A 45,012-nucleotide genomic window follows, 5' to 3' on the forward strand; every position below is an offset into this window, starting at 1 on the left:
ACCAACGAAGCTGCGATTGATAATCAACGTTTCGCTAGAGGGCGGAGTAATTTCGAAAAGCAATGCATTCTTTTCGTTGGCGATATTGATTTCCCACGAAGAGGCGAGAATCAAAGGCTTTCCAGAAGAGAAATTCACTTCCTTAATAGACTTTTCAATCAGGTAGCCATCTTCTTCAAATTCCACGTCGACATCGACACCTTCGCTAATGTTGTGGAAGGCATTTTCGATTTGTTCGCGGAACTTCTGCGGAGGATCGTCACTGATGATTGCCTTGCGCGGAATAAGGCCGATTTGATCCACGAGGAACTTGGTGTAGGCAAGCGTGTAGGCGGAATCTGCGGTAATGGCAAATTCGCTGGGCATACCGAACCAGTATTCGGCGAAAAATTCGGAGAAGTGTTCCAGATAGTAATAGTAAATCTGATTTTCTTCCTTGATGAACTTTTCGCTCTGCTTTTTGTCAATTCCGGCAAATTCGACGACTTTACGGATAAATTCGCTAGTCGCTTCGGCACCGAGCGGAATTTCAGAAATGTGCAGGAACGGCTGGCCATATTTTTCCTGGAGGTGTTCTGCGTTTCGAACACCCACCCACGGAGAAATAACCAAGTTGAACTGAGCCTTCGGAATGCGCAGCCAGTCCGCGACGCCGTTATTTTCGGGTCCGAAGGGAACATTGACTTCAAAACCGGCACCACGGAGAATACGGGCAATTTCCTGATAGTCTCCACGCCAGTTCTGGTTGTAGTAAGGAGTTTCAAACCAAAGATTGACAAGCCCTTTTTTGCGTTTACCCTTGTAATCACCCACGAACTGGTCGATAATGGCATTCACGACTTCTTCGTGACCGAAAAGGTTGTTGCCCTTAAACCCAGCGGTATCAACGGAGACGATCGGGTAACCCAAATCGCGGTAGCCACGAACCAGGCTCGAAACATCGTCGCCGATAAGACCTCCCACGCAACCGGTAAGCACAACGTAGAGGTCGCCATTGAACACCTTGAGCGTCGACTTGATCAACTGATCCAAAGTCTTGATGCCGCCAAAGACGATGTCGTTTTCAGTGGAGTTTGCACTCGGCATGTTACCAGCGCCGGCATAAATACTGCCCTGAAAGCCATTTTCGAAGGTGAGAAAAGCCGTTTGCTTAAGCTGGCAACCTGGAGAACAGTTGGCAATGGGAACTGCACCCTTAATCGCTACAACCGTATGAGATGCACCAACCGCACAAGCGTATCGGGGGTCCGAAATGGAATTACTCTTTTTTCTTTTAATTGTAGAATCAGACATTTTGAAACTCCCTAGTTATACATTTTCCGAATTATTTTCTTCGCCGTTATCGTTGTCTTTCTTTTTGCTTTTGCTGAACTTGAGATTTCTCGGTTCCGGCAAATCTTCAAGAGCTTCCGGATGGTGGGTCAAGTAGAACGGATCGTCCTGAGAAAGCCACCAATCGGAATAGGGGAGTTTCACATTGCGTTTAAGCACCTGGTTGAACTTGGTGCGCGAAATAACGCCCTTGAGCATTTCGCCGATACGGAGAATGCCCTGATAGCCCACCGGAATATGCTCGTCGCCCATGGTAAGGGTCGGAAATCCAAGGTGCCCCGCAACAGAAGCAAGACCCGGGTGGCGAATAAGCAAAAAGTCGGTCTTGGCGCGCTTCAGAAGCTGCGGAAGCTGGAAGGCGCGAGTCTTACTGACGGTATAGTGCGGAATGTCGCCATAGGTTTCAACCAGTTCCTTGAGGGTGTCCTGATGTTCGCCACCGCCGTCGTAAACGGGGTCGTGATGGAACACGAGTGCAGCGTCGTGGCCGATTCCCAGTTCCGAAAGCACGCTGATAAGGCCGTGTGCGTATGCAGATCCCGTCATCACGATACCATTCTTGCCCTTGAAAAATTCACGAAGTTCGGCAAGTTTCGGGGCGATGCGCTTGTGCTCGCTTTCAATGTATTCTTCGGCTTCTTTTTCTTTGCCGACAACTTTTGCGATAGCGCGAAGCCAAGCATCAGTTCCCTTGATGCCGTAAGGTTGCGGAGCGTCAATCTGCGGAACGCCGAAAGATTCTTCAAGAGCCGTGGCCATGTAGCCGCCCAACGTATCGCAGAAGGTTGCGGTAGCGACTGCTTCGGAGGCTTGGCGAATTTCTTCGAAAGAGGCGGTATCCAAAAGGTAGTTCACGCGCAGCCCAAGCGGAGCAAGCATTTCGGAGAAATAGTCCGAACCCCAGAGGGCAACGATATTGAGCAAATCATTCTGCTTCTTGGTCGGATGGCGTTCCACAATCTGGCGAAGAACGCCATGGAAAGCGACGTCAAAACCCGTAGACCAGTGCTTAGAACGGAAACCTTCGCAGTGTAGCGGAATGATAGGCACGCCAACCTCAGGCTCCATTTCTTCGGCAATGGAATCGATGTCTTCGCCGATAATAGCGGTAGCACACGCCATGCCAATAAAGATTGCCTTGGGGTTAAAGCGTTCCTTTGCGTCGAGAATCGTTTGGCGGAGCTTATCGGAAGCACCGAAAACCATGTCCTTTTCTTTCAGGTTCGTACTGATGTTCAGCGTATTCTGCAGGGGCTTTCCGCGACGGCGAAGGCCGTTATGCATAGAGAGGTTAAACTTGGAGTTTTCGCCGCTGCAACCGATAGGAGAATGGTCAATCAGGGCACAGTCCGTCAGGTTACCCACCTGGCACTGCACAATCGCATTAGAGCACATGGTCTCTTGGTTCAGCGGAGAACTCAATTCACAAAGTTTGCAGCCCGGGCCATTGCCCGCGCAGCCGCCATGCTTTTTCGCACTGCGTTCGTCGTAGGCCGATTCCTTAATCAAATCGCTCGCCTTGCCGTCCCAGCCGATAATCGTACCCAGTCGATACTCGCGGTTTTCGACTGAGGTCATGTTCAAATTAATATTAGTCTTGGCCATGAGCCCTCACATTAAATTTGGTAGTCTTTTTCCATCATGCCATAATCGATGAGAATCTGTTCCAAACGGTCCTGCGTCATCGGGGTCGGAATGGTGAAGAGTTCGTTTTCATCAATATTCTTGGCGAGTTCACGGTAGACATTTGCCTGGCTAGACTTCGGTTCGAATTCAATCACGGTCTTCTTGCGGATTTCGGCCTGCTGCACAATGTTGTTGCGCGGCACGAACTGAATAAGCTGAGTATTGAGTTCCTTGGTGAATGCACGGAGCAGGTCAAGCTCGTTATCCACATTACGGCTATTACAGATGATACCGCCCAAGCGCACTTCGCCGTGCTGGGCATACTTGGCAATACCCTTACAAATGTTGTTTGCCGCATAAAGGGCCATCATTTCGCCGGAGGCCACGATGTAAATTTCCTTGGCCTTGCCTTCACGAATCGGCATGGCGAAACCGCCGCACACCACGTCGCCCAACACATCGTAGAAAACGTAATCAAGATCTTCGGTATAGGCGCCGAGCTGTTCGAGCATGCTAATCGAGGTAATAATGCCGCGGCCTGCGCAACCCACGCCTGGTTCCGGGCCACCGGATTCCACGCAACGCACACCCTTAAAGCCGACCTTTTCAAGGTCAGAAAGCTGAATTTCAGTTTTATTGTCACGAATGGTGTCAAGCACTGTCTTTTGATGAAGACCGCCGAGCAAAAGGCGGGTAGAGTCTGCTTTGGGGTCGCAACCGACAACAAGAACGTGTTTACCCTGTTCAACAAGGCCTGCAGTCAAGTTCTGGGTCGTAGTAGATTTGCCGATGCCACCCTTTCCGTAAATAGCGATTTGACGTAATTTCTTAGACATGTTATCGTGTCTCCTTGATGTTTTCCTACAAAATTACTAGGCAAAGGCAAGTTAGAATTTAAGTCAACTCTTTCCAATACTTTTTGAATCCGTTTGGTCAAAAAAAATCACTTTTTTTAAGTTGTTATAAATTCCGCTTATAACCCTTATTAGCGCGAATCTATTGCGCATGCGAAAAAGTATTTTGCGATAGCGAACGCCTATAACACACATTAGTGTAAAGCTATTGCACTCTCGAAAAAATGAAATTTTTTTATTTTCGCTCTTGCCTTCGTATTGAAATCCATTGCTGTGATTTTTAACTTTACACCCATACTTCTTTGGCTAAGAAGTTAAAGCATTAATCACGCTACAGAACGCTAGGCAAAACGTTCACCATTTTTAATACAAACTAAATCGGTTATTTACCGATCATTTTTGTGCAAGGTTTACATACCTTGCGAGGTTTTATGGCAACCAGTCAAGAAACAGTTTTTAGAGAACACCCGTGTTTTGGTGCTTGCAAAAACCGGAAAGGGCGCATTCATTTGCCAGTCGCCCCAGGTTGCAACATCGAGTGCCGTTTTTGTGATAGACGCATTAACGAAGATGCTCAGGTACCGGGAAATACGAGTAAGGTGATTAAACCCGAAGAGGCTTGCGGATACATTCGCAAGGCTCTGGAATTTGTGCCGGAACTTACGACAGTGGGAATCGCTGGCCCAGGCGACACCTTGGCAACTCCTTTTGCACTAGATACATTCCGCTTGGTAAAAAAGGAATTCCCGCAGCTGATTCGCTGCATGAGCACCAATGGGCTTTTGCTGAATGACAAGGCAGACGAAGTCATCGATGTGGGCATTGATTCTCTCACGGTTACGGTGAATGCCGTGGACCCTGAAATCGAGGCGATGATCAACGCGAGAATTTTCTACCACGGTAAAACCTATAAGGGTGTAGAAGCAGCCGAAATCCTGATTCACAACCAGCTCGAAGGCATTCGCAAAGTCGCAAAGAGTGGAACGCTTATCAAAGTGAATACGGTTCTTTGCCCGGGCATTAACGACAAGCACATCGAAGATGTGGCGGCCACCGTGCGCGAAGCGGGCGCCATCATGTACAATATCATTCCGTTGATTCCGCAAAATGGCTTTAAGGATATTCCCGCTCCGACACCGAAAACTCTTGCGATTGCGCAGGAACAGGCGGGCGTATTCATCAACGTATTCAAGCATTGCGCCCATTGCCGTGCCGATGCCGTTGGCGTCCCGGGCGTTTATGATGTCGGTGCGCAAATCTACATGGACCGTATCCGTGTAAAGGAGACTTTCTCTCATGGCTAAATATAGAGTTGCAGTCGCCACAAACGATGGCGAAAATGTCAATGTTCACTTTGGACATGCCGCGGCGTTCGACGTCTACGAAGTCGATGAAGAAAGCGGAAAATTTGAAAAAGTCGAGGTCCGCGTAAAACCGGAGCATTGCGACGGCACATGTGGCGATGGTGCTTGCGGTCAGCGAGATGTGGAACGTTCGTCCATGTTCTCGGCAGCAAAAAATCTAGCCGATTTAGATTACGTTCTCTGCTCGCAGCTGGGCCCGCAGGCAGTGCAGGCGTTAACGCGCTTTAATGTGCGCGCTTTCGACATCGCGCTTCCCATCGCCGAAGCGATTGCCAAAATCAACGTATACCGCAAAAAGATTGCGGAACGCACCCAGAGACTCAAGGGATTACAGGATAAATAAAATGCTGCCTCTGATTGTAGAATTTTGTTGTAAGAACGGCCGATGTTGACGGGCGTTTATTGCGGTATTCATTTTGTCGCCCGTGTAAGGTTAACCTACGCGGGCGTTTCTTATGGGCTAAGGCCCTCAACTAAAATTTTAAAAGGATAATACAATGGAAAGTTTAACAGCAAAATTATGCGCATTTGCACGAGCCTGGCATTCTCTACAATCGGACCATACCGTTTTCAATGACTTTTTGGCGTTCGACCTGATGGGCCGCGAGGAGTATGAAAATGTTTCGCGCTTGATTCTAAAGCGGTTTCCGCAGGAATCAGAAAATTCGGTCGAATATTTCAACCGGAAATACTTCCTCCCGATTGTACTTTCGAGGAGTCGCTTCGCCGAAGATCGCGTTAAGCTCCTTGCCCGTTCGGGAAAGATTCAATATGTAATTTGCGGTGCGGGTGTAGACACGTTCTCGTTCCGCAACAAAGACCCGAATGTCGAAGTTTTTGAATTGGATTTGCTTCCGACGCAAAGCTACAAGAAAAATCGCATTCGCGAACTCAAGTGGAGCGTTTCGGAGAATGTCCATTTTGTGGCGATCGACTTCAGCAAGGACAGCATTGTCGAAAGACTTGTCGCAAATGGCTTTGACTGCAAAAAGCCGACAGTTATTAGCATTCTGGGTGTCTCATATTATCTTCCGCTTCCTGTTTTTGCAGAAACCGTGCGGCAGTTTTCAGAGATTGCATCAACCGGCATTTCGATTGTATTTGATTACTTGCAAAAAGATGCGTATTCGAATTCCGTTCAAGAATTGCGAAAAATCGTTGCTGATTGCGGCGAAACCATGGCCGAAGGTTACTTAGACCGCGAGGTTTTCGAGGTACTTGAACGTCACGGATTCAAGGTCGACGAATTTCTCGGCGAAAATGCGCTACAGCAGCGGTATTTTCTGATGGGAAACCTGAAGGCGTTCGATTCCGTGCGCCTGATAGCGGCGGTAAAGTAGTCAAAATGGAATTAGTTCACAGCAGCCTTCTTACTTTTATACTATTTTTGTAGGGAATAAAAAGGACTTCACGAATGCACTACTTGATTGTTCCCGGTTTAAATAATTCTGGCCCGAACCATTGGCAAACTTTTTGGACCAAAAGCCTGCCTAGCGCAAGCCGAGTCTATCAGCATTGCTGGGATAAGCCCCAAAAAGAGGATTGGATTGCGACACTCGATGAAGCTGTCCGCCAGCTGAAGGACGACACGATTCTGGTTTCACATAGTCTGGGCGTCGTAACGACGGCTCTCTGGCTTTTGCGTGCGAAACAGCAAGGGGATCTTCCGGCGAATATCAAGGGGGCCTTCCTTGTGGCCCCTGCCGATGCCGACACTGTTGATGTCATCAAGAACTTTGCTCCGATGCCTGCCGAAAAACTTCCGGTACCCGTTTGCATTGTGGGGAGCGAAAACGATCCGTACATGACTCCCGAGCGTACGAAATTCTTTGCCGAGGCGTGGGGCGCGAAGTTGTTTAATGCAGGCGCGCTAGGGCACATCAATTCCGACTCAAATCTAGGTGAATGGGAACAGGGCCGTACATTCTTGGCAGAATTTGAGAAAGGTTTGTCGCAATAATCGTAAGGTAAATAATGAAGCGTGTGGCAGTAGGACTTTCAGGCGGTGTAGATTCAGCACTTTCAGCGTACCTTTTGAAAAAAGAGGGTTATGAAGTAGTCGGACTCACCATGGCTACGTGGGACGGTTCGGTGAATATGCCCGCGGTAGAAGGCCGCGAAGGCTGTTACGGTCCGAGTGAGGACAAGAATATCGAAGAAGCGAAACTGGTGGCAGATCGTCTGGGAATCCCGCATTATGTAGTTCCCGTCGCAGGTGAATACAAAACAAAGGTGTTGGATTATTTCCGCGCCGAATACCGTGCTGGCCGAACTCCGAATCCATGCGTGCGTTGCAATCAGTCCATCAAGTTTGGCGCATTGCACTTGGCTGCCCGCAAAATGGGAATCGAGTTTGATTATTTTGCTACCGGACACTATGCGCGTCTTGATTTCAAAAACGAGAATGAACCGTTCTTGTATCGCGCCTTAGATACGGGCAAAGACCAGACTTATTTTTTGTCGCGACTTTCGGCGGAGCAACTTTCGACAGTGCTATTCCCGTTGGGGAACATGCACAAGCAAGATGTCAAGGCGCTTGCCGCTGAAATCGGCTGGGAAGATTTTGCTACCAAGCGCGAAAGCCAGGATTTTATCGAATGCGGCGATTACTCGGTGCTGTTCGAAGAATCGGATCAGGTGCCGGGTGACTTTGTCGATGTGAGCGGCAAGGTGCTGGGTAAGCACAAGGGAATCGTGAATTATACGGTGGGCCAGCGCAAGGGTCTGAACATTGGCGGCCAAAAGGAACCGCTTTTTGTGGTGGCTATTGATGCTGCCAAGAATCAGGTGGTTCTCGGCCCCCGCAGCGCTCTTTCCTGCATTCAAGTTTCTGCCATTGACTTAAACTTGATGGTCAACGAAAACTCGCCGCTGCTCAAGGGCCCGCTAGATGCCCACATTCGCTTGGGCCACAAGGGCTCTCCCGCAAAGATTCTTGACCTAGAACCGGGCCGCATTCGTGTAGAGTTCGAAACGCCGCAGTTCGCTGCCGCCCCTGGCCAAGTGCTGGTGCTTTACGCTGGCGATGGTGTGGTCGCCTCGGCGATTATTGACAAGTAATTTATTTGCAGTGTCGCAAAAGTGCGGCAATGTATGCTTTGGCGTAGCGCGATGGCGTTACGCCTTTTCGCATCACGTAACCGATGGTCATTTTGTCGTGAACGTCAAGATGCCTTGCGATAATGTTTCGACCGTTGAGCTTGTGGCTGATGACGCCTGAGCAAATGGTGTAGCCATTCAGGCCGATGAGCAAGTTGAAAAGTGTCGCGCGATCGCGAACCTTGATATTGCGCGGACAGTCGAAATCGATGGCGGTCAGGGGTTCTTCGGCGAAGTAGAACGAGTTGAAATCGCCTTGTTCGTAGGTCAGGTACGGATACGGCTTTAAATCTTCAAGCGTGATTTTTTCTTTCTTCGCAAGCGGATTTTTAGACGACATAAACACATGCAGAGGGGTCGCAAAGAGCGGTTCAAAGACCAAATTGTTCTTTTGAATAAGTTTTTTAATGACTTTTTCGTTCTTGTCGCTCAAATAAAGTACGCCAATTTCGCTTTTTAGCTTGGCAATATCGTCAATAATTTCGTTAGTTTGTGTTTCCCGGAGCGTAAAATCGTAGCTTGGACCGCCGAATTTTCGGATGACATCGACGAATGCGTTAACCGCAAAAGAGTAGTGCTGGCAGCTCACGGAAAAGATGGTACTGCCACCTTTGCCGCCCTTGTAGCGGTCTTCCATCAGGGTTGCCTGTTCCAAAACTTGCCTTGCGTAAGAAAGGAATTCGTCGCCCTCGTTAGTGATCGTGACGCCTTTATTGGAGCGGTTGAAGATGGTAACGCCCATTTCTTCTTCGAGCTCGTGGATAGCTGCCGTAAGGCTCGGTTGCGATATGAATACGCGCTTCGATGCTTCGGTAATGTTGCGTGTGTCGGCTACGGCGATAGCGTATTTAAGTTGTTGTAAAGTCATAAGGGTAAGGGGTTGTGAGGTCGCACCTTCGGTGCTTTGGGGTGTGGGCGATGAGGTTTGTCGGTTTGGAGTTTGGTCTTCACCATAGTTTTAATCTATGGTGAATGCGTAAAAAATAGTATTTTACCGATGGTGAAAAAGGAGATATATTTGGCGGCGTAATCGAAAAACAAACAAAAAAGGTAGGTTAAACACTATGAGCAATAAAAAAACATCTGTAATCGGTTTCCCGCGCATTGGTAAGGCCCGCGAACTCAAGTTTGCAAGCGAAAAGTTCTTCAAGGGCGAAATCTCCGAAGCGGAGCTCCAGAACGTCGCCGCCGAAATCCGCCAGTACGGTTGGGCAAAACAGAAGGCTGCAGGTATCGACTTTATTCCTTCGAACGATTTCTCGTTCTACGATAACGTTCTCGATACCGCATTCTTGTTCGGCATTGTTCCGGAACGTTATAAGAACCTCGACTTGAGCGTACTCGAAAAGTATTTCGCAGCCGCTCACGGTTACCAGGGCGAAAAGGGCGACGTGAAGGCCCTCCCCATGAAGAAGTGGTTCAACACGAACTACCACTACATTGTTCCGGAAATCGATGACGCTTCTGAATTCAAGGTGAATGATTCCAAGCCGGTGCAGGAATACAACGAAGCGAAGGCTGCTGGAATCCAGACCGTGCCGACTTTGATTGGCGCCTACACGTTCCTCCGCTTGGCCCGCTACAATGGTCAAAAGAAGGCCAAGGATTTTGTAGCCTCTGCAGTCGCTGCTTACGCGAAGGTCGCCGAATTGCTCGCCGCTGCCGGTGCCGAATGGATCAGTTTCGCCGAACCCGCTTTGGTGTTCGACGTGACCGCCGAAGAAAAGGAACTTTTTAAATCTATTTATGTGGAACTCGTCAAGAAGGTGCGTGCCGCAGGCCTCAAGATTGCCTTGCAGACTTACTTTGGCGATATCCGCGATGTGTACCAAGATGTGGTCGCCCTCGGTTTCGATGCCATCGGTCTTGATTTCGTGGAAGGCCTCAAGTCGCTGGAACTTGTCAAGTCCGGTTTCCCGAAAAATACGCTCCTGCTCGCCGGTATCGTGAACGGCAAGAACATCTGGCGTGCCGATTACGCACAGAAGAACGCCTTGCTCGCTGAAATCGAAGAGGCTGTCGGTGCCGAAAATGTTGTGGTCGGAACATCTTGTTCGCTGCTGCATGTGCCGTACACCGTTGCTGCCGAACAGAAGCTCCCCGCCGAAACGCTCCGTCACTTTGCCTTCGCCGAAGAAAAGCTCGTGGAACTCGCTGAACTCGCTAGCGCTGATGCTGCAGCACTCGCAGCGAACAAGGCGCTATTCGCAACGCCTCGCGTGCAGGCGAATGCCAAGGTTCAGGCAGAACTTGCCGCCCTTACGCCCGCTGATTTCGAACGCAAGCCGAGCCGCCTCAAACGCCGCGAAGTGCAAAAGGCTGAATTCAAGTTGCCAGCATTCCCCACGACTACCATCGGCTCTTTCCCGCAGACGGCTGAAGTCCGCGCGAACCGCGCCGCATTCCGCAAGGGAGAAATTTCCAAGGAACAGTACGTAGAATTCAACCGCAAAAAAATTGCCGAATGCATCAAGCTGCAAGAAGAAATCGGCCTCGACGTGATTGTGCACGGTGAATTTGAACGCAACGACATGGTGGAATATTTCGGCTCCAAGATTGACGGTTTCGTGTTCACGCAGAACGCCTGGGTACAGAGTTACGGTACCCGTTGCGTGAAGCCGCCTGTCGTATGGGGCGACGTGAGCCGCAGCGCCCCGATTACGGTTGAATGGTCTGTATACGCTCAGAGCTGCACCAAGAAACCGGTGAAGGGTATGCTCACGGGCCCGGTGACGATTCTCAACTGGTCGTTCCCGCGTGAAGATGTTTCACTGAAGGTGCAAGCACAGGAAATTGGTTTTGCCATCCGCGACGAAGTCCTGGATCTCGAAAAGAACGGTATTCGCGTTATCCAGATTGACGAAGCTGCCCTCCGCGAAAAGTTGCCGCTGCGCAAGAGCGACTGGCACAAGGAATACCTCGACTGGGCTATTCCGGCATTCCGCCTGGTGCATGCCAAGGTCAAGCCCGAAACGCAGATTCACACGCACATGTGCTATAGCGAATTCAACGACATCGTGCGAGACATTGACAACATGGATGCCGATGTGATCACGTTCGAAGCGAGCCGTTCTGACCTCAAGCTGCTTGACGCCCTGAACGAAGCCAAGTTCGAAACGCAGGTGGGCCCGGGCGTGTACGACATTCACTCTCCGCGCGTTCCCTCGGAACAGGAAATCGTCGACGCTCTCCACAAGATCATCGCGAAGGTCCCGCAGCAGAACGTGTGGGTGAACCCCGATTGCGGTCTCAAGACCCGTGGCGAAACCGAAACCACGGCAAGCCTCAAGAATCTTGTTGCTGCCGCAAAAAAATTGCGTAGCGAAAAGTAAATCGCTTTTGCTTCTCGACAAGCAAAACATCCCCTCGACGTCTTTGGACGCCGAGGGGATGTTTTGGTGTCTGTAAGTTATAAGAAAAAGTGATAACAAATGCTAAAAATTAAGTATTGGACGCATTGAAGAACCTCTTCTATATTTGCGCAACAAAAAAAGTATAGGATGTTTTTAAAGATCTGGAGTACACCATGAAACAGTACAAAGTATTTGTAATTGCTAACCTTATTTTTGGTATTTTGCTGATTGCCCTTACCAAGGTGATTCTGCCTGTTTGTCGCCCGATGGGCGGCGGTGTGATGCGTTGTGGCACTTCGACAACGATTGATGCCGTTTTGGGTTTCGTGTTGCTTGTTGTTGCGGTGACTGCGGCCGGGCTCCTTAAGAAAAAGGCGCATGTGATTCTTTCTGCCTTGTCGCTCGTGGTGGGTATTTTTGTTTCGCTGGTGCCGACAGTGATTGTGGGGACTTGCCCGCACGCTCACATGGCATGCCATGCGGTAACGGCTCCGGTGCTTGCCGTTACGGGTGTCGTGGTCGCTCTGTTTGCGGCCGTGAACTTGGTCTATCTGAGATTGAGGAGGCGAAATGAACAAGACAAATATTGATTTGATTATTGAAAATTACTTGCAAAACCCGTTCCGGAGCTTTGGCCTTTCCTTGTTGATTGCCCTGTTCGCTTCTGTTCTTTTGGTGGGTGGGCTTTTGTCGCTTTCCCTTTCGAAGGGGTTGAACCGCTTGTCGTCGCGTCTGGGAGCCGATGTCATTGTCATTCCGCTGGGGAGCGAAATCAATGATCAGTCGGTGCTTTTGCAGGGCGATTCCAAATATGCAGGGTTCGCTTGAATTTATTCGCAGTCTTTCCGGTGTAGAAGTGGCTACTCCGCAGTATTATTTGACTACCCTGAGTGCGAGCTGCTGCGATCAGAATGTTTCGATTATCGGGTTTGATACGGAATCGGATTTTGTGATTCAGCCGTGGATTCGCGAGGTGCTTACGGACAAGCTCCCGAAGGGCTCGAAACCGCCCGACGCAAGGCTCAATCGTCTTTATCGGAGCCGATTTTGCAAACTTGACGGATGCGGAATTGCCCGTGCTTCGTAACGAAAAAATCGGCTACATCCCGCAGGAAGCCGTTTTCTTGCCGCATTTTACGGTGCTCGAAAACATTCTCTTGCCACGCGCGATTCAAAGGGGGCAAAAAATCGAGGTGAGGGACCTTTCGCATTCGGGAACATCGGTGATTGTGGCGACCCACGATGCGCGCGGAATCAAGTACGGTGACCGCCTTTATACCATGCACAAGGGAAAACTCCTCCCCAATAGCGATTCCGATTACGGTGGATTATAGGTTGCGTTTTCGGTAGAAATAATATACATTAAGGGTATGGATATCGCATCGAGTACATATCGGCGGATTTTTGTATTGGGTTCCGGGTTCAGCAAGTCGTTTTGCCCGCAAATGCCCACGCTCCGTGACCTGAACGAGCTGATTCCCTTTGGGATATCGGACGAGTTTCCGCATCTGCGCGACTATTGCAGGCATTTTTTGGAACTTTGCAACAATCAGGCGGAATACTTGAATATCGAAACCCTTTCGACTTCGATTCTCTCGGCGCAGATTTTTCCGGGGGTACGCGAGAGCCTTTATCACTTGTCGCTTCGGTTCGAGTTGCTGCGTTTTATTGCGGGTGCCATTCGTCACGACCATGCGGTGGATGCTAGGTCTGCTGCGGTTTTGCGAAAGTTCCTTGCCTCTTGCGTCAATTGCCCTGGCGAGGGTTTCCGCGATACCCTGTTCCTTTCCTTCAATTACGATACGCTTATCGAAAACGTGATTGCCGACGACCCCGAAATGAGTTCGCGAGTGGCGGTGGATTACGGAGTCCGCATTGATCCTGCTGACCGTAGCGCTGTCCGTGCTCCCAGGGGACAGACGGTGGACTTGATAAAGCTGCATGGTTCCTTGAACTGGTTTCCGGTAAAGGGGGCCTCTGATCCTCTGGATTTGAAGAACGTGTGTCAGGTGGAACCCTGTGATCGCAGTTTTCCGATTTACCGCGAAGATACCCCCATCTACATTCCGATGGCACATGCGAAGGAATCTTTCCTCCGCGGAAGTCTTTTCAACTTGTTGTGGAGCAAGGCGGATTACTACCTCAAGAATGCTCAGGAAATATACTTCTTGGGTTACGGGTTCCCGAAAACCGACATGAACAATCTGGAGTTCCTGCTTAGGCATCGGGAACGTTTCAAGAAGGTGGTTGTGTTTGAGCGCGAAGGTCACCCCGACTTGGACCGCCTGCGGGCGCTGCTGGGCGATTCGCTTTTGCTGTCGATGGACGCGAAGGATTTCTTGACGACTTTCTAGAGGCTGCGGCGTCTAATCCGCAAGCGAAAACTAATCCGCAAAAATTATAGAGCGCGCCTGTTCAATTGGAGCTGGGAGTAGTAAGAGTTTTTCTCTTCGATCATGGCCCGGGTGATGTCGTCGATAAAGTCGTTCATCGTCTTGGAGGCATCGTAGGCCTGGCTGCAGATGCAGACGGAAAGCTTGTAGGAACTGTTGAAGCTGTTCGTTTCGGAAAGTCCAGAGCGGATACGCTTGATGCACATGCTTACCGCCATCTCGTTTTGCGTATTGACGAATGCGATGAATTCGTCGCTGGAGTAGCGGATAATGATTCCGAGTTCGCCGATGGAGCGGTTCAGGATTTTTGCCATCTTTACGAGCGCCTTGTTGCCCGTTGCGCGTCCATAGTCCTGGTTGAGCGACTTGAAACCGTTGATGTTGATCAGAAGTCCCGTTATCTGGAGTTTTTTCTTCTTGGCGTATTCCCGGTTCAGGTAGTCTAGGTAGGTGTAGTTGAACACGCCGGTCAGCTTGTCCCTGTAGACGCGTTCGCTTTGCAGGGTGGCGAATACGCCCGCGATCGAAATGGCGATACATGACGAAATGACGGAAATGCCGTAGAAAAGGGACTGGATGATGGTGCCCATCGTAAGCGGGATAAAGTAGATCCAGATGGGGAACGACTTGAACAGTCCGCCCTTGCGCTTGCACATGAAATAGAGGAATAGGCTGTCTATCAGGAAACCGTAGTCGATAGCCATGTAGATCCAGTAGCCGCTCATGCGCTTGTAGGTGTTGCTTGCCGAAACGTCAAAGATGATCGGAACGAAGTTGTTCAGGATAATAAGGCTTGTTCCTGTAATGAGTGCCGCTCCCAAAATGTAGCGGTGGGCTATCGAGAAACGTGCGTTGAGGTGTTCCGAAAGGAAAAGCAGCCAGAAGAACGTGCCGAACATGTCGGTGAGGTACAGAAGCGCATTGCCGCCATAAACGACGACGCGCGCCAGTGTTCCGGGACGGCTGTCCGCCGTATAGGCGATGGGGTCCAAAATGCATCCGCAGAATGCAAAGAACAGGATAAGCTGAAGAAAGGCGTTTTCTGCCCCTCTTTCACGGAATCGCCAGATATTACCGACCAACAGGACACCGATGAGCACGATGCCAAAAATGTTGGTTGCGTAAACCGCTGTCAGTTCAAACGGTGACTCCATAATAACTCCATTATACAACTCCTAACTACTCCGTTACTAATATAAATTCTTTTTTTATAAATGCAAGTTTTTTGTATGGAATCGTTTGTTTGAATACTGAAAAAGGGAAAATTTTGGCCCGGAATCGACCGGATGGAGTTTTTTTTGCCTTCTTTTAACGCAAAAAAGGCGACTTTTCCTGGGGAAATGTCGCCTTTAATGCCGATTTTTGGAAAAATTATTCTTCTGAAGTGAGCGATGACTGGCAAATCGCGAGGATTTCCTGGTAGTATTCCTCGCGGTTCACGCCGCTATGAACCTTGTCCTGGTCTTCGTTGTGGTAGGACCCCATGTAAGAGGCTTCCTTGACGGTCGTATCGTCAATCCAGGTGTAGACGTTGACGATTTTCCACCCTTCGTCGAGGGTGAATTTCCATTCGTTGTCGCTCGCCTTGAAACTGCAGGGCTGTTCGCTCTGGGTCTCGTTTTCCTTGTTGTTTTCGGTGTTGCCCGGTTCCGTGGCGGGATCGGTGGGGTTGTTGCTGCTGGAGCTGTTGTCGGAACAGGCGGTGAAGCTTACGACCGCGGCAATGGCCGCAATCCAAAGTTTGTTTTTCATAGGAACTCTCTGTAATTGTTGATTGTTATGTAAGACGGTAATGTCCTCTTACCCGTTCTGCATAATTTATTAAAAATCCGTTCTGTTGTAAACGCCTTGCGCTTTTTTGGGGAGGGGTGTGGGGCGTATTTAGAATGGGAATAGGGGGATTTTTTAGGGCATGGTTGAATACCCACTGCTTGAAATATTATATTTCTGCAAAAAGGCAGGTGTTGTATGTCCATTGGAATTCCTGAAATCATCCTGATTGTTGTGGTGGTGCTTTTGCTTTTCGGGGCAAAGCGCATTCCTGAACTTGCCCGCTCGCTCGGCAAGGCCCAGAACGAATACAAGAAGGCGAAGGATGCCCTGAAGGAAGAAGCCGAAGACCTGCAAAAGACGGTCGAGAAGGCTGCTAAGAGCGACGAGAAGTGAGCGGCGAGAAGTGGGCGAAGAATCGTCTTTAGTTTCTCACTTGGAAGCACTTCGCCGGGTGCTGATCCGTTCGTTTGTCGCCCTACATCGCCTGGAACTTTTGGCATTTCGAACCTGGTGACGCTTGCGCTTTCCCTTTCGCTTGCCTTAGTGCGCATGGTCCTCGAAGGGGAGAATCCAGTGCTGGTTCCCGTCGCTGCGCTCCAGGATGACGCATCGGTTTGGCCGGGGAGCGCCCTATATGAAACAGTGTGTTGCATATACAATAATTTTCTAAAATATTTTAAAAAATATTTCGAAATTTGTTAAAAATCTTAATTTTTGTTGCATAAAAGTATTGACTTTTGAAGGCGGCGATTTTATATTTCAAGGTGATGAAACCGATAATCGAATATTCAGATTTCCGCCAGTACATGCTGGACTACTACGAGGAACGTAAGCGCCGTTCCGTTTTTTCCTGGCGTGAATTTTCGAAATTGGCCGGGTTTACCTCGTCTTCGTATATGAAGGTGGTCTGTGACGGCAAAAGCAAGCTTAGCCGTGTCGGCGTGGAACGCACGGGGGCGGCTATGGGGCTTGTCGGGTTCGAGATGGAATATTTCCGCGCCCTGGTCGAATTCGGCCAGTCCGAAGTAGAGGAAAAGAAAAAGGCTGCATACGAGCGGATGCTGTCTATTGCAAGGGATCACAAGGTGCGCGTCATGGAAGGCGACCTATTCGAGTTCTACGATTCCTGGCAGAATCCGGTGGTGCGTGAACTTGCTCCTATGATGCCCGGGGCGACTCCCGGAGAAATGGCTAAGATGTGCTACTCCGAGGTTTCTGCTGCGGAAGTCCAGCAGAGCCTGAATTTTTTGACGAAGGCGGGGCTCCTGAAAAAGGCGGGGGACGGTTCCTTTGCGCAGGCGGAAACTTCGATCAAGGGGACTCCGGACGCAACCCGGCTTGCGCTCCGTGGAATGCACCGCATGATGTCTAGACTTGCGACTCCCTCGATTGACCTCCCCGTAGAAGAGCGGAACTTTAGCGGGGTGACCATGGGGCTTTCGCGTGAAAGTTACGAACGGATCGTGAAGGTGCTTGACGAGTGCCGTCGCCAGGTGATTTCCATTGCCGCCGAGGACCAGAATGCCGATCAGGTCTATCGGCTGAATTTACAGTTGTTCCCTCTGACCCGCAAAGTGGAGGAGTGCGAAAATGAAAAAGTTTAGTTTGTCCTGTCCGCTTGCGTTTTTGATCTTGGTGGCCGCGTGTTTTTGCGGGGGCTGTTCTGAATCTGCGAGTGTTGCGGGGACCGCCGAAGAACCGAACGAATTTGCTGTCGCGGAATCTTCCAGTAGCGAGGAATCCCTGTCGAGTGCCGAGGTGGGGCTTTCCAGTTCAGAGTATTTGCCGCATGAATCTTCCAGCAGCAGCGAAATGGGACCACAAACCCAGCATGGAACCCGCTCAAGTTCTTCGGAGCTCGATTCCAGTTCGCTGGAATTCTATATCGCAAAGCTTGGGCTTGGAAAAACAGCCTCCTATGAGGGAACCCTGTCGGCAAGGCTGGATGTTGCGGGAGATGCGCCCGTTAACCCGGGGACTGCCATGGCGACGGAATTCGATGGTCCCTGGCCGCATCCATTTACGAGTCGGAATATTGCCATGTTGAAGCAGTTCTTCCCCGATGCAGACAAGGAATATGCGGGGCTGATCGATTCTATCCGGAATGGCACTGCAGATGATAGCTGTAGGCTCTATATGATGAATGTGTGGGGTGACGCCTCGTTTATTGGGCATGCCATCGGGAGTGTCTCGGAGGATACGGTGACGGTGATCGATGTCGCGTCGGGCAGTTGCAAGAATACGACGGAGGGGAAAATCGTCCGTTTCCTGTTCCGCTACTGTGGGCGAATTGCTACGAGCCCTGAAATTAGGCATGTGGTGTTCGAGACGAAATTGGATGAAGGCGTATGTCCGAGTACGAATGTCGATGACGAATGGGTGAAATAATCATTTTTCAAGGAGAAGAAATATGAACAAAGTTATCAGTTCTTTTGGCATTGCCGTGGTGGCAGTGGCCGCATTTGGTCTCGTCGCTTGCGAAGACAGTTCCAGTGGACCTTCGGAACACGATGTCATTGAAAATCCCGATTCGGGGAATCTCTCGAGCAGTGACGTCAAGGAAAATCCTGCAAGCAGTGAAGATTCCGGGAATCTTTCTTCGGGAACGGAGTCCAGCTCGAGTATGGATCTTCACTGTGATGCTTTGACCGTTGAATGCGGCTACACGCGGAAACAATTGTGCGAAATGGGCCTAAAAGAGGGCTTGACGGAATTCTGTGATACGGAAAGTTCGTCTTCGCAAGAAGTCGAAAGTTCTTCGTCCATTACGCCGTCGAGTTCTTCGCGGTATTTGGAAAAGTGCGTTGACATGGACCGGATGTGCCCCGTGTGCAACGAAGATGATTGTCCGATTCCGGTTCGCCCCTGCGACGAATGTGAGGAAGAGGGCCTGAAGGTTAAAGACTGTAACTCGGCTGCCACCTACACTTGCGTGAATTGGCGCTGGACCAAAGATGAGAATGAATGTGTGGACGTCTCTTCGAGGGAATGCGATACTCCCTTTGCCGTTGTACTGGATTGCGCTAAGAGCGAGTACCTGATGTGTGTCGACGGAAAATGGCTCAATGCATCCGGATGCGACCCCACCAAGGAAAGGTGCGGATTTGGCAACGACGATATGTGTACCAGGTATAAACTTCGTGAGTTCTGTGATGGTAGCTGGCTAGAGGAACCCTGCTCACCTGAAGGCCTTATTCGCGAATTCCCGGAGTTCGATTCCGAAGGTGATAGTTATAGCTATGTCAGTTACGTATGTACCGATGGCAAGTGGAAGAAACACCTGAGCTATTTTATATGTCCCGAAGGCGGAAAATGCGGGGGCGATTTCTCGGGGTGTTGGGAAAGTAGCGTCATTGGTACAAGTTGCAATGAAAAGGATCGTGCCGAGCAATGGATCAGTGACGGTGACTGCGAATTCCAATGCGTAGACGGAGCCTACCGATTCGTTCCGCCTCCGGTGATGGGATATTGATCCTGATAAAGGCCTGCACTACGGGCGTTTGAAATAATTGAATAGCCGAATTTCTCCGTTTTTTGTAATTTGTTAAAAAAACGGAGAAATTTTTTATGTCTAAACTGATGCGTTCTATTTCGGGTATTCGCGGAATCGTGGGCGATACCCTTACCCCCCAGGTCCTCAAGAGCCATGTGAGCGCCTTTTTGCAGATTACCAAGGCGAAGCGCGTGGTGATCGGTCGCGACAGTCGCCCAACGGGCGACGCCATCAGTCAGTTTGTCGCGGGTATCTGTCGTCTGTCGGGCGTAGATGTTGTAGAAGTCGGCCTTTCGACGACTCCCTCGGTAGAAATTTTGACGACTGAACTCAAGGCCGATGCGGGCATCATCATTACCGCAAGCCATAACCCGCTTGAATGGAACGCACTCAAGTTCCTGAACAACAAGGGACTTTTCCTCGGCCCCGCCGACGTGAAGCAGCTCTTTGAACTTGCCGATGCCGATAACTTCAAGTATCCCGATTACCGTGGCATGGGCAAGTACGAGTTCATGAAGGATGCTGACGGCGTTCACGTGGATGGAACCCTCAAGATTCCGTTCGTGAATGTCGAGGCCATTCGCGCAAAGAAGTTCAAGGTGGCTGTTGATGCCGTGAACGGTGCGGGCAGCTACATTGTGCCGCGCCTTTTGGAACAGCTCGGCTGCGAAGTGGTGCGCGTGCATTGCGAACCTGACGGCACGTTCCCGCGTGGCGCCGAACCGATTCCCGAAAATTTGGGTGATCTTCGCAAGGCCGTAAAGGATAACGGCTGTGCGGTCGGCTTTGCCGTGGACCCCGATGCGGACCGCTGCGCCCTTGTCGATGGCCTTGGCCAGAGCATCGGCGAAGAATATACGCTCGCGATCGCAACCGAGGAAGTACTTAGCCAGAAGAAGGGAAGCGTCTGCGTGAACCTTTCGACTAGCCGCATGAATCAGGATGTTGCCGAAAAGTATGGCTGCGAATTCAGCCGCGCGAAGGTTGGCGAAATCAACGTGAGCTTGCAGATGATCGAGAAAGGCTGCGTGATCGGTGGCGAAGGCAACGGTGGCGTGATTCTGCCGGCGCTCCACTACGGCCGCGACAGCCTCGTGGCTGCAGCGCTCGTGCTCAGCTGGATGGCGCACCATGACGGCGGCCCCGAAAAGTTCGTGGCCGAAAATCCGTCTTACGCCATGCCCAAGAAAAAGTTTGAACTCGGCGACAAGAAGGTGGCCGACATCCTCCCGAAAGTCAAGGCCGAATTTGCCGGCTGGGAAATGGACGAACGCGATGGTCTGTGGCTCGGTCACGAAAAGTCCTGGGTGCATGTGCGCGCTAGCAACACCGAACCTGTCATTCGCGTTATCGCAGAAGCTCCTACATCGGCTGAAGCTGAAGATTTGTGCTCTCGAGTGGAAAGACTCATCTAAGAGACTGCTCGGCTCGCATGTCATCCCCGCGTAGGCGGGGATCTCCAGTTAAATGTTTAAAGGGCGCATCGTTGTCGATGCGCCCTTTAGTTTTTGAGGTGTGTGGATATTCTTAGAACTGTTCGAAGAACTTGTGGACTTCTTCAGGAACCCAAGTGCTTTCCCAGTTCCAGCCTACGCCCATGTTACCGGTGTCGTGTGCGGTCCACTGGTGGTCACCCGGCCAGCTGCACCACTTGACGGGGAAACGTTCGTCCACGTTCTTGAAGTCATAGCAGACGTGTCCGGTGTTGCCGCTCACTTCTTCGGGCTTTTCGGCGCTTGCGTCGGTGAAGTCTCCGTTCGCGTCGGCCTTGCCGTTACGCTTCAGGATTCTCGGGAGAGCGCTGGTTTTGGCGCGGTTGTAGTCGCAGCGTCCATCGTTCACTCCGTGGACATTCATCCAGGCGATAGGCTGGTTCTTCATGTTGTCGCCTTCGGGGAGCCAGATGTTGTAATCGGCTACGGCGTATGTTGCCGCCGCACGCACGCGGCTCTGCATGTCCTGCATCAAGGAGTAGCTGAACATGGCGCCGAAACTGAATCCCGTAATGAACACGCGGCTCGTGTCGATACAGTAGTTTTCGTTCAGGGTGGTAAGCGTCTGTGCAAAGAAGTCGTGGTCGCCCTGACCCTTGGTCCATACACCGCCAATAGCGTCGAGTGAAACGAAGATGTAGTCGCCGTTCTTGTCGAGCACCTGCTGACCGTAGTACGGAGTGGGGTGATCGTAGTCTGCTTTGTGATGCACGAAGTCTTCTCCGCGGCTCCCGTAGCAGTGCAGGGCGAAGAGAACCTTGTGCGGTTTCGTGTTATCGTAGTTTTGGGGCAGGGTGATAAAGTAGTCGCGGGTGTCGCTTCCGACCTTGATTTGGAATTGGTCGCCGTTTTCGACGCTCTTGACCTTTTGCAACTTGGACGTTGTACCGCAACCCTTACTCGGCGTGGGGACGTTGCCGAGGGCGTAGCCGAACTTGAACTGGGGTGCTGTTGCCGTGAGTTTCACATCAAGGGTTGTATCGAGCGTGCCGAGAGGTATGGTGAGCGTGTCAAAACCTTCGGCTGCAAAGCGGATTGCCTCGCCCTGGGCCGCCTCTTTCAGGAAGGCGCCGTTGCTTCCCTTGTTTTCTTGTGCGCCAAGCGTACCGCCATAGCTACCGTCGGTCGTGAACTTGAAATTTTGCTTGGCAGATCCTACCGAGACCTGTGCAAAGTACGTGCCGCGCGCCTTGACGGAATGCCCGAGGTCGAATGTCCCTGCCCCCTGTAACGTCTCCTGGAAAACCAGGTTTCCGAGCGAACTGTAGACCCTTACCTGTACGGGCTTGGAACTGCCCTGCGAATAGGAAAGGATTCCATTGTTTATACCGATGTATCCGACGGAATTTTTCGAACCGGAGTGGATTGCATCCGTTTCGTCTTCGTGAATGGAAAATTTTCCCTGGTCATCTGTCGTGGCGCTTTTGCCTTCTTTCAACAGGCTTACCGCGACTCCCTTGAAAGCTGCTCCCTCGCTATTGGAAACGCTCCCGGTGATGGTGTATGCCGATGCAAAACCGCACAAGGCGAGAATACCCGCGGTGGCGACAATTTTGGGTGTTTGGGTAAACATGCATGCTCCTTTGTCCAAAATATCTCGAACACTCTTTCCTATAAACTAATCTGAAAATTATCGAATGTAACGCAGCGAATGTTCCTACGTATGGATGAATTGTCTACAAAAACTTTTTTACGTGTGGGGCCTTTGATAGAAAAAGAACCCGCTGTTGTCAGCGGGCTCTCGAGGTTGGAGTGTGTGAAAGATTTTAGAACTGCTCGAAGAACTTGTGAACTTCTTCAGGAACCCATGTGTTCTGCCAGTTGCCGTTGTCGTAAGCGGTCCACTGGTGACCACCGCCCCAGGTGCAGAGCTTGACGGGGAAGCGCGGGTCGACTTTCTTGAAGTCGTAGCAGACGTGCGTGTTGCCGCCGGAGTATTTCTGGGCTTGGTTCACTTCGTCGCTCACGTCGGTACCGTTGGGGCCGTTGTTTTTCAGGATACGCGTGACAGAGCTGTTGACGCGGTCATAGGAGCAGAGGTTGTCCTGGGAACCGTGCACATCCATCCAGGCAATCGGCTTGCCGGCATTTGTCGGAATGTAGATGTTCCAGTCAGCCACGGCGTAGGTGACCACCGCGCGGATGCGGTGCTGGAATACTTGGGCGAGGGAGTTCGTGTACATGGAACCGAAACTGAAGCCTGTCACGAACACGCGGGAGGTGTCGATGCAGTAGTTTTCTTCGAGGAGCGTGAGGAGTTCATCGAAGAAGATATGGTCCTTGTTGTCCTGAGTACGCCAGGGAGATCCGTCGGTATCGCCACGCGGAGCGACAAAGATGTAGTTGTTTTCCTTGTCCAGGTTCTGCTGGCCATAGTACGGAGACGGATGGTCCTGATCCGGTATATGGTTGGTGAAGTCTTCGGCGTTAGAACCCATGCAGTGCATGGCGAAAAGAATCTTGTACGGCTTGTTGTTGTCGTAGTTCTGCGGGAGCGTTATCCAGAATTCACGGTTGAGGCCTGCGCTATTCAAGCTGTATTTTTTAGCGTTGCTGTTCTGACCGGTAGACTGGAGTGTGGAATTCGTGCCGCAGCCCTTGCTCGGACGTGGTGCGTTTTTGAGTGCATAACCGAAGGCGAATGTCTCTTCGCTTATGGCCTTGGTAAGCTTGAGGTCGATTGCCGTGTCGAGGGTCGGAAGCTTGATGTTTAAGGTGTCGTAGCCGTCTGCGGTCACCTGGAGCGGTTCGCCGCCTGGGGCGACTTCCTTATGGAGGGCGGCGTTCGAGCTGTTCAAGCCAAACGAACCGGAATGGTTGCTGCTTGCGGTGAAACGGACGCTTTCCTGTGCGGAACCCATCTTGATTCGGGCGATGTATTGCCCCTGGGCGTCTGTGGCGGCATTCAGGTTGATGGAGCCGTTCCCTTGCAGTGTCTTGTTGAAAACCTGGTTTCCCATCATGTCAAAGACCTTGACCTGGATGGGGGCGTTTCCCTGCGAAAAACTGAGAATACCGTTGTTCAGGCTAAAGCTTCCTGCACGTTTCGCCATGCGAAGAGCCATTCCCTCTTCATCTTCGTGAATGGTGAATTTACCTTCGTTATCGGTCGTTGCGGACTGGTTCAGGTTCAAGAGAGCCACCTTGGCGCCCTCGACAATCTGTCCTTCACCGTTCTTGACGGTTCCGGTCAACGTATATGCAGATGCGGTGCCGCAGAATGCAGCGAAAACGGCTGTAGAAAACAGCGCAGATATATGGTTTCCCATGCTTACTCCTTTAATGCCCAATACACTAGCTAAAAAATATATTCATTATGGACAAGTTGGATGTAAAATAAAATTAGGCTATTGACAATCTGTCCATAAGATTTTATTTACACAAAAGGACTCCAAATGGAGTCCTTTCGAGGTAGGAGTATGACGGAGAACTAAAATATTTACACGTTTTTGGCGTATTTCGGGGGCTTTTTTGGGGCGTTTTTTCCCCATTTTTGCACCTTATTCGACGGTCAATTTGCGTGCTGCGGCCTGCTGCTTTTTGCTGAGTGCGAATGAAAGTACGCCGTTTTCCAGGCTGACCTTGATGTTTTCGGTGTCAATGTCGTCGGCAAGGCGGAAGCTCCTTTCGTAGGTGAACTTGCTTTCCTTGCGGGCACGGGTCGCCTTCACGGTGATGATGTTCTTTTCGACCTGAACATCCAAGTCTTCCTTTTTCACGCCCGGGAGCTCGACTTCGAGCATAAAGCCGTTATCGACTTCGTAGTAGTCGGCCTTGGGGGTGTAGCAGCATTCGTTCTGGGCGTTTACTGCGTTCAAGTTGTCAAGGAAGTTCTGGATGCCGTAGAAAGTGTTCGGGATAAACTGTGTCATAATTTTAACCTCTTTGGTTGTGGGCCCTTGCTTTGGCGGTTTGCCTTGGCGAGGCGCCCTGTTTTTGTCTTCACACCCCTATAAGCAAATGCCGTGCCAACTTTTGCGCAAGGGGCGAAAAACTGCAGTTTCTCATACCTGCCACCGAGCTGGCATCTCCTTTTCGACTAGATAAAATGTTTTGTTATCCAAAAAGAAACGCCCCCTGTTTCAGGCGTGAAACAGGGGGCGTTTAAGCGTTAAACGAAAGGTGATTGGCGGTCGAAAAAGTCTTTTTTTTGCCTTATTTCGTCAGGTAGAAGCTTTCCGGGTTGATCGATGTGCCGTCGATGCGGATTTCGTAGTGCAACCCGAGGCTAGACTGGGTGCCGCTTTCGCCGATAAGCGCGATAGGCTGTCCTCGGCGGACGCTTTGCCCCTGGCTTACAAGGGATTCTCCCAGGTGTGCGTAGAAAGTGCGTACGTCGTGTCCGTGGTCCACCTTAATGGAAAGCCCGAATCCACGGTGCTTGCGAACCTCGATCACGGAACCTGCGCCGGTGGCGTATACGGTGTCGCCTTCTGCCGCCACGTAGTCAATTCCACGGTGCGGAAGTTCGCTGTCGGTGAAGGGGTCGTAGACGATTTCGAATCTCTTCTTGATAGCGGGGCTGTTTTTCATGGGGTGCAGCACGGGAATCTTCTCGGCGAGTACGGAGTCGCGTTCGAGGGCGGCGAGGAGTTTCTTGAACGAGGCTTCCACTTCGTTTACGCTCTTGCGCTTCTGGAGCAGCGAATCGTCTATTGCCGAACCGTCGAGTACGAATCCAAGTCCCCCTACCTTCAGGGTGCTATCGCGCAAAAGGCGCGTTTCTTCTGCCCGCAAAATAGAGGAGTCCACCGAGGCGCGGATTTCCTTCAGCTCCTTTTTGATGGCGGCATTCTGCTTGTAGACGTTCGTGACGTTTCCGCTTGTTACGTTGTCTAAAATCTGGACCGGGGAAAACAGGATAAACCCGAAAATGGCGGCAACTACGGCGAGTACGGCGATAACCGCTCCCAGAAACGAGAAACGGTAGCTCTTGCCCGAGGCGGTCTTGCTCGGGAATACATGGACCTCAAGCTTCTTCACTTTCGGACCTGGGGTTGTCTATGCGCTTGCGGAGGGATTCTATGACGCGCTTTTCTTCTTCGATCGCGCCCAGGAGTTCCACCACGGACGGGTCGTCCTTGATGGTTGCAAGGAGGTCGTCACGGACTGCCCCGTGCAGCTTTTGCCCGAGTGCCATGAAACGTTTTTTGAGCTTGGATTCCTCGTTTGCAAGCTCGACACGCAAAAGGGCCGTCGATGCCAAATTCAGGGCGGTGTTTTTTATCTTATTTAGTGTTTTTTCTGCCATGTCCTTTTTCCTTTTGTCCGTAAAAAAATTAGTTTTTTATGCGTATAAAAATGGAGAATTCTTATGAGCCGTAGCGATCGCAGACGCGCAAAACAGAATGCAAAGCAATTTACACCCAAAAAGGCCAATGCGCTGGACCCGAAAATTATCGCTGTCCTTGCCGCTATCGCCGTTATCTTCTTTGTTGGAACCATGCTTATCCAGAGAGGCGCATAAATGAAGTTCAGTATCAAGAAATCCGTATTGCAGGATGCGCTGCAGATTGCTATCAGCGCTATCCCCAATAAGTCCACCCTGCAAATCCTCAACGACTACTCGCTGCGCCTCGAAGGAAACTTCCTCGAAATTTGTGCAACCGACTTGAACTTGGGTGTGAGGATTAAGCTCGAAGTCATGGGTGAACGTGACGGTGAAGCCTTGATTAACGCCCGCAAGTTCTCCGACCTCATCAAGGCGCTCGTCGAACCGAGCATCGACGTCGTCAGCGTGGACGTTCAGGACCACCTCACCCGCATCAAGTGGAGCGAACGCGGTCAGGCCTCTATCACGAGCTTTGACGCTAGCGACTTCCCGCCGTTCCCCGAAGTCGAAGGCAGCTCCCTTACGCTTGCCGCAAGCGAACTTGCATTCCTGGTCGAAAAGACCGCATTCGCCGTCTCTACCGACAATACTCGTCAGAACCTGAACGGCGTGTTCATGGAAGCGAAGGACGGCAAGATTTCCATGGTCGCTACCGACGGTCACCGTATGGGCCGTGCAAGCATCGACCAGGAAGGCGCGAACCTCGAGTCCGGCGTGATTATCCTCCCGAAGGTGATGCAGCTGGTGCTCCGCCTCGCGAAGAACGAAGATTCCGTCGAAATCTGCACCACCGAAACGCACGTGCTCTTCCGCATCGGCGCAACACAGATTATCTCGAAGCTTATCGAAGGCCCGTACCCGAACTACCGTGCCGTGATTCCGCAGAATTTTGAACGTACCGTGCAGGCGAATGCGACCGAACTTCTGAACAAGGTTCACTGCATTCTGCCGATGGCCAATCCGCGTACCCATCAGATCCGTTTCCAGATGGACGGCAACAACATGGAACTGTCCGCGACCGACCCGGATGTCGGCGGTGAAACCCGCGAAGCCCTCGCCGTGACGCACAATGGCGAAGGTAGCTTCAGCATCGGTTTCGACGGTCGTTACTTCTACGAAATTCTCAACATGTGCAAGAGCGAAGAAGTGGTGCTCAAGATGAACACCCCGATCGGCGCCTGCATCATCGAACCCGTCGGTGAAGACATGGGCTTCAGCTTCCTCCTGATGCCGCTTCGCCTTGCCGACTAAGGATACGTTGAATTACTGACAAATTAAAACGGGGTGTCGCGCAAGCGAACCCCTTTTTAGTAAGCAGTGATTAGTGGTTAGTAAACAGGAAAATTTCTAACCACTAGCCACCAACCACTAGTCACTTCTCTATGTCCAACGCCATTCGCAAACGCATCAGCAAAAAAATCACCAAGGCACTCCACGACTTCAACCTGATTGAAGACGGCGACAAGGTGCTGATTGCCGTTTCGGGCGGCAAGGATTCCAGCGTACTCCTGATGGAACTGGCATCCCGTATGGGAAAGTTCCTGCCGAACTGTGAAATCGGGGCCATCCACATCCAGAGCGACTTTGCGGACAAGGCTCCGCGAGAATTCCTGCAGCGCATGGCGGAGCAGTATCCGCAGATTCCGTTCTTCTTCAAGGACGTCGCCGTCGAAGGTCGCCTGAAAGAAGGTCGCAAGCTCAACTGTTACTGGTGCAGTACGCAGCGCCGTACTGAACTCATCAAGTTTGCCCGCGAAAACGGCTACAACAAGATTGCGCTCGGCCACCACATGGACGATATTGTCGAAACGCTCCTGATGAACATGCTCTACAAGGGCGAATTCAGCGGAATGCCTCCGATGGTGCCCTACGAAAAGTATCCGTGCAGCATCATCCGCCCGCTGTGCTACTGCGAAGAGTCCGAAATCATCGAGTACGCCGAAGACGCCGACATCCGCAAGTTCACCTGCACCTGCGAATTCTCGAAGGCGTCGCACCGCAAGTCCATTCGCGAAGAAATCAAGAGCCTCACCAAGGGAAATTCCACCCTCAAGGCGAACCTGTTCGAAAGCATGCGCAACATCCGCATGGACTACCTGCTGTAAAAAACTTGACTTGAGTCCTACAGAAAGCTATTTTTACTTTGCAATTGGATAGTTTCAAACCCAAGGGGAATTTCATGAAACTCGGAACAACATCGCTCCTGTTTTTAGCGTCAATTCTTTTGGTCGGCTGCGCCAGCGGCCCTAAGCCCAAGCTTTTCTTTGACGAAAAAGCGGCTATCAATCAGGAAATCCCTTTCACCATTACTGCCGAAAACGACAATGGGGCCACTATGGGAGAACTCCAGGTGCGCCTGCAGAAATCGGGTTTCAGGTTGCTCTCCAAGGTTGCGCTCAAGAATACGACGACACTGAACAAGGAAAGCCGTTTCACCGAAATCAACAGCCTGGATTCGGATACTACCCTGAAACAGCAGGAATTCCAGCAATACGGTTCCTCTTACCGCATGACGATCAACTATGAGGGCGAACTGGAAGGAAATACGGTTTATTACAGCCACTTCTTTGCAGAGATCGCAGACGACAGAACGGGAACCATCCTGATGACGATTCAGTATCCTCTTGGAAAATACAAGCAGGACGAACTCCTGGATGACCTTGTGAAGCGCATGCAGCTTTGCGCCAAGGAACACGCCTGCGACGAGGAATCCCAAGCCAAGGCCAATCCTCAAAATAGCGGTGCGGGGGTCTTCCTTGCAATTGTGGCTATCGGTACGGTTGTCGCAATCACTGTTGCTGCTCAATAGAGCCGATAAAAGATTTAGAAAGAAGTGTCAATCGCCAGCTTCGGCCGTTATTTCTTGTCGAGCTTGGCGTTGATCTTTTTCTGGAGTTCCTTCAGCTGCCAGCGTCCCCGTTTGTCTTCGAGGAAGTAATTCGTGCGCACTCCGCGTGAAAGTCCGCGGTCGATAAGGTTGAGTGCGTCGGCGTAGCGTTTCTGGTCGAACCGGAGTTCAGCCATAAAATAATAGTTGTAAATGTCCTTGGGATCCCTTTGCAGGGCCATGTTCAGGTACTTGTCGGCCAGTTTCTTGTCGGGCCACGAAAGTATCAGCGGCACGTAAGGCAGCACGAAATGGGCGCGTCCCAGCACCTGGTAGTCCTCGGCGGCGGTTGCCACGTCGCGCACTTTGGCGGCGACTCCGTCCTTTACCGAGGTGAGCGCTCCGCGTTCGTTCCCCCACATCGAAAGGGCGCTTGCGTACACGTGCGCAATTTCCTTGTTCTTAGGGAACTGCATATAGGCGGTTTCGCTGATGGCCTTCAGGCTATCCAGCTTTGCCTTTCGCTGGTGCGTTTCGAAATGGACGAACCTGAACGAGAAAAAAAGACTTTTTACGTAGCCTTCGGTGGCGCGTTCCCAAACGGTGCTGTCGCTCATGGCCTTTAGATAGTGGTCGATCATGAGCCTTGCGTTTTTGGGGTCCGCCTTGTCGCCCTTAGCGCGTTCTGCTCGGGCCGCATAACAGGAATCCGCAATACGAAGGTCTTCGTTTGCGTACCCCAGAGCCCCAGCCGCTAAAAGAAACAGCGTGGCAAAAAAATGCTTCATCGATCCTCTTGCAGGAATTTTACACTTTCCAGCTTTGCAAGACCTTGTTCACGTGCGCGATTTGCGACTTTTCGTCTTCGGTGCCGTGGTAGGTCTTGAACAAAAGATAGCGATATTCCATCAGGGCGGTTCGAATAAGAACCTTATCTTCTTGCTTTAGCATACTTTTGTGTCCTCCTAAAATTAAAATGCGGTCTACTTTCCCTTGCCCTTGCCGGAGAAATAGTCCTGCTGGCGCGTAATACCGAGAACGGCGTGCCAGAGGACTCCGTTCGGGTTGATCTTCTTGCGTTCGCTCACGGCGTATTCGATAGGCACGTGCGAAAAGGCGTTGTTCATGCTCCCCACGACCATGTCGGTCTTTCCGGCCATGCCTGCGTGTACGGCGGCTTCGGCGAGCTGGAAACAGAAAATGGCGTCGGTGCCCTTGGCGGGAATGCTTCTCACCATGTAGCTCGGGTCGAAATACTTGATGTTGATTTCTTTTCCGACCTTGTCGAAATGTTCCTTGATCTTTCTTGTCAGGAATTCACCGATATCGTTCTTCAGGATGTTGCCGCTTGCATCCCTGCGTTCGGGCTGATCCTTGAAAAGTTCCTGTCCGGCGCCTTCGGCGACGACGATGACGGCATGCGTCTTTCCGCTGCCGTAGCGGCTTTCGAGCGCCTTGAAAAGTCCGTCGAGCGTAAAGGGAACTTCGGGGACCAGGCAGATGTTCACGACCGTCGTGGCAAGTGCCGCGTAGGCGGCGATAAAGCCCGAGTCGCGGCCCATGAGTTTCACGAGTCCAAGTCCGTTAAAGGCGCCGTTCGCTTCGTTGTGGGCGCTGGTAATCACGTCGGTTGCGGAGAGCACTGCGGTCTCGAAACCGAAGGTGCGGTCAATCAGGTTCAGGTCGTTGTCGATCGTCTTCGGAATTCCGATGACCGAAATCGGCTGGTGGCGTTTCTTGATTTCTTCGGCGATGTCGTGGGCGCCGCGAAGCGTTCCGTCGCCACCGATGCAGAACAGTACGTTAATGTTCAGGCGCATCAGGGTGTCCACCATGACTTTCGCGTCCTGGTTTCCGCGGGAGCTTCCGAGAATCGTGCCGCCGTCTTCCTGGATGGCGTCCACTACGTCCGGATCCAGAATGATGGGGGAGTATCCGTAGGCGGGGTTCAGTCCGCGGTAGCCGTAGGGAATGCCGAAAATGTTTCGGACGCCGTAGTCGAACCACAGCACCTGTACAAGACCCTTGATCACGTTGTTCAGGCCGGGGCAGAGGCCTCCGCAGGTCACGATGCCTGCACGCGTCCAGGCGGGGTCATGGAAAATGGTTTCACGAGGGCCGGCCGCTTCCAGCGACGGAATCTCAATACCCTGTTCCTGGAACGCCTTGATGCGGTCGATGTCAGCGGTGAGGCTTACTCGGTCGCTTTCGGCGACAAACGGGACTCCCTTCATCGGGGACTTGAGGGTTCCTGTTCCCACGGATTCGATAGAAAGGTCGAATTTTTCCGGGTTGTTCAGAATGTCTTCTTGAGTCATAACGTGCTCCTCGTTTATGCCCTTGATTTTAATCTAGGCACTTCAAAAATACTAAAAAATGGGACAAAGGGGTTGGACATTTTATTTAGAAAAATGTTACTTAAAACGCCCCGGACTTAAATCCAGGGCAACTTTTACAAAGCATGTTAAATGTCCAGCGGCGGGAAGTGTATCTTGGTCCTGAGTCCCGGGCCTGCGTTTTCGATTTCGATTTTCATGTTGGTGAGCGTACAGAGCTTTTTCACCATCGAAAGGCCGATGCCGGTGCCGCTCGTCGAACGGGTCATCTCGTTTTCGACGCGGTAGAATTCCTGGAAAACTTTCTTCATTTCGGATGCGGGGATGCCCGGCCCGTAGTCGCGTACCGCGAGGTACATGTCGCCGTTGTTGATTCTAAGCTCGATGCTTATCATCTTGTAGCTGGCGCTTTTCGAGAACTTGAGCGAGTTGTCCACCAGGTTCATCAAAATCTGCATCACGGCGTCGCGGTCAATCAGGATAGATACGTTGTCTGCATCGGTATCGGTCGACACGGTAAGCTCGAATCCCTGCTTTTCGATGTTTCTGCTGTAGGTCGCGATAAAGTCGTCGAGGACTGCCTTGGGGCGTTCCTTGCGGAGTTGGACGTTCCAGCGGTTTCCATCGAGCTTGGAAAGGTTCAGCACGTTCTGGATGAGTCGCGAAAGCCTGTCCGCCTCGCTTGCGATCTGGCCGTAGTAGCGCTGCTTCTTTTCTTCACTGGCCACCCAGGAATTCTGCAACATTTCGGCATACATCTTGATTGCGGTCAGCGGAGTCTTCAGTTCGTGCGTAATGGCGGACACGAAATCCTGTCGCTTGGAGGCGAGCGCCACCTTGCTCTGCGTAAAACGGTAAATGGTGATGAGGCATGCGGCGATAACGATAAGCAATATAAAGCCGATAAAGAGGATGGTGAGCCCCGCGGTATTTGCCGTCTTGCTGGAATACATGACGAACGTAATTTTTTCGTAGGGCGCGGCGAGCGATTTCTTTGTCCTCAGGACATAGTTGCTGTGGTTCTTGCCGATCGTGATTAAAACGTTGTCGTCAATTTTCAGTTCTATGGCGTACGGGAGCTCTTCGTAGGCGATCTGTTCTTCCTGGGTCATGTAGTTCAGGTAAATGTTCCTGTCTACTACAAAGCCCTGTAGGATCGGCAACATGCCAATGTATATCTTGCGGAAGAATACGAAATATTCCGACGTCATCTGGACTTTCAGGTCCGTGATGTTCACGTTGGTGTTGCTGCCGTTAAAGATGGGAATGGTCGATGAAACCGAGGAATCGCTTTTCGCCGTTTCTGCCATGTAGGTGAGCGCTTCTTCTTCGGAGGTGAGCTCTACGCGGGTGGGGATCTGCAGGTCGCGGATTTCGTCCCAGAGCTGGTCGATGGCTTCGGTCGAGTCGAGTGTCTGTACCGTCTTCTTGGGAAGTCCGTTCTTGATTTCCAGGGTGTCTAGCAGGTGCTGGATCAGCTCACGAGTCTTTTTGCGCTGTTCCTGGTCGTCGAACGAAAAGTTGTCCCACATCGATTTTCCGATGCCGGTACTTGTATCGGGGTAGAACGGAGTCAGGAGTTCGCCGTTGTGCGAAATCTGGAAATGCCCGATAAGCCCCTTGTGGCATTGCCTGTACAGGGAGTCGAAATCACAGTAGGGTCCGCTCGAATCCGGAAACGAGAAAAATTCGGAGAAAAGTCGGCTGTTTCCGCCAATGACCGTAATGGAGTTCAGTATGCCGTAGTCCTTGTAGGAACGGCTGTTTTCCAGGTTGAAGTCCGAGGCTAGCCGAAGTCGCAGGCTTTCGTAGGCGTCATCGACGCGTTCCTCGATTTTCTTTTCCTCGAGGGCGGTCGACTGCTCGTAGGTCTTTACCAGAAGGATTGTCAGGGGAATCGCAATGAGCAGGAAAATAGAAATAAACACCAGGCGTTCCTTGATGACCGCCTGATGTTTTTTCAGATAGGTAAATAGGGCTTGACGACTCACTTGTCAAGGTCGGGCGACGAACGCATCTGGTAACCTTCTCCACGGAACGTCACCAAGAGCTTCGGATGCGACGGGTCGTCCTCGATTTTTTTGCGGAGCTTGGTGATATGGATATCAACCGTGCGGGTGTCAACGGAGTCGGCATTCTCGTAACCCCAGACCTTGCGCAGAAGTTCGGAGCGCGGAACGGCGTGGTCGCGGTTTGTCCACAGGTATTCGAGAATTTCGATTTCCTTGCGGGTGAAGGCGATTTCTTCGGTACCGCGGGTACCGGTGTATTCGCGGAAATTCACGCGCAGGCTTCCGGCAACAAGCTTGCCCTCGTTTTCCATCGTCTGGCGGCTGCGGCGCAGCACGGCATCGATTCGGGCGAGCAGCATGGGGACAGAGAACGGCTTCGGGATATAGTCGTCGGCACCGTACTTGAGTCCGTTGATGATATCGTCGTCGGCGTTCTTTGCAGACAGGATGATAATGGGGAGGCTTCTGTCCTGTTCGCGGATCTTGTCGCAAACGGTAAAGCCGTCCATGCCGGGGAGCATCAGGTCCAGAAGGACCAGGTTGTACTGCCCGCTCAAGGCTTCTGCAAGGCCGCTTTCGCCATCGGCGCAATGTTTAACGACATAGCCGTTCATCTTGCAGAGGTCGGTAAGGCCTTCGGCAATGGCGATTTCGTCTTCGATGATAAGAATCTTTGTGCTGCTTGTATTTTCTGTCATTGATTTACCTAGGAGTGTGTTAAATTGCGAGTCCGACACCGACTTCGACGGTCATATTGCCTGCATCGACTTCTTTCGGATAGTCGCCGCCGAAGTAGTACTTGAAGTTGCCGTAGGCGGCGATCGGGATAATGGGGAGCTTTGCGCGCAGTCCCACCAGGACATGTCCGCCGAGGCTCTTCGTGAGACCTTCGTTGGTGGCCGCGTCCTGAACGTTCTGCTTCATGGTTTCACCGAGTTCCTTGGACTTCTCTTCGGCCATTGCGCGGGTGTTGGGGTCGAGGTTCTCGGGGTCAATGTTGGTACCGATTCCTGCAAGTTCCTTGACAAGCGTCATGGCCCTTTCGTCGACCACGCTAGAAACGAACTTCTGGTTCAGGACGAAGCTGTTCAGGTGGTAGGAAAGACCGCCGCCAATATAGGGGCGGATGATGGGGATAAAGGTGATGGGGTAGGTGATGGAAAGGTCACCGGTCATGGCGACAAACTTGGGGTTCGCCTTTGCGAACGGGGTTCCGCCCAGTTCGATTTCGAGCGGGACTTCGATATAGGAATTGTCCGTCGGGTTTTCGACGTAGAGGGTAGCGTCGTAGGAACCGAACTGGAAGTTCATGGTTGCTTCGATGTCGATTACGGGAAGCAGGTCGACCCACAGCTTGAAACCGAAGCCCTGCATGGTTCCGCTGAATCCTTCATGCTTGAGAAGCACGGAATTGTCGTTTTCGTTGATGGGGGCGGGGCTGTCCATTCCGGACATCTTGGTGCCGAAGCCGGGGGCGTAGTGGACGCCGAGGCCGACTATGGCGAACGACTGGGTGGCGAGCAGGGCGCCAGCAGCGAGTAAAGCTTTAAAGTTCATGAGTACTCCTTAAACGTTTGCCTTTGAAACTAAATTATTATTTTGAAAAGCGGATACTTTTATTTTGCTAAAATGTCGAAAATTAGTCGATTGAGGGCACCAGAATGAATTTTTTCTGGCCTTTTGCCACTGAAACCTGTCCAAGCCTATAGTCTCCGACCACCTGTCCCATGCTTCCGAGCGCCGTAATTGTAACCTGATGTTTACCGGCGTCTACGGGGATACGGGTGACGTAGATGGAATTCGGCATAAAGAGGCCCACGCGCAGGTCGGCCTGTTCCAGTTGGCTCTGTCCCACGTCTACGGCAATATTTTTTACTAGGTCAAACAGCCCGTTGCCCGTATTGGTGGCCGATTTTGCCTTCTGGGCGGCGACGGTGCGGATCACGACGCGGGTGGCGGTGCGGACCATCGTGGTCGCGTTCTCGTCCTTCATGTTCTTGTCGAGTTCAGCATCGACTGCGACCACCTTTTCGGGCGAAACCTTCATCTGGCCGTCCACATTGACTGCAAAAAGGCTGGTCCTCTGGGGTAGGTCCATTCTCTGGGGGAGCGAAAAGCCGACATGGAATGTGTTTCCGCCTGCTCCGGCGACCGGGGGGGCGATCAGGGTGAACGAGGTAATCTTTCCGGTCTTTCCGTCCTTGTGGGTGAGGTTCAGGGCGCCTGCACTCACGAATGTTCCGGACAGGTACATTTCACCGAGAATGGGGCTATGTCCGGCGTAGCCAATCAAGATGATTTCCTGTCCCTTTTCGCGTGCGGCGGTCGCTTTCGGCGTCTGGGAAAGCTTTGCGCTCTTGAAATTCTTCAGGTCGTCGGCACGGTCCATTCTGGTGAGGCTTTCGGTAATGAATTCCCAGACTTCGGGGGGCATCTTGACGTTTCCCTCTTCAAAGGCCTTGGCCGCCTTCAGGTAGGAAATGGCGGCATCGTCGTCTTCACCGGCCATTTCGTAGACGAGGGCACTCAGGTAACGCAACCAGCCGTTGTCGTTCACCTTATCCTTGTCCTTCTGGTACAGGGCCTCCATGGCGATCTGTGCACGGCGGACTTCGACGAGCGCCCCGTCCAGGTCTCCGATGGCAAGGTAGTTCAGAATCTGGTACTGGTACATGAGCAGAAGTTCGAAGGGGCGTGCCCTGTAGGGCCGGACGTTATCGTTGGTGACGATCGCCGCAGCCTCGTTTGTCACGGACTTGGTGAAAAGGTCGTCGTAAATCTGTTCGGCCTGCTCGAAATGCTTGATGCTTTCCTTGTTCTTGCCGGCGTAATGGTAGAGCGTTCCCTGGTCAAAGTGGTACAGGTAGGTGCTGTTGCTACCGTAGATATCGTCCTTTTCTTCTTCGATTTTCTTGATGGTGCCCTCGAAACCTTCTTTCTTAAGGACGGGGGCGAGAGTTTCGTAGCGGGTCATGGACTTGTTCGCGCAGGAACAAAGCAACAGGGCTGAAATAGCTAAAAGAATAAAGCGTTTCATGAAAACTCCGTAATGACGGTAATGGAAATATAATTAAAAGTAGGCAGAGACTAATAAAAAAATGCCTCCGGCGAGTGCCGGAGGACTGATGGTATAAACCACTGAGAGAGAAATTACTTTTTCTTCTTCTTGCCCGAAGCGTCGAGGGTCACTTCGACGGTTTCTTCGCCCTTCACGGTCACGAGGGCTTCGGCGGACTTGCGGTTGGAGCATTCGGCGCGAACCACGTGGTCACCGGCATCGAGGTTGTTGATGGTGAGTGCTGCACCGTCGGTCTTGTCGGCGTTGTCGCCGTCGATGTAGATGAGGCACTTGCCCGGAATGGTGGTCACCTTGATGGCGCCCTTAGGAATCTTGGTGCCGAAGTCGAAGGTGTTGCGCTTGTCGTTACCCGGCCAAATGTTCACGCGCTGGTTCACGAGTTCGTAACCCTGGTCGATCACCACGAGGGTCTGACGGCCGGACTTGACGCTCATGTTTTCGATGGGGCTCTTGCCGAGGGGTTCGCCACCGAGGAACACGTCGCTGTTAGGCGGGTTGGTGATAATGGTGATGGTTGCAGCCTTGCCGCGCGGAGGTGGATCGTCGTCTGCGACGGCGGAGGTAACGAGGAATGCGACCAAAAGCGCAAAGATGTACAGCTTCTTCATGGATTTCTCCTATTTGTTTATTCTAAAAATATAAAGTTTTTGTGGAATTTAAATTTTTTTTCTGCAAAAGTTTGGATACCTGGGGAAAATAATTCGAATTTCGGAGTTCAGAATTTGGATTTGTGGATTGAATAATCCAGAGATTGTCATTCTTTCTCTCGTCTTTCGTCTCTCGTCTCTCGTCTAAAATCTACTTTTCACCCTATGAAAGCCCTTTACCAGAAAATTCGTTCCCTAAATGGCAAAAATTACGGCCTTTACAAGTCCCTGGCCGACAAACCGTGGGATTTTGGCGATTTCGCCCTGGAATTCCTGCACGTGCAGGGAGACCCGTATGCACCCGCTTCCAGGGTGCTCATCAAGGCGAATCTTTCGATGCTCGGCTATGCGGGCGAGTGGGGCGGAACCTATGAACGTCGCCTTGCGCTCAGCGATTTTCTGTATAGAAAGCTTGGACGCCTGGTGCAGGAACGCTACCCCGGTAAGGATGCGGCGGTCATTTTCGACACGGCTGGACCCGAAATGCTGGTACGGAATTCCCTGTGGATCGACAACGGCGAACTCAGGGCGTGCCTGCAGGTGAAACTTCCGGGGGATGGCCGCAAGATTCAGGCGGAACTGGCTGCCGAAATCTTGACGATGGTGTTGCCAGACCTGGTATCGGCGGGGCTTTATTACAGTAAGTCCGACGAGGCGGCCTTGCAGGAACATTTCCGCGTGCTCGCCGAACGCAAGGAAATTTTGTCGCAGCTTGATGCCCGGGGCCTTTGTGCCTTCGTTCCCGACGGTGCCGTGCTTCCGCGTGCATCTGGCTTGAGCGAAATGCCGTTAGAAGGGGCAATCCCTTTTGTCGCACCCGAAGAAATGGCGGTAACGTTGAACGTGTGTGGCCGTGATATTCGCGGTATGGGAATCCCGAAGGGGATTACCGTGATTACCGGTGGTGCCTTCCACGGTAAGTCCACCTTGTTGCAGGCGTTGACCCGCGCCGTCTACCCGCATATTCCGGGGGATGGCCGCGAAGGAATCGTGATAGATGAATCGGCGCTCCGCGTGGGCGTCGAAGACGGCCGCAGCGTACGCGGTACGGACTTGTCGCCGTTTGTGCGCGACTTGCCGGGCGGTGTTTCGACAAAGAATTTCAATACGCTTTCTGCATCGGGCTCTACCAGCGAAGCCGCGAACTTGCTCGAAGCTATGGAAGCGGGTTCCACGACGTTCCTGATTGACGAAGATTCCTCGGCGGTGAATTTCCTGATTCGCGACGGGCGTGTACGCAAGCTCCTGGGCGATGAACGCGAACCGCTGATTCCGTTGACCGACCGTATCCGCGAAATTTCGGCACAGGGCTACAGCTTTATCCTGGTGGCGGGTGCCTGCGGCGACTACCTCGACCTTGCCGACAACATCGTCATCATGGCGAATTACAAGGCCGAAGTGCCGCAAGTAAAGGTCACTGCTTGCGCTGAGCTGGGTCGAAGTGAGCCTGCCGAAGTGTCGCAACCGCGATCATTTGTAGCCTACATGCAACCCCTGCAAAAGTCGGTGCGTCCCACCTCTGCCGTGGAGCGTCAAGTCAAGGTGAAACTTGCTGGTGATACTTTGTTACAAATAGGCTTTCTGGTGTCCGACACTTCACGCCTCAACACGCTTGTCGATAGGCAGCAACGTTTCGGTGCCGGATTTGTCCTCCTGAACCTGTTGCAGAATGCCGCAAGCAATGCGGAATCGGGTGACGCTTCAAATGCCGGTGATTCCGTCGCCGAGACCATCCGGAAACTTTATGAGAAAATCCAGAATGTGGGTTTTCGTAACCTGCCGCAGGGCATGAGTCGCGAAATGAGCCTTCCGCGAGTCGTGGATATCGCCTGTGTCGCCTTTAGGTTACGCGAGGCTTCTCGCTGAGATTTGCGTCGAGCGTATTCCGTAAAAAATAGGAGAAGAATATGGATGCTCTGAAAAAATGGATTGCCTTTGGGGCGGCCTCGATTTTTACCGTGATGGTTGTCGCCTGTGGCGAAGACTCTTCGAGTAATTCTTCGGAGTCGTATAGTTCTGCGGAAATGTCAAGCAGTTCGAATGAACTCTTGAATTCGAGCGAAACCGTAAACTCGAGTGAAACTGCGAATTCAAGCGAATCATTGAATTCAAGCGAAACTTTGAATTTGAGTGAATCTGTCGAATCAAGTTCTTCCGAACAGAACGAAGTCGCCTCCAGTGAATCTTCTGCAGATACCGTCTGGAACAAGGCGAACCTTACTTGGTACACGTCTTGGCCGGACCCCGGTAGCGAAGAGTGCATCGAATACAACGGATGCACCTGGGCGGGCTATTTCGCGGGTGTCGACGGCCAGCAGACCGAAGAGTGGGTCAGCGAACATAATATCATCGCCGTCCACGAAAAGGACTGGGATAAGTACAAGCTGAAAACCTTCAGGCTCCGTCAAAAAGGCCGTACCATCGATGCCGTGGTTTACGATATGTGTTCCGACGAGGATTGCGACGGCTGCTGCACCGAAAATGCGGGCGAACTCGGATTCCTGATCGATATCGAAAGCTACTCCTGCAAGAGGCTTTCCGCTAATGGCGACTGCGACGGAGTCGTGGAGTGGACTTGCCTCGACTGCACGGAACCCTGATTGGACTTTCCCCGTAAAGAGTGAGCGACTTTTGTAGCGTTATTTTTTCGTAGCGCGAGCGGCCTTTTTTTGCTGTTCTTCTTCCGGCGACGGTTTCGTATCCTCAAGTAGGCGGTCGGCCCATTCGTCCCAGAAGCGGCAGCGTTCGCCTTCGAGCTTCATCTTCGCGAATTTCACTGGTTCGGTCTCTACGGCAAGCGTCACCACCGATTCCTTGTAGGCCTGCGGAAGCCCTGCCACGTGCGCCATGCGCTGCTTGAGTTCGGCCACGGTCGCATCGAGAATGTCTACCTCGAAACGGCGTTCGATGTAGCGGCGAGCGATAAATCCAAGCGCCATGAAATAGTCGCCCTGGTTCCCTTCGGCCAGATAATTCTTCTGACGCAGTTCCTTGAGTGCAAGCACGGCCTCTTCGTAAGGCGGAAGCCTTGGCGCCTCGCCCTTCTTCGCGAATTTCTTGTGCAGGAACCAGCCGAGGAACACGAGGAGCGCAACTCCCACGACAATCAGCAAGACGTAAATCCACTGCGGGAGCCTCGGGTCATCCAGCGGGTCTTCCGCTTCCAAAATGTCTGTCTCTTCGCCGGTAGTACGCGTCGAGACCTTCACGGCCACGGGGTCGGTATTCACCTTGACGGTATCGCTACCGACGACAGCGTTCACCTGCTGCGGCGCAATCAGAAAATCGCCGCTCACGAAGGTGTTAAGCGTCGCATACCACACGAACTTCGCGGTTCCCTTGGGCATGCCCTCGACCACCTTCTCGTTCTTCATTTCCTTGACTTCGAAACTTCCGAGGTTTCCGACAAAGCTCGGCAGGTCAACAATGGCATTTTCGGGAGCAGTCACCTGAATTTCGTAGTTGAACATGTCACCCACGAACACCTGGGCGTTGTCCACGTTCGCCTTCACCGAGACATCAAAGGCGAGGGCGGGTACGGCACAAAGGGCTGTCCAAACAATAAAAGCGGCAAAAAAATGCGAAAAACGGTACATACAAACCTCTTTGCGAAGAATATACAAATTTTGTAGATTAAGGGGCAACCGGCATTCCGTCTTCCAAATAGCCGAACTCGCCGGAAAAATTCCCCCTTCCTGTCGTCAGGACTCACTTTTTATCTATATTCACTCTAATATGTCGTTTCGGTTCTTGGGTAAATTGGTTTGCGCAGTGTTCCTTTGCACTGCGTTTGCCCGCGCGGACGAACACGGTGCCGAAACTCCGGCGACCGACAGTACTCAGGCAAAGAACGCCTCGGATAACGGCGACGCCCCGGCAGAGGGCAACACGTTAAAGGTCACGACAGAAAATATCCTTTCCATCGTCTCGATCGTCCTTCCGCACAATGCACTGAAGAACTCCGAATCCCTACACGACTGGCCCTTCATCGCATTCGCGGCTCCCGCCTGGGGCTACAACCTCAAGCTCCAGCAGGACTACGGCAAGGCGCTTTCGTTGAAGGGGCTTGCGGCAGGCGACGTGAACTTTGCCGGTTTCGGAATCAAGCTGGACGCATCCGTCGAACTGATCCACCTGTTGGAACTGGGCGTGCAGACAAGCCTGGGAACGGCCATCAACTACGGCGAAGCATCAACCTTCATGGGCGTATACAACCCCGAAAAACGGGACTACGAGCAGGACCTCGTTTTCACGGAATACACCTACGGCGTGACCTACCATTCGACGCTGACAATTCCGCTGCTTGCATTCCTCCCCAAGAGCGACTGGACGAAGATCATCCTGAAGGGGTCCGCGGAGCTCACCTATTCCGCCTACACAGGGGCCGACGACAAACAGGTCTGGAAAGCCGGTAACGAAAACTCGGTCAACGGGTTCAAGTACAGGTACGGCGGGACGCTCATCTACATGCTGCCTTTTAGCCGCGTGCCCATGGCCATGGTTTCGGCAAATGCAAGCGGTTTCAAGCACGAATATGACTTTGACGAAAGGTACAAGGACTACAATCCAGGATTCGTGAAAGTAAGCATCACCCCCATGGCATCCGTCAAGATTAGCGACAAGTGGAACGGCATGCTGATGGTAAACATCTCGCGCGACCGCGTCTACGAAAACCAGCCCTACCCCTCTACCGAAGAAGTTTTGCAGAAACAGGTCGACAGCGAATGGGAGCTGAAGGCCGTCATGTTCATCGCGAGCCGGAAATTCTAAATTTTCAGGGCAATTTAAAGATAGATTGCCGCGTCGCCCCAAGGCACCCCGCAAAGAAAAGCTTTCTTATGGTCGCATAATATGAATATCGCCCTCATCGTTTACCTGGTATTCCTGATTGCAATCGCCGCGCGCAGTGCGCGGCGCGTAAGGGACATTCCCGATTTCTTCGTGGCGCGCAAAGGGGCATCCGCGAAGGCTGTAGCAGGAAGCCTCGTCGCAACGATTCTTGGCGGGTCGGCCGTGATCGGTGCAGTCGATAGCGGATCAAGGCTCGGCGGGGCCGCCAGCTGGTTCATGCTCGTGGGAGCGCTCGGACTTGTCGCGCTGATCCCCTTTGCAGGCCGCGCCTACAGTCACGGGAAATACGCCCTTCCCGATCTGGTAGAGAATTTGTACGGAAAAGGCCCGCGGCTGGTCGCCTCCCTGGTGATTCCGATTGCATGGACGGGCATTGTCGCCGCCCAGATTATCGCCGCTGCAAAACTCCTGATGACCTTCACGTTGCTGAGCTACACGGCAGCAGCCGTCATCGCCGCAGCCGTATTTACGGGGTACACGCTTGCGGGCGGGCAGCTTTCCATTCTGCGTACCGACTTTTTGCAGGCCTGCCTGATTATCCTTGGCCTCCTATTTGTTGCCGGTTTTGCGCTGTTCGGCGGCGGTTCCGGTGTAGAGGCACGTTCTCTTTCCGAAATTTTGCAGCAGGCCCCTACATTTCCCTTCAACACGAATTTCACGCCGCTTGATTTGTTCCTGTTGATTCTCACCTACGGAACCACTTACACGGCTGGGCCTGACATCTTTAGCCGCATGTTCTGCGCGAAGGATACCGCGACCGCGAAAAAGGCTGTGGCGATGGCCGCGGCGACGCTTGTCCCCGTTGCGTTTGTCATCGGGTTCTTGGCGGTGTACGGCGTCGGACTCGAAAACGTGCAGGGCGCACGTATCACATCGATCGCATCGCAAGTTCTCCCGGCTCCGCTGATTCCCCTGATTGCCCTTGCCCTATTGAGTGTCGTCCTCAGCAGTGCCGATACGACTCTCCTGAGCAGCTCCGTCATTATCTGCAGGTTGTTTCGTTTAGGGGAGGGGGGCCGAATTTCAAGGGCGCGTCTAGTCATCTTGCTGAACGGCGTTGTCGCCCTGTTGCTGGCTCTTGTCTTTACCGACATTATCGGCACACTTCTGCTTGCGCTTGCGGTTTATGCGGGTGCCTTCACCGTCCCTATCCTATGGGGACTTCTCGGGCTCAGGGCGAAACCGAAATTCGTGGCGGCAGCTATTGTTGCCGGTGGCGCTCTAGCCCTTGCAGGGAAACTTTGCCCCGCGGGTATGCTCGGTAGCCACACCGGCGACATCCTGATGATATCCGCTTTTGCTGTAAATGCGGCAATTCTTGCGCTTGGCCGAAAACGCTAGACCTGAAATTCACGCGTATTGGAATCCTTCTTTTGAAGTTGTTTCCCAAAAAATGTATTTTACGGAAAGAGATTTTCAAAAGGAGTTTTTATGCGTAAGGATCTTGGAGTCAAGGCTTATCTTTATCCACAGCCTACATTGGTCATTGCGACCTATAACGAGGACGGTTCCACGAATGCGATGGTGGCCGCTTGGGGTTCCATCAGTGATTCGAACCAGGTAGCTATTTACGTGGCGCATAGCCATAAGACCATGCCGAATATTCTTGCGCGCAAGGCGTTCACCGTGAGCATGGCGAACGAGAAAAACATCAAGGCCATCGACTATCTGGGAGTCACCTCGGGCAACAAGGTGGCCGATAAGTTTGCTCATTCCGGCCTGACGTCTGTCAAGAGCGCTCATGTAGACGCACCGCTGATTGCGGAACTTCCGCTCGCGCTGGAATGTAAACTCGTAAGTTACGACGAAGACTCCGAACTCCTGCTCGGCGAAATCGTGAACGTGACCGCCGACGAATCGGTACTCGACGAAACCGGTAAGCTCTCGGTCGAAAAACTTTCCCCGGTCTGCTACGATTCCGCGGGCCACGGCTATTATGTAATGGAGCGCCGCGTAGGGAACGCCTTCAGCGACGGAAAGACTCTTTAGCCATGGCAAAAATGCTCGTCAAGATTCTCATTGACAACATTGCCGGTACATGCGGTTCCCGCAAGCTCTTTGGCGAGTGGGGTCTGTCGGTGTATGTGGAGTTCGAGGGCAAGCGCTACCTGCTCGATACGGGGGCCTCGCACCTGTTTGCAAAAAATGCTGCGGTGATGGGCGTGGACCTTTCGAAGGTAGACATAGGCATTTTGAGTCACGCGCATTACGACCACAGTGACGGCATGGCGAAATTCTTTCACGTGAACGATGCTGCTCCATTCTATCTGCGAAAGGGCGCTGGCGAAAACTGCTATCATACGCACAAATTAATAGGCCGCTTCGCGTACCACGAATATATCGGAATCCACAAGGGCTTTCTCAAGCGCTTCGCCGACCGCATCCGCTTTGCCGAAGGCGACATGCAGATTGCGCCGAATGTGTTCCTGGTTCCGCACAAGACTCCGGGCCTCTCCGCGATTGGCGAGCGCGCGCATCTTTCGGTCAAGGAAAACGGCAAGTACCGCTACGACAGTTTTGATCACGAACAAAGTCTCGTCTTCGACACGCCCAGGGGCCTATTTGTCATGAACAGCTGCAGTCACGGCGGCGCGGACAATATCGTAAAAGAAATCGAGGCGACCTTCCCCGGCAAAAAGATTTACGCGCTCCTCGGCGGGTTCCACTTGTTCCGCTACAAGGACGAAGTGGTGCATGCCTTTGCGGAGCGCCTACGCGAACTCGATGTCCAGAAGATTTATACCGGACACTGCACCGGTGACCGCGCGTTCGAGATCCTGCACGAGGTCCTGGGCGACCGTGCCGAGCAGATGTTTACCGGAATGACGGTGGAGATCTAGGATAATATATAGGAATAGGGCGGGTCCCCGCCATAAATAAGTTGGCAGGTCCGCCGGACCTGCCTAAATTGCACAAAATGGCGGGGTCGGGCTATATTACAAGGCGGCCTGCGAGGGCGTTTGCCCCCGCACGCGGCTCTTGTAACGTACCAAATGGTCCGCCCATCCGGGTTACTATCCCTCCCGCAAAAAGAAATCTGTTGATAGTATGTTCATATAGTGGAGAGAAATCTGGCGGAAACCCGTTATTTCAAAAAAAAGTGAAAAAAGTGAAATTTTTTCGAGAAAAACCCTTGACAATGTTCCTG

The 45,012-nt window shown here is 52.1% G+C and carries 46 protein-coding genes (1 of these 46 cut by a window edge); 26 read left to right on the forward strand and 20 right to left on the reverse strand.

Translation table 11 applies throughout. The annotated features are described in order from the left end of the window. The 3 genes in view from Q0W37_RS07955 to nifH are tightly spaced (at most 15 nt apart) and all read right to left on the reverse strand, a layout consistent with a single transcriptional unit that may run on beyond the window. On the reverse strand, nt 1-1,293 hold the 5' portion of the coding sequence (locus Q0W37_RS07955) for a nitrogenase component 1 (RefSeq protein WP_173352503.1). It extends 60 nt beyond the left edge of the window; 1,293 of the gene's 1,353 nt are visible here — the first part of the coding sequence; it begins with the start codon at nt 1,291-1,293; its stop codon lies off the left edge, out of view. A 15-nt stretch (nt 1,294-1,308) separates the two neighbouring features. Continuing rightward, the gene (locus tag Q0W37_RS07960) at nt 1,309-2,937 is read right to left on the reverse strand and encodes a nitrogenase component 1 (RefSeq protein WP_297700428.1); all 1,629 of its coding nucleotides are present in this window, start codon (nt 2,935-2,937) and stop codon (nt 1,309-1,311) included. An 11-nt stretch (nt 2,938-2,948) separates the two neighbouring features. Continuing rightward, nucleotides 2,949-3,794: a nitrogenase iron protein gene (nifH, locus tag Q0W37_RS07965; RefSeq protein ID WP_072977618.1), complete on the reverse strand. Its 846-nt coding sequence runs from the start codon at nt 3,792-3,794 to the stop codon at nt 2,949-2,951. 449 nt (nt 3,795-4,243) lie between these two features. On the opposite strand from nifH, the gene Q0W37_RS07970 reads away from it, so the two are divergent. From Q0W37_RS07970 to mnmA, 5 genes are all read left to right on the forward strand, one after another. After that, nucleotides 4,244-5,116: a radical SAM protein gene (locus Q0W37_RS07970; RefSeq protein ID WP_073321566.1), complete on the forward strand. Its 873-nt coding sequence runs from the start codon at nt 4,244-4,246 to the stop codon at nt 5,114-5,116. Then, nucleotides 5,109-5,519, forward strand: coding sequence for a NifB/NifX family molybdenum-iron cluster-binding protein (locus tag Q0W37_RS07975; protein ID WP_072801406.1), 411 nt, complete (start codon nt 5,109-5,111; stop codon nt 5,517-5,519). The genes Q0W37_RS07970 and Q0W37_RS07975 overlap by 8 nt, the downstream gene beginning before the upstream one ends. 154 nt (nt 5,520-5,673) lie before the next feature. Next, on the forward strand, nt 5,674-6,516 hold the full coding sequence (locus Q0W37_RS07980; RefSeq protein WP_297700433.1) for a class I SAM-dependent methyltransferase: 843 nt from the start codon (nt 5,674-5,676) through the stop codon (nt 6,514-6,516). 74 nt (nt 6,517-6,590) lie between these two features. Next, nucleotides 6,591-7,136, forward strand: coding sequence for an alpha/beta hydrolase (locus Q0W37_RS07985; RefSeq protein WP_297700435.1), 546 nt, complete (start codon nt 6,591-6,593; stop codon nt 7,134-7,136). Nucleotides 7,137-7,150: 14 nt separating this feature from the next. Then, nucleotides 7,151-8,236, forward strand: a complete 1,086-nt coding sequence (gene mnmA, locus Q0W37_RS07990) for a tRNA 2-thiouridine(34) synthase MnmA (protein ID WP_297700436.1) — start codon at nt 7,151-7,153, stop codon at nt 8,234-8,236. A 1-nt stretch (nt 8,237) separates the two neighbouring features. Here mnmA and Q0W37_RS07995 read toward each other — a convergent pair whose 3' ends face one another. Then, nucleotides 8,238-9,143 carry a LysR family transcriptional regulator gene (locus Q0W37_RS07995; RefSeq protein ID WP_297700437.1) on the reverse strand — a complete coding sequence of 302 codons (906 nt, stop codon included), beginning with the start codon at nt 9,141-9,143 and terminating at the stop codon, nt 8,238-8,240. 196 nt (nt 9,144-9,339) lie between these two features. Between Q0W37_RS07995 and metE the strand changes: the two genes are divergently transcribed. The 6 genes from metE to Q0W37_RS08025 all read left to right on the forward strand — a co-directional run bounded on the left by metE (nt 9,340) and on the right by Q0W37_RS08025 (nt 13,982). Beyond that, nucleotides 9,340-11,607, forward strand: coding sequence for a 5-methyltetrahydropteroyltriglutamate--homocysteine S-methyltransferase (metE, locus tag Q0W37_RS08000; RefSeq protein ID WP_297700439.1), 2,268 nt, complete (start codon nt 9,340-9,342; stop codon nt 11,605-11,607). 194 nt (nt 11,608-11,801) lie between these two features. Beyond that, nucleotides 11,802-12,218 (forward strand): DUF4418 family protein, encoded by a 417-nt coding sequence (locus Q0W37_RS08005; RefSeq protein ID WP_297700441.1) that lies wholly within the window; start codon nt 11,802-11,804, stop codon nt 12,216-12,218. Continuing rightward, a complete protein-coding gene (locus tag Q0W37_RS08010; RefSeq protein ID WP_297700443.1) occupies nt 12,199-12,456 on the forward strand; it encodes a hypothetical protein in 258 nt (85 codons plus the stop codon). The genes Q0W37_RS08005 and Q0W37_RS08010 overlap by 20 nt, the downstream gene beginning before the upstream one ends. After that, entirely contained in the window at nt 12,440-12,715 is a 276-nt protein-coding gene (locus tag Q0W37_RS08015) for a hypothetical protein (protein WP_297700444.1), read from the forward strand. Before Q0W37_RS08010 ends, Q0W37_RS08015 begins: the two co-directional genes overlap by 17 nt. Continuing rightward, nucleotides 12,705-12,962, forward strand: coding sequence for a hypothetical protein (locus Q0W37_RS08020; protein ID WP_297700446.1), 258 nt, complete (start codon nt 12,705-12,707; stop codon nt 12,960-12,962). The genes Q0W37_RS08015 and Q0W37_RS08020 overlap by 11 nt, the downstream gene beginning before the upstream one ends. Nucleotides 12,963-12,998: 36 nt before the next feature. Continuing rightward, a complete protein-coding gene (locus tag Q0W37_RS08025; protein WP_297700448.1) occupies nt 12,999-13,982 on the forward strand; it encodes a hypothetical protein in 984 nt (327 codons plus the stop codon). A gap of 44 nt (nt 13,983-14,026) precedes the next feature. On the opposite strand, the gene Q0W37_RS08030 is transcribed toward Q0W37_RS08025, so the two are convergent. Together Q0W37_RS08030 and Q0W37_RS08035 are read right to left on the reverse strand one after the other, a co-directional pair. Beyond that, nucleotides 14,027-15,175: a GGDEF domain-containing protein gene (locus Q0W37_RS08030; protein WP_297700450.1), complete on the reverse strand. Its 1,149-nt coding sequence runs from the start codon at nt 15,173-15,175 to the stop codon at nt 14,027-14,029. A gap of 217 nt (nt 15,176-15,392) precedes the next feature. Continuing rightward, on the reverse strand, nt 15,393-15,773 hold the full coding sequence (locus tag Q0W37_RS08035) for a hypothetical protein (protein WP_297700452.1): 381 nt from the start codon (nt 15,771-15,773) through the stop codon (nt 15,393-15,395). 216 nt (nt 15,774-15,989) lie between these two features. Here Q0W37_RS08035 and tatA point away from each other — a divergent pair, with 216 nt between their 5' ends. From tatA to glmM, 5 genes are all read left to right on the forward strand, one after another. Further along, nucleotides 15,990-16,187, forward strand: a complete 198-nt coding sequence (tatA, locus tag Q0W37_RS08040) for a twin-arginine translocase TatA/TatE family subunit (protein ID WP_297700454.1) — start codon at nt 15,990-15,992, stop codon at nt 16,185-16,187. A gap of 374 nt (nt 16,188-16,561) precedes the next feature. Continuing rightward, nucleotides 16,562-17,398 carry a TIGR02147 family protein gene (locus Q0W37_RS08045; RefSeq protein ID WP_297700456.1) on the forward strand — a complete coding sequence of 279 codons (837 nt, stop codon included), beginning with the start codon at nt 16,562-16,564 and terminating at the stop codon, nt 17,396-17,398. Next, entirely contained in the window at nt 17,385-18,182 is a 798-nt protein-coding gene (locus tag Q0W37_RS08050) for a hypothetical protein (protein WP_297700458.1), read from the forward strand. Before Q0W37_RS08045 ends, Q0W37_RS08050 begins: the two co-directional genes overlap by 14 nt. Before the next feature lie 22 nt (nt 18,183-18,204). Next, complete coding sequence (locus Q0W37_RS08055) at nt 18,205-19,266, forward strand: hypothetical protein (protein WP_297700460.1); 1,062 nt, start codon at nt 18,205-18,207, stop codon at nt 19,264-19,266. A 95-nt stretch (nt 19,267-19,361) separates the two neighbouring features. Further along, complete coding sequence (gene glmM, locus Q0W37_RS08060) at nt 19,362-20,702, forward strand: phosphoglucosamine mutase (protein ID WP_297700461.1); 1,341 nt, start codon at nt 19,362-19,364, stop codon at nt 20,700-20,702. Nucleotides 20,703-20,814: 112 nt separating this feature from the next. Here the strand turns inward: glmM and Q0W37_RS08065 are convergent, their stop codons facing one another. From Q0W37_RS08065 to Q0W37_RS08085, 5 genes are all read right to left on the reverse strand, one after another. Next, the gene (locus tag Q0W37_RS08065; RefSeq protein ID WP_297700463.1) at nt 20,815-22,353 is read right to left on the reverse strand and encodes a T9SS type A sorting domain-containing protein; all 1,539 of its coding nucleotides are present in this window, start codon (nt 22,351-22,353) and stop codon (nt 20,815-20,817) included. Nucleotides 22,354-22,546: 193 nt separating this feature from the next. Then, complete coding sequence (locus Q0W37_RS08070) at nt 22,547-24,049, reverse strand: T9SS type A sorting domain-containing protein (protein WP_297700464.1); 1,503 nt, start codon at nt 24,047-24,049, stop codon at nt 22,547-22,549. A 231-nt stretch (nt 24,050-24,280) separates the two neighbouring features. After that, complete coding sequence (locus Q0W37_RS08075; protein WP_297700466.1) at nt 24,281-24,652, reverse strand: Hsp20/alpha crystallin family protein; 372 nt, start codon at nt 24,650-24,652, stop codon at nt 24,281-24,283. A 283-nt stretch (nt 24,653-24,935) separates the two neighbouring features. Then, nucleotides 24,936-25,763 carry a M23 family metallopeptidase gene (locus Q0W37_RS08080; protein WP_297700468.1) on the reverse strand — a complete coding sequence of 276 codons (828 nt, stop codon included), beginning with the start codon at nt 25,761-25,763 and terminating at the stop codon, nt 24,936-24,938. Beyond that, the gene (locus Q0W37_RS08085; protein ID WP_297700470.1) at nt 25,750-26,031 is read right to left on the reverse strand and encodes a hypothetical protein; all 282 of its coding nucleotides are present in this window, start codon (nt 26,029-26,031) and stop codon (nt 25,750-25,752) included. The genes Q0W37_RS08080 and Q0W37_RS08085 overlap by 14 nt, the downstream gene beginning before the upstream one ends. A gap of 63 nt (nt 26,032-26,094) precedes the next feature. Here Q0W37_RS08085 and Q0W37_RS08090 point away from each other — a divergent pair, with 63 nt between their 5' ends. The 4 genes from Q0W37_RS08090 to Q0W37_RS08105 all read left to right on the forward strand — a co-directional run bounded on the left by Q0W37_RS08090 (nt 26,095) and on the right by Q0W37_RS08105 (nt 28,921). After that, entirely contained in the window at nt 26,095-26,247 is a 153-nt protein-coding gene (locus tag Q0W37_RS08090; RefSeq protein WP_158278375.1) for a hypothetical protein, read from the forward strand. Next, nucleotides 26,248-27,363, forward strand: coding sequence for a DNA polymerase III subunit beta (gene dnaN / locus Q0W37_RS08095; RefSeq protein ID WP_297700474.1), 1,116 nt, complete (start codon nt 26,248-26,250; stop codon nt 27,361-27,363). Nucleotides 27,364-27,494: 131 nt separating this feature from the next. Continuing rightward, the gene (locus Q0W37_RS08100) at nt 27,495-28,217 is read left to right on the forward strand and encodes a tRNA 2-thiocytidine biosynthesis TtcA family protein (protein WP_173567062.1); all 723 of its coding nucleotides are present in this window, start codon (nt 27,495-27,497) and stop codon (nt 28,215-28,217) included. Nucleotides 28,218-28,291: 74 nt separating this feature from the next. Further along, on the forward strand, nt 28,292-28,921 hold the full coding sequence (locus Q0W37_RS08105) for a hypothetical protein (RefSeq protein WP_297700478.1): 630 nt from the start codon (nt 28,292-28,294) through the stop codon (nt 28,919-28,921). 47 nt (nt 28,922-28,968) lie between these two features. Here the strand turns inward: Q0W37_RS08105 and Q0W37_RS08110 are convergent, their stop codons facing one another. From Q0W37_RS08110 to Q0W37_RS08145, 8 genes are all read right to left on the reverse strand, one after another. Beyond that, complete coding sequence (locus Q0W37_RS08110; RefSeq protein ID WP_297700479.1) at nt 28,969-29,727, reverse strand: hypothetical protein; 759 nt, start codon at nt 29,725-29,727, stop codon at nt 28,969-28,971. A gap of 19 nt (nt 29,728-29,746) precedes the next feature. Beyond that, a complete protein-coding gene (locus Q0W37_RS08115; RefSeq protein WP_297700480.1) occupies nt 29,747-29,890 on the reverse strand; it encodes a hypothetical protein in 144 nt (47 codons plus the stop codon). A gap of 32 nt (nt 29,891-29,922) precedes the next feature. Then, complete coding sequence (locus Q0W37_RS08120; RefSeq protein ID WP_297700481.1) at nt 29,923-31,257, reverse strand: ATP-dependent 6-phosphofructokinase; 1,335 nt, start codon at nt 31,255-31,257, stop codon at nt 29,923-29,925. 146 nt (nt 31,258-31,403) lie between these two features. Further along, complete coding sequence (locus Q0W37_RS08125) at nt 31,404-33,266, reverse strand: ATP-binding protein (RefSeq protein ID WP_297700482.1); 1,863 nt, start codon at nt 33,264-33,266, stop codon at nt 31,404-31,406. Then, nucleotides 33,263-33,985 carry a response regulator transcription factor gene (locus Q0W37_RS08130; protein WP_297700483.1) on the reverse strand — a complete coding sequence of 241 codons (723 nt, stop codon included), beginning with the start codon at nt 33,983-33,985 and terminating at the stop codon, nt 33,263-33,265. Before Q0W37_RS08130 ends, Q0W37_RS08125 begins: the two co-directional genes overlap by 4 nt. Nucleotides 33,986-34,004: 19 nt before the next feature. Next, entirely contained in the window at nt 34,005-34,844 is an 840-nt protein-coding gene (locus Q0W37_RS08135; RefSeq protein ID WP_297700484.1) for a hypothetical protein, read from the reverse strand. Between the two features lie 82 nt (nt 34,845-34,926). Next, complete coding sequence (locus Q0W37_RS08140) at nt 34,927-36,324, reverse strand: hypothetical protein (protein WP_297700485.1); 1,398 nt, start codon at nt 36,322-36,324, stop codon at nt 34,927-34,929. 113 nt (nt 36,325-36,437) lie between these two features. Beyond that, nucleotides 36,438-36,974 carry a PEGA domain-containing protein gene (locus tag Q0W37_RS08145; protein WP_297700486.1) on the reverse strand — a complete coding sequence of 179 codons (537 nt, stop codon included), beginning with the start codon at nt 36,972-36,974 and terminating at the stop codon, nt 36,438-36,440. 204 nt (nt 36,975-37,178) lie between these two features. On the opposite strand from Q0W37_RS08145, the gene Q0W37_RS08150 reads away from it, so the two are divergent. Further along, on the forward strand, nt 37,179-38,879 hold the full coding sequence (locus Q0W37_RS08150; protein WP_297700487.1) for an ABC-ATPase domain-containing protein: 1,701 nt from the start codon (nt 37,179-37,181) through the stop codon (nt 38,877-38,879). A gap of 41 nt (nt 38,880-38,920) precedes the next feature. Then, on the forward strand, nt 38,921-39,613 hold the full coding sequence (locus Q0W37_RS08155; RefSeq protein WP_297700488.1) for a hypothetical protein: 693 nt from the start codon (nt 38,921-38,923) through the stop codon (nt 39,611-39,613). Nucleotides 39,614-39,652: 39 nt separating this feature from the next. Here Q0W37_RS08155 and Q0W37_RS08160 read toward each other — a convergent pair whose 3' ends face one another. Next, on the reverse strand, nt 39,653-40,609 hold the full coding sequence (locus Q0W37_RS08160) for a hypothetical protein (protein ID WP_297700489.1): 957 nt from the start codon (nt 40,607-40,609) through the stop codon (nt 39,653-39,655). Nucleotides 40,610-40,784: 175 nt separating this feature from the next. Here Q0W37_RS08160 and Q0W37_RS08165 point away from each other — a divergent pair, with 175 nt between their 5' ends. The 4 genes from Q0W37_RS08165 (at nt 40,785) to Q0W37_RS08180 (ending at nt 44,704) form a co-directional block, all read left to right on the forward strand. Next, on the forward strand, nt 40,785-41,783 hold the full coding sequence (locus tag Q0W37_RS08165; protein ID WP_297700490.1) for a hypothetical protein: 999 nt from the start codon (nt 40,785-40,787) through the stop codon (nt 41,781-41,783). An 81-nt stretch (nt 41,784-41,864) separates the two neighbouring features. Beyond that, the gene (locus tag Q0W37_RS08170; protein ID WP_297700491.1) at nt 41,865-43,205 is read left to right on the forward strand and encodes a hypothetical protein; all 1,341 of its coding nucleotides are present in this window, start codon (nt 41,865-41,867) and stop codon (nt 43,203-43,205) included. Between the two features lie 90 nt (nt 43,206-43,295). After that, complete coding sequence (locus Q0W37_RS08175; protein WP_297700492.1) at nt 43,296-43,853, forward strand: flavin reductase family protein; 558 nt, start codon at nt 43,296-43,298, stop codon at nt 43,851-43,853. Between the two features lie 2 nt (nt 43,854-43,855). Beyond that, nucleotides 43,856-44,704 carry an MBL fold metallo-hydrolase gene (locus Q0W37_RS08180; RefSeq protein ID WP_297700493.1) on the forward strand — a complete coding sequence of 283 codons (849 nt, stop codon included), beginning with the start codon at nt 43,856-43,858 and terminating at the stop codon, nt 44,702-44,704. Nucleotides 44,705-45,012: the final 308 nt, after the last annotated feature.

Origin of the sequence: uncultured Fibrobacter sp. (assembly GCF_947166265.1) — a bacterium.
Taxonomy (GTDB): domain Bacteria; phylum Fibrobacterota; class Fibrobacteria; order Fibrobacterales; family Fibrobacteraceae; genus Fibrobacter.

Coding starts and splice junctions, on each gene's coding strand:
- Q0W37_RS08065 (WP_297700463.1), bottom strand. CDS start 22,353: ATGTTTACCCAAACACCCAAAATTGTCGCCACCGCGGGTATTCTCGCC.
- Q0W37_RS08150 (WP_297700487.1), top strand. CDS start 37,179: ATGAAAGCCCTTTACCAGAAAATTCGTTCCCTAAATGGCAAAAATTAC.
- nifH (WP_072977618.1), bottom strand. CDS start 3,794: ATGTCTAAGAAATTACGTCAAATCGCTATTTACGGAAAGGGTGGCATC.
- Q0W37_RS08025 (WP_297700448.1), top strand. CDS start 12,999: ATGGATATCGCATCGAGTACATATCGGCGGATTTTTGTATTGGGTTCC.
- Q0W37_RS08175 (WP_297700492.1), top strand. CDS start 43,296: ATGCGTAAGGATCTTGGAGTCAAGGCTTATCTTTATCCACAGCCTACA.
- Q0W37_RS07975 (WP_072801406.1), top strand. CDS start 5,109: ATGGCTAAATATAGAGTTGCAGTCGCCACAAACGATGGCGAAAATGTC.
- Q0W37_RS08035 (WP_297700452.1), bottom strand. CDS start 15,773: ATGAAAAACAAACTTTGGATTGCGGCCATTGCCGCGGTCGTAAGCTTC.
- Q0W37_RS07980 (WP_297700433.1), top strand. CDS start 5,674: ATGGAAAGTTTAACAGCAAAATTATGCGCATTTGCACGAGCCTGGCAT.
- Q0W37_RS07995 (WP_297700437.1), bottom strand. CDS start 9,143: ATGACTTTACAACAACTTAAATACGCTATCGCCGTAGCCGACACACGC.
- Q0W37_RS08180 (WP_297700493.1), top strand. CDS start 43,856: ATGGCAAAAATGCTCGTCAAGATTCTCATTGACAACATTGCCGGTACA.
- Q0W37_RS08155 (WP_297700488.1), top strand. CDS start 38,921: ATGGATGCTCTGAAAAAATGGATTGCCTTTGGGGCGGCCTCGATTTTT.
- Q0W37_RS08005 (WP_297700441.1), top strand. CDS start 11,802: ATGAAACAGTACAAAGTATTTGTAATTGCTAACCTTATTTTTGGTATT.
- Q0W37_RS08075 (WP_297700466.1), bottom strand. CDS start 24,652: ATGACACAGTTTATCCCGAACACTTTCTACGGCATCCAGAACTTCCTT.
- Q0W37_RS07970 (WP_073321566.1), top strand. CDS start 4,244: ATGGCAACCAGTCAAGAAACAGTTTTTAGAGAACACCCGTGTTTTGGT.
- Q0W37_RS08120 (WP_297700481.1), bottom strand. CDS start 31,257: ATGACTCAAGAAGACATTCTGAACAACCCGGAAAAATTCGACCTTTCT.
- Q0W37_RS08015 (WP_297700444.1), top strand. CDS start 12,440: ATGCAGGGTTCGCTTGAATTTATTCGCAGTCTTTCCGGTGTAGAAGTG.
- Q0W37_RS08055 (WP_297700460.1), top strand. CDS start 18,205: ATGAACAAAGTTATCAGTTCTTTTGGCATTGCCGTGGTGGCAGTGGCC.
- metE (WP_297700439.1), top strand. CDS start 9,340: ATGAGCAATAAAAAAACATCTGTAATCGGTTTCCCGCGCATTGGTAAG.
- Q0W37_RS08085 (WP_297700470.1), bottom strand. CDS start 26,031: ATGGCAGAAAAAACACTAAATAAGATAAAAAACACCGCCCTGAATTTG.
- Q0W37_RS08140 (WP_297700485.1), bottom strand. CDS start 36,324: ATGAAACGCTTTATTCTTTTAGCTATTTCAGCCCTGTTGCTTTGTTCC.
- Q0W37_RS07960 (WP_297700428.1), bottom strand. CDS start 2,937: ATGGCCAAGACTAATATTAATTTGAACATGACCTCAGTCGAAAACCGC.
- Q0W37_RS08010 (WP_297700443.1), top strand. CDS start 12,199: ATGAACAAGACAAATATTGATTTGATTATTGAAAATTACTTGCAAAAC.
- Q0W37_RS08045 (WP_297700456.1), top strand. CDS start 16,562: ATGAAACCGATAATCGAATATTCAGATTTCCGCCAGTACATGCTGGAC.
- Q0W37_RS08160 (WP_297700489.1), bottom strand. CDS start 40,609: ATGTACCGTTTTTCGCATTTTTTTGCCGCTTTTATTGTTTGGACAGCC.
- Q0W37_RS08115 (WP_297700480.1), bottom strand. CDS start 29,890: ATGCTAAAGCAAGAAGATAAGGTTCTTATTCGAACCGCCCTGATGGAA.
- Q0W37_RS08135 (WP_297700484.1), bottom strand. CDS start 34,844: ATGAACTTTAAAGCTTTACTCGCTGCTGGCGCCCTGCTCGCCACCCAG.
- Q0W37_RS08050 (WP_297700458.1), top strand. CDS start 17,385: ATGAAAAAGTTTAGTTTGTCCTGTCCGCTTGCGTTTTTGATCTTGGTG.
- tatA (WP_297700454.1), top strand. CDS start 15,990: ATGTCCATTGGAATTCCTGAAATCATCCTGATTGTTGTGGTGGTGCTT.
- Q0W37_RS08130 (WP_297700483.1), bottom strand. CDS start 33,985: ATGACAGAAAATACAAGCAGCACAAAGATTCTTATCATCGAAGACGAA.
- mnmA (WP_297700436.1), top strand. CDS start 7,151: ATGAAGCGTGTGGCAGTAGGACTTTCAGGCGGTGTAGATTCAGCACTT.
- Q0W37_RS08145 (WP_297700486.1), bottom strand. CDS start 36,974: ATGAAGAAGCTGTACATCTTTGCGCTTTTGGTCGCATTCCTCGTTACC.
- Q0W37_RS08110 (WP_297700479.1), bottom strand. CDS start 29,727: ATGAAGCATTTTTTTGCCACGCTGTTTCTTTTAGCGGCTGGGGCTCTG.
- Q0W37_RS08105 (WP_297700478.1), top strand. CDS start 28,292: ATGAAACTCGGAACAACATCGCTCCTGTTTTTAGCGTCAATTCTTTTG.
- Q0W37_RS07985 (WP_297700435.1), top strand. CDS start 6,591: ATGCACTACTTGATTGTTCCCGGTTTAAATAATTCTGGCCCGAACCAT.
- Q0W37_RS08090 (WP_158278375.1), top strand. CDS start 26,095: ATGAGCCGTAGCGATCGCAGACGCGCAAAACAGAATGCAAAGCAATTT.
- Q0W37_RS08070 (WP_297700464.1), bottom strand. CDS start 24,049: ATGGGAAACCATATATCTGCGCTGTTTTCTACAGCCGTTTTCGCTGCA.
- glmM (WP_297700461.1), top strand. CDS start 19,362: ATGTCTAAACTGATGCGTTCTATTTCGGGTATTCGCGGAATCGTGGGC.
- Q0W37_RS08170 (WP_297700491.1), top strand. CDS start 41,865: ATGAATATCGCCCTCATCGTTTACCTGGTATTCCTGATTGCAATCGCC.
- Q0W37_RS08030 (WP_297700450.1), bottom strand. CDS start 15,175: ATGGAGTCACCGTTTGAACTGACAGCGGTTTACGCAACCAACATTTTT.
- dnaN (WP_297700474.1), top strand. CDS start 26,248: ATGAAGTTCAGTATCAAGAAATCCGTATTGCAGGATGCGCTGCAGATT.
- Q0W37_RS08100 (WP_173567062.1), top strand. CDS start 27,495: ATGTCCAACGCCATTCGCAAACGCATCAGCAAAAAAATCACCAAGGCA.